Source organism: Rathayibacter sp. AY1G1 (assembly GCF_002932095.1).
Taxonomy (GTDB): Bacteria; Actinomycetota; Actinomycetes; order Actinomycetales; family Microbacteriaceae; genus Rathayibacter.
This window is the reverse complement of the sequence record NZ_PSUZ01000019.1, coordinates 1-56,760: the sequence shown is the minus strand read 5'-3', so window position 1 is coordinate 56,760 and position 56,760 is coordinate 1. Positions and strand designations below refer to the sequence as shown.

Genomic DNA, 56,760 nt, shown 5'->3' with positions numbered 1-56,760 from the left:
AACGCGGCGAAGCCGGCCAGCGCGAGGCCGTAGCCCAGGCCGGCTCCGCGGCCCTGCCCCTGCCCCTCCGGAGTCACGACTGCGCGGCCGCTTCGCGCTCGGCGTTGCGGCGCTTGACGCCCCGGGCGCGGCCGGCGATCGCGGCGCCGCCCCAGACGCTCGCCTCCCGGCCGAGGACGCCGGCGGCGAGGACCGCCGCGAGGACTGCGGGATCGCGGACGTAGTCGAGCGCGAGGGAGCGGTCGATCGGCAGGGCGAGCGGTCCGACGGCGCTCCAGCCGCCGACCAGCGCGGCCGCGGCCGTGAGGAGGGCGACGAGGGAGCCGCCGAGGACGTAGGCCCACCAGCCCGCGCGGTTCACGACCAGCACGATCAGCGCCAGGCCGACCAGGAACGCGGCCACCGGGGCGAGGAAGAGCGCGGTCGGCGCAGCGTCGAGCGCGAGGGCGACCGGGTCGCCGCCGACGCGGTCGACGAGGAGGCGGATCGCCGTCAGGGCGACGAGGTACAGGACGGCGAAGACCGCGGTCGTCAGGAGGGCGAGCGCGAGGCCCGCGAGGCGGTTGCCGGAGCGCCGGACCGGCTCGGGCTCGGCCTCGACCGGCCCGAGGGCGCTGGGGGCGGACGCGGCGGCGGCCGGGGCGGCGGGCTCGACGGTCGGCTGCCGACCCGTCACGGGCTCGGGCCAGACGTACTCCCGGGTCGGCTGGGGTCCGGTTCCGCCGGACGTCTCGGTCGCGGAGGGGATCCGCGTGGTCTCGGCGTCGCTGCTCCAGGTCACCCGGACAGCATAGGCACGCCTTCCGCCGCGCCCGGTGCGCCGCGCGGCTCCCCGTCGACGGGGGACAGCGCCGACCGTCTACTCGAGCGGGTGGAGGAGGCGGTGCAGGAACTGCCGTGTGCGCGGCTCGCGCGGCTCCCGGAGGATCTCCGCAGGGGCGCCCCGCTCGACGACCACGCCGTCGGCCATGAAGACGACCTCCGAGGCCACCTGCCGGGCGAACTCGAGCTCGTGCGTCACGACGAGCATGGTCCAGCCCTCCCCCGCCAGCTCCCGCATCAGCGAGAGCACGTCGCCGACCAGCTCCGGGTCCAGCGCCGAGGTGGGCTCGTCGAAGAGGAGCAGATCGGGCCGCAGCGCGAGCGCCCGGACGATGCCCACGCGCTGCTGCTGACCGCCGGAGAGCTCGAAGGGGTAGGCGCTCCCCCGGCCGCCGAGGCCGACGCGCTCGAGCAGGCGCTCCGCCTCCGGGACCACCTCGGACGCGGGACGGCGCTGCACTCGCAGCGGCCCCTCCGTCACGTTCTGGAGGACGGTCAGGTGCGGGAAGAGGTTGAAGTGCTGGAAGACCATCGCGGAGTGGTCGCGCAGCCCGGTCAGCGCCTTCCGTCCGACGCCGCGGTCGAAGTCGAGGACACTGCCGTCGGCGAGCTCGACCAACCCGCCGTCCGGCACCTCGAGGCTGTTCAGCGAGCGCAGGACGGTGGTCTTGCCCGAGCCGGACGGCCCGATCAGGGCGACGACCTCGCCGCGGTGGACCTCCAGGTCGATGCCGCGCAGCACCTCCACCCCGCCGAACGACTTGCGGAGGCCGCGGGCCGTGAGCACGGGCCGGGCGTCGGTCGGAGTGTCAGCGGGCGACATAGCGGTCCAATCGCTTCTCGAGCAGGCCCTGGCCGCTGGAGAGCACCAGGCAGATGAGCCAGTAGATCAGAGCGGCCTCGAGGTAGAGGAGCATGAACTCGCTCGACGCGGTGGCGATCTTCTGCGCCTGCCGGAAGAGCTCGGTCACCAGGATGAGGGAGGCCAGCGAGGTGTCCTTCACCAGCGAGATGAAGGTGTTCGACAGCGGGGGGACGGAGACGCGCGCGGCCTGCGGGAGGATGATGCGCCGCAGCGAGAGCGAGCGGCTCATGCCGATCGTGTGCGCCGCCTCCCACTGCCCCTTCGGGACGCTGAGGATCGCCGCGCGGATCACCTCCGCCGCGTAGCCGCCCACGTTGAGGGCGAACGCGATGGTGGCGCTGGGCCAGGGGTCGATCTTCAGTCCGAGGCTCGGCAGCCCGTAGAAGATCACGAACAGCTGCACCAGGAGCGGCGTGCCCCGGATGACGGAGATGTAGGCACGCGCGATCCAGGAGAGGATCCGCACCCGGGAGAGCCTCATCAGGGCGACCGCCAGCGCGAGCACGAGCCCAATGGCGAAGCTCGCCAGCGCGAGCGGGATCGTCCCGACGATGCCCCCGGAGAGGATCGGCCAGAACGACCGGAGGACGAGGTCCATTGTGTTCTCCCGCCTTCGCGGGAGGATCCGCGGTCGGCTCGATCGGGTGGTGGCGTCGGGGGCGGATCGTCTCCGCCTCCTGGGGAATGCTGGCACGCTTCGCGCCGGGGCGGGCGCCCTTGCGGGCGGACCCGCTGCCTGAGCCGCTCCGCCGCTCCCCCGCGCCGGAGCCGCTCACGCACGAGACGGCCCCTCCCGGAAGGGGAGGAGCCGCCTCGGGGTGGGGCTACTGGGAGACGTCGGCTCCGAAGTAGCGCTCGGAGATGGAGGCGAGGGTGCCGTCCTCGCGCAGCTCGTCGAGGGCGGAGTCGACGGCCTCGACGAGGTCGTCCGAGCCCTTCGGGAAGGTGAAGGCGCTCTCGGAGGTGTCGTCGGTGGTGACGGCGACCTTGAGGCCCGCGGCCTGGTCGGGGTAGGTCGTGGACCAGTCGAGCCAGGTGAGGCGGTCGTTCACGGTCGCGTCGACGCGGCCCTGCTCGACGAGGGCGATGGCCTGCGCCCAGCCCTCGACGCCCTCGACCTCGGCGCCGTTCTCCTGCGCGACGGTGTACCAGTTGCTCGAGAGCGACTGCGCGGTGGTCTTGCCGGAGAGGCCGGCGAGGTCGGTGATCGAGGTGTCGCTCGAGGGGACGATCACGACGCCGGGGCTGACCGAGTACGGCTCCGAGAAGTCGTACTTCGCCTCGCGCTCGTCGTTGATCGAGACCTGGTTCGCGATCACGTCGAAGCGCGCTCCGTCCAGGCCCGCGAACATCGCGTCCCACTGCGTCTCCTGGAAGTCGGGCTCGACGCCCAGCTTCTCGACCACGGCGGTGATCACGTCGACGTCGTAGCCGGTGAGGGCTCCCGTCCCGCCGTCGGCGTGGAAGGAGAAGGGCGGGTAGGTGCCCTCGGTGCCGATGGTGAGCTTCCCCGAGTCCTCGACCTCGGCCAGAGTCAGGCCGGAGCTGGCGGAGGCGGTGCCCTCGCCGCTCGAGCCGGAGACCACGTCGTCGGTCGAGGCGGGCGCGCAGCCGGCGAGGACCAGGGCGGCGGCGGCGGCGGTCGTGCCGAGCAGGACGCGCAGGGAGGTGCGGGCGGAGAGGGTCACGGTGTTGTCCTTCGGTGCATCACGGAGTCGTGGCGGTCCCGCTGTGCCGGATGCGGCGCGGGGATCGACGAGGGGACGGGTCGTCCCGGGGCGGACCGCTGCTCGGCGGAACCGCCCGGAGTGACGATAACCAGTGGAGGGGGCGGCCCTATTCCCGGATGTCGCCGTGTGACGCCGGGAGTCCGGCCAGGAAGTGCTCGGCACCGGCGACCTCGTCGCTCGTGAGGCCCGTCGCCGACTCCGGACGCACCAGGTGGAAGGGGGTGCTCTGCTCGCGGGCCCAGTCGTACGCGTCCTCGTGAAGGTTGTCGTCGATCCACACCACGGCGCCGATCGCGCCGCGCTCGGCGGCCGCCTCCAGCCACACCGCGACGGGCTGGAGCTTGCCCGTCCGGCCCGGGAACCGCGGGTCGCTCGGGAGGCCGCCGTCGAAGACGATCGCCTCCGTGCCCGCCGGCAGCCCGAGGTCCTGGGCGAGGACCCGCGTCAAGCGCGGCGGCCAGGTCGTGGCCCACACGATCGTGCCGACCGCGGCCAGACGGGCGACGAGCGCCGCCCGCTCCGGCTCGAGCTCCAGGCGGTGCGAGCCCGAGGCGCGATCGCTGCGGACGGAGGGGTTCAGGACGCCGTCGACGTCGAGCAGGATCAGGGCGGCCATGCCTGTCACCGTAGCGGCGGCGGGGCGGATCGCGCGAGGAGCGCTAGCGTGACGGGATGCCTCCGTCCCTCCTGCTGCCGGGAGGCCGCACAGCCGTGCTGGGGCCGGATCCCGTGCGGCCGGAGGCGCTGCTGCTCACGGTCGACGGCGCGGAGCAGTCGCTGATCGATCCGGGCGATCCCCGGGCTCTGCACCTCGAGTACCTCGCGCGCCTCGGCGCGGTGGTCGACGCCGCCGCCCCTCCCGGCGAGCCGCTGCGCGTGCTGCACCTCGGAGCCGGAGCCCTGGCCCTGGCCCGGTACGTCGCCGCGACCCGGCCGGGCTCCGAGCAGCTCGCGGTGGAAAGCGCGGCAGGACTCGTGGAGTTCGTGCTCGAGCACGCGCCGCTCCCCCGCGGCGCGCGCGTCCGACTCCTCACGGCCGACGCCGCAGGGCCCCTGCCGCCCTGGAGCGCCGACCTCGTCGTGCTCGACGTCTACGACGGGGACGAGATCCCGGAGCCGTTCTACCGCGCGTCCGTCCTCGCTCCGCTCGCCGCCCGCGTCGGCGCCGACGGGCTCCTCGCGGTCAACGTCGCCGACGACGCCGACCACCGGAGGCTGGACCGCCTGCGCGGGGTCGTCCGGGAGCTGCTCCCGGTCACCGCAGCGGTCGGATCGACGGCCTTCGTCGAGGGGCGCACCGGCGGGAACGCGATCCTGCTCGCCTCAGGCTCGGCGCTCGCCGACCACGTCGCCGGCCGCCTGCTGCGCGCCGGCCCGCACCCGGTCTCCGCCGCGGCGGATGGCGACGTCGTGGTCGCCGAGGTGGCGGTAGAAGTCGACCCGTGAGTCGAGAGTGACGCCGGTCTCGAGGTACTTGGCGCGGATCCGCTTGATGTAGGTGCGGACGGTGTGCTCGGCGACGCTGAGGTCGACCGCGACGGTGCGGACCGCGGCACCCGCTCCGTAGGCGCGCATCACCCGGCTCTCCTGCGGGCTCAGCACCGGGCGGCGCTCCTCGCGCCCGTGCACGAGCCGGTGGCGGGCGGTGTCCGAGATCCAGGTGCGGCCGGAGGCGACCGAGACGACCGCCGCCGCGAGCTCGCTGGGGTCGTCGCCCTTCCAGACGTACGCCGCCCTCTCCCGTCGCAGCACGGCCCGCACCGGCTCCAGGGAGTCGGAGGAGGAGAGCACGACGAGGCCGACGGTCCAAGCCGCCGCACGCTCGAGGGCGTCGGCCACCTCCTCGCCGGGCACGCCGTCCAGGTCGAGGACCGCGATGCGGTCGACGCCCTCCTCGTCGTGCGAGAACTGCGGCAGCAGCTGCGCGAGCAGCGCCTGCAGCGCGGCACGCTCGATCGCTGGTCCGTCGACGACGGCCAGCGTGAACCGATCGAATCCGGTCACGGGGGTCCCCTAGCAGGGGCAGGTTCGGGTCCGCCCCGGCTGCACCGTAGCGGTCCGCGACGTCGTCGTGCACGTGATGGGACATTCCGTCTCAGTGGGAGGACGCCCCAGAGCACTCCGGATCGGCTCACGGAGCGCGTGGAGGACCACCCGCGGCACCGTCTCCGGCTAGTGTCCCTCTCCATGGACGACAGCGCAGAGGGCTCCCGGCGGGCCCGGAGGATCCCCGCGGAGCAGGTCCGCAGCCGCATGATCGCCACGGCGCGCGACGTCGTCTCGAACCACGGCCTCACGGTGAGCTTCGCGCACCTGCCCATGGAGGAGTACATCCGCCTGGCCGGCGTGCCGCGCAGCTCCGTCTACCGGATCTGGAGCACGCGCGAGGAGTTCGTGGCCGACCTGGTCGGCGAGGTCTTCGTGCGGGACCGGTACGCGGAGGGCGCCGATCCCGAGGCCCAGCAGGAGATGCGCGAAGTCTACGAGCGCTCCACCGATCTGCTCTCCACGGCCGCCGGCCGCCGCCGGGTCGCCTGGGAGACCATCCGCATCGGCGCGCGGGCCAATGCCGAATCGCTCCGCCGCTCCGCCGACTGGTCGTCGTACAACGCGCTGCTCGCCTGCACCTTCTCGATGGAGGAGGGGCCTGCACGCGACGCCGTGCGCGCCACGGCGAAGCGGATCGAGGGCATGCTCACGCGCCGGATGCGCGACTTCTACGAGGAGACGCTGCAGGTCTTCGGCGGGACGATGCGCCCGGGATTCACGACGCTCCAGCTCGCCCACCTCACCGCGATCGTGATCGACGGGCTCGCCCACCGCGGCCGGCTCCTCGACGACGACCTCGACGCTCCGGTGACCGCCCCCGGCCTCGACGGCGAGCCGGTCGAGTGGACCCTGGCGGCCTGGACGATCCGCTCGATCGTCGACGGGATGCTGGAGCCGGTCGCGGAGGACTGAGCGGACCCCGCGACCCGGATCACTCGTCCGGTTCGGTGAACCCGTCGATCAGCAGCAGCACCGACACCACCGCCAGTGACGGTCCGTCGGGATCGGCCGGGTCGAGCGGGCCGGTCACCAGCTCCGGTGCCGCGATCCGCGCGATGCACAGACCCTCGATCAGGGCCGAGACGGCGGAGGCGAGAGCGGCGGCGCCGCGGTCCGGGCGCAGCCGGAGCCCCGCCTCGGCGAGGGTGTGCTCGTAGTACTTCGCCATGTTGTCGATGAAGTGCAGCTGGCGGGACCGCAGAGCGGATCCGATGGCGGTCCGCGCCGGCTCCTCGTGCGAGCCCACCGCGCCGGCGAGAGCGATGAAGTTGCGCCAGTGCTGCGACGAGAAGATGTTGTCGACGTTCGCGTCGACGGCGACCCGGACGGAGGCGATCAGGGCCTCGCGGCGCTGCGCCGGGGTCGGCTCGGGGTCGAGGCTGCGGTGGAGGTGGGAGTTCCCGGCCCGCAGGGACGGCTGGTCGAGGCGGGTGGCGAGGACCCGCTCCGGGATCGCGGCGATCAGCTCGTCGTAGAACGACTGGCGAGTGGGCCAGATCCGGTAGACGGTGCTGCGCGGAACACCCGCCGAGCGGATGACGTCCTCGAGGGGCAGGTGGGCGACTCCGACGCGCAGGCCCTCGGCGCGGACGACCGCGAGAGCGGCGTCCAGCAGGCGGGTGCGGACCTGCTCGCGGGTCAGGCGGGGAGGACGCGCCGGCTCCTCCGCATCGAGGGGGTCGTCGCTCATCAGGCCTCCGGCGCCGGGATGCACGGAGGAGCCTCCGACATCTACTGTCCAGCCGAGCGTACCCGGAGGGAGCGCGGAACGTGAGAGGAGATCGGAGACGGGCGCGGCCCGCGCATGCGGCTCGGGTGCCGCGCGGGCCGCGCTGCCTGTCCCCCAGGCGGCCTCCCCATGGGCCGGTCCGACCGTATGCTTCCCGACAGACGTCCGTCAACTGACGCGACATGGTGTCTCCTCGGCGGTGTCCGCCGACCGGTCACGAGGACCGCCTCCGGGACTCCTCCGCCGCCGGGAGCGCCCTCGCCGCGGTCTGCGCTCGAGAGGCGTGCGGAGCGGACAGCTCGCCCGCGACGACGTCCGACACGACGACGGTGGCGTGCTCGACGAGGTCGACGTTCCGGGTCAGCCGCGCGTGGTGGCACGGGCTCGCGTCGACGTCGACCACGAGCTTCGCGAAGCGCAGAGCATCGCCGAGCCGCGCGAACGGCGAGAGCTCGGCGACGAGGGACGGCACGTCCGCCGCGGCGAGGTAGGTGTAGCGGCAGGTCGAGACCACGTAGTCGTCGACTCCGGCCGTCGCCGATCCGGTCGCGACCATGATGTCGCCGAGGTCGACCGGCGCGGTGGCGAGGCCGAGCGCCACCGCGGCGGTCACCTGGATGTCACCCACCAGCGCCGTCACGTGCACGCCGGCGGGCCAGGGCGGCAGGGAGCCGAGCTCGGTCGATCCCGTCCGCAGGCCCTTGCCCGCCGCCGAGGCGAGGGCGTCGATCATCGGCACTCCCGTGCACTCCCCCGCGTGCTCGGCGTCCTCCGAGACGGCGTCCCCGCAGGAGGCGAGCATCGCCGAGACGCTCAGCCGGCTCTGCGGGTCCAGTCCTGCGATCACCGCGGGGCTGACCTGGCCGGAGTCGTCGACCATTCGTCCGAGGCGCTCCGCGACGTCGGATCCCGTGTTTGGGGTGCCGAAGGTGAGGACGGACGAGACCATCGAGGCGACGGCGGTCCCGTCGACCGAGCCGCTCAGCGCCTGGCGGGCGGCGAGCCCTCCCATCGAGTGCGCGACGACGACGGCGCGGTGCCCGGTCGCGGAGACGAGGCAGGCGATCGAGGAGGCGAGCGCGTCGCTGATCCCCGGGTCGGTGACCCAGCGCGCGGCGAGCCGGCGGTAGTCGAAGGTGTAGACCGCGGCGCCGTCGATCTGCTGCAGCCGGCCGAGGAGGGACGGCTCGGAAGCGTCGAGCGGAGCGGTCGCCGACTCCGACGACACCATGTCGACGAGATGGGAGAAGGCCCCTGTGCGGTCGGCGTCGTGCGTCGCCGTGCCCAGCCAGCCGTGCAGCATCACGATGGGGACCAGCGCGGCGGCGGAGCGCGGCCGGACGTCGTCGCCCGCGAGCACGGGAGCCAGCTCCGCGACGCCGCAGGACGAGGGTGCGACCGCCTCTGCCGCCTCCGCCCGCCCCGCGGGCACCACGACGACGCCGACCACCACGAGCAGTGCGGCCAGCACGACGATCACGAGTCTCATCCGCGCGTTTCCTCACGTGCCGCGACCAGGACGGGGAACGGGTACAGGCTCGACCCGACGAGCACCCATCGAGTCAATCACCCCGCTCCTGCGGGGAAGGCCGCTCGTCGCGAACGGGCGGCCCCCCCGTGCGGGTGACCGCGGGTCGGGGACGACGAAGGCCCCGCCGGTGTCCCGACGGGGCCTTCGATCGTTCAGCTCACCTGGATCAGCTGTAGTTGCCCGGCTCGTAGCCGTCGCTCGAGAACGAGTCGAAGTCGACGAACGAGAGGTCGGCGTCGCTGAACGCGGCGTCGTCGGCGAAGATGCGGTTGGGGTACCGCTCGGCCTTCGCCTCCTCGGTCGCCTCGACCGACACGTTCCGGTACTTGGGCAGACCGGTTCCCGCCGGGATCAGCTTTCCGATGATCACGTTCTCCTTCAGGCCCATCAGCGGGTCGCGCTTGCCCTCCATGGCCGCCTGCGTCAGGACGCGGGTGGTCTCCTGGAAGGACGCGGCCGACAGCCACGACTCGGTCGCGAGCGAGGCCTTGGTGATGCCCATGACCTCCTGGCGGGCGGACGCGGTCCGCTTGCCCTCGGTCAGAGCCGCACGGTTGACCTCGCTGTAGCGCGAGCGGTCGACGAGCTCGCCCGGCAGCAGCTCCGTGTCGCCGTGGTCGACCACGGTGACCTTGCGGAGCATCTGACGCACGATGACCTCGATGTGCTTGTCGTGGATCGGCACACCCTGCGAGCGGTAGACGCCCTGGACGCCGCCCACCAGGTGCTTCTGGACCTCGCGGACGCCCAGCACGCGCAGGACCTCCTTGGGGTCGACCGTTCCGACGTGCAGCTGCTGCCCGAGCTCGACGTGCTGGCCGTCCTCGATGAGGAGCTGCGAGCGCTTGAGCACCGGGTAGATGACCGCCTCGTCGCCGTTGTCCGGCTGGAGGATGACGCGGCGGGCACGGTCGGTGTCCTCGATGGTGATCCGGCCGGCGGCCTCCGCGATCGGCGACGCGCCCTTGGGGGTGCGGGCCTCGAAGAGCTCCTGCACGCGGGGAAGACCCTGCGTGATGTCGTCGGCCGAGGCCGATCCACCGGTGTGGAAGGTGCGCATCGTGAGCTGCGTGCCGGGCTCGCCGATCGACTGGGCCGCGATGATGCCGACGGCCTCTCCGATGTCGACGAGCTTGCCGGTGGCGAGCGAGCGGCCGTAGCAGGCCGCGCAGACGCCGACGGCGGACTCGCAGGTCAGGACGGAGCGCACCTTGATGTGGCGCACGCCCGCTCCGACCAGCTTCTCGATGAGCACGTCGCCCACGTCCTCGCCGGCCTCGGCGACGAGCTCGCCGGCCTCGTTCGACGCCGGGGTGGCGAGCGAACGGGCGTAGACGGAGTTCTCGACGTTGGAGTCCTTGATCCAGGCGCCGGTGGCGTCCTGGAGCATGATCGGCAGGTCGAGGCCCTTCGAGGTGCCGCAGTCCTCCTCGCGGATGATGACGTCCTGCGAGACGTCGACGAGTCGACGCGTCAGGTAGCCCGAGTCCGCGGTGCGGAGCGCGGTGTCGGCCAGGCCCTTGCGGGCACCGTGCGTGGCGATGAAGTACTCGGCGACCGACAGGCCCTCGCGGTACGAGGAGATGATCGGTCGGGCGATGATCTCGCCCTTCGGGTTGTTCACCAGGCCTCGCATGCCGGCGATGTTGCGCACCTGCAGCCAGTTGCCGCGGGCACCGGAGGTGACCATGCGGTTGATGGTGTTGTCCGTCGGGAAGTTCGCGCGCATGGCCTTGGCGACCTCGTCGGTCGCCTCGGTCCAGATCTTCACGAGCTCCTGGCGGCGCTCGGCCTGAGTGGTCAGACCCTTGTCGTACTCGGACTCGACCTTCGCGGCCTTCTTCTCGTAGCCCGCGATGATCTCGGGCTTCGACGGCGGCGTGAGGATGTCGGACAGCGCCACGGTGACACCCGAGCGGGTGGCCCAGTAGAAGCCGGCGTCCTTGATCCGGTCGAGGGAGGCGGCGACCTCCACCTTCGGGTAGCGCTCCGCGAGGTCGTTGACGATCCCGGAGATGGTCGTCTTGTCGGCGACCTGCTCGAAGTAGGGGTAGTCGACCGGCAGCGCCTCGTTGAAGAGGGCGCGGCCGAGCGTGGTCTCGAGGAGGACCGGCGCGGTGACCTTGCCGTTCTCGTCGATCTCGACGCCCTCGGGTGCCTGACCCTGCGCGAAGTACACGTCCGACATGCGGATCCTGACCTTCGAGTTCAGGTGCAGCGAGCCCTGGTCCTTCGCGAGGATCGCCTCCGAGACGGAGGAGAACGCGCGGCCCTCGCCGGCGGCGCCCTCGCGGATCGTCGTCAGGTGGTGGAGGCCGATGATCATGTCCTGCGTGGGCAGGGTGACCGGACGGCCGTCCGAGGGCTTGAGGATGTTGTTCGACGCGAGCATCAGGATGCGCGCCTCGGCCTGGGCCTCGACGGACAGCGGCAGGTGGACGGCCATCTGGTCGCCGTCGAAGTCCGCGTTGAACGCGGCGCAGACGAGCGGGTGCAGCTGGATCGCCTTGCCCTCGACCAGCTGGGGCTCGAAGGCCTGGATGCCGAGACGGTGCAGCGTGGGCGCGCGGTTCAGCAGGACGGGGCGCTCGCGGATGATCTCCTCGAGCACGTCCCACACCTGCGGGCGCGAGCGCTCCACCATGCGCTTGGCGGCCTTGATGTTCTGCGCGTGCGACAGGTCGATCAGGCGCTTGATCACGAACGGCTTGAACAGCTCCAGCGCCATCTGCTTGGGCAGACCGCACTGGTGCAGCTTGAGCTGCGGGCCGACGATGATGACCGAGCGGCCCGAGTAGTCGACGCGCTTGCCCAGCAGGTTCTGGCGGAAGCGACCCTGCTTTCCCTTGAGCATGTCGCTCAGGGACTTCAGGGCGCGGTTGCCGGTTCCGGTGACGGGGCGGCCGCGGCGGCCGTTGTCGAAGAGGGCGTCGACCGCCTCCTGGAGCATGCGCTTCTCGTTGTTCACGATGATCTCGGGGGCACCGAGGTCGAGCAGGCGGCGGAGTCGGTTGTTGCGGTTGATCACGCGACGGTAGAGGTCGTTCAGGTCGCTGGTCGCGAACCGGCCTCCGTCGAGCTGCACCATCGGGCGCAGCTCCGGCGGGATGACCGGGACGACGTCGAGGACCATCGCGGCCGGCGAGTTGCCGGTGGCGAGGAACGAGTTGACGACGCGCAGGCGCTTGATGGCGCGGATCTTCTTCTGACCCTTGCCCTCGGCGATCTGCAGGTGCAGCGTCTCGGCCTCGGCCTGGAGGTCGAACTGCTCGAGGCGCTTCTTGATCGCCTCGGCGCCCATGTAGGCCTCGAAGTAGACGCCGTACCGGTCGACGAGCTCGTTGAAGACCGCGTCCTCGGGCTTGAGGTCGCCGACCTTGAGGGTGCGGAACTGCTCCCACACGCTCTCGAGCCGCGCGATGTCCTCGTCGAAGGACTTGCGGATCTGGCCCATCTCCTTCTCGGCGCCGTCCTTGGTGCGGCGCTTCTGGTCGCTCTTGGCGCCCTCCGCCTCCAGGGCGGCGAGGTCGGTCTCCAGGCGCGCCAGGCGGTCCGCGATGCGGGAGTCGCGCTGGTCCGAGAGGGTCTTGATCTCGAGCCGGAGCTCGTTCTCGAGCCCGGGCATGTCGGCGTGACGGCCGTCGTCGTCCACGTCGATGATCATGTACGCCGCGAAGTAGATGACCTTCTCGAGGTCCTTCGGCGCCATGTCCAGCAGGTATCCGAGGCGCGAGGGGACGCCCTTGAAGTACCAGATGTGGGTGACGGGGGCGGCGAGCTCGATGTGGCCCATCCGCTCGCGGCGGACCGAGGACTTGGTGACCTCGACGCCGCAGCGCTCGCAGACGATGCCCTTGAAGCGGACTCGCTTGTACTTGCCGCAGGAGCACTCCCAGTCGCGAGAGGGTCCGAAGATCTGCTCGCCGAACAGGCCGTCCTTCTCGGGCTTCAGGGTGCGGTAGTTGATGGTCTCGGGCTTCTTCACTTCACCGTGCGACCAGCGACGGATGTCATCGGCCGTTGCGAGGCCGATGCGCAGCTCATCGAAAGTGGTTACGTCGAGCAATGTTTTCTCCTTGTCGGAAAACAGGGTGTCTCGTCAGAGACGGGAGGTCGTCAGATGCTGGCGCGGATCAGATGTCGTCGACGGAGGACGACTCGAACCGGGAGGAGATGTTGATGCCGAGCTCTTCCGCGGCGCGGTAGACCTCGTCATCGGTGTCGCGCAGGCTGACCGCGGTGCCGTCGGCCGAGAGGACCTCGACGTTCAGGCACAGGGACTGCATCTCCTTGATGAGGACCTTGAAGGACTCCGGGATGCCGGGCTCCTGGATGTTCTCGCCCTTGACGATGGCCTCGTACACCTTCACTCGGCCGAGGATGTCGTCCGACTTGATGGTGAGGAGCTCCTGGAGGGCGTAGGCGGCGCCGTAGGCCTCGAGGGCCCACACCTCCATCTCGCCGAAGCGCTGGCCGCCGAACTGCGCCTTACCACCGAGCGGCTGCTGGGTGATCATCGAGTACGGGCCCGTCGAGCGCGCGTGGATCTTGTCGTCGACGAGGTGGTGCAGCTTCAGGATGTACATGTAGCCGACCGAGACCGGGTCCGGGAAGGGCTCCCCGGAGCGGCCGTCGAACAGCTGCGTCTTGCCGGACGAGCCGATCAGGCGCTCTCCGTCGCGCGTCGGGGTGGTGGAGTCGAGGAGCCCTGCGAGCTCCTCCTCCGCCGCGCCGTCGAAGACGGGGGTCGCGACCTTGGTGCCGGGCGCCGCCTCACGGGCGTGCTCGGGCAGGCGCGCGGCCCACTCCGGCTGGCCCTCGACCTTCCAGCCCTGCTTCGCGATCCACCCGAGGTGGATCTCGAGGACCTGGCCGAAGTTCATGCGGCCGGGGACGCCGAGCGGGTTGAGGACGATGTCGACCGGGGTGCCGTCGGCGAGGAACGGCATGTCCTCGACCGGCAGGATCTTCGAGATGACGCCCTTGTTGCCGTGGCGGCCGGCGAGCTTGTCGCCCTCGGTGATCTTGCGCTTCTGGGCGATGTAGACGACGACGCGCTGGTTGACGCCCGAGCCGAGCTCGTCGTCGCCGTCCTGCGCGTCGAACACCTTGACACCGATGATCGTGCCCTGCTCGCCGTGGGGCACCTTCAGCGACGTGTCGCGGACCTCGCGGCTCTTCTCGTTGAAGATCGCGCGGAGCAGGCGCTCCTCGGCCGAGAGCTCGGTCTCGCCCTTGGGCGTGACCTTGCCGACGAGGATGTCGCCGGGGCGGACCTCGGCGCCGATGCGGATGATGCCGCGCTCGTCCAGGTCGGCCAGGAGCTCCGGGCTGACGTTGGGGAGGTCGCGGGTGATCTCCTCCTTGCCGAGCTTGGTGTCGCGGGCGTCGACCTCGTACTCCTCGATGTGGATCGAGGAGAGGACGTCGTCCTTCACCAGGTTCTGGCTGAGGATGATCGCGTCCTCGAAGTTGTGGCCCTCCCACGGCATGAACGCGACGAGCAGGTTCTTGCCCAGCGCGAGCTCGCCGTTCTCGGTGGCGGGGCCGTCGGCGACGACCTCGCCGACCTCGATGCGCTCGCCGGCCGAGACGACCACGCGGTTGTTGTACGAGGTGCCCTGGTTGGAGCGGTCGAACTTGCGGAGGAAGTAGGTCTGCGTGCCGCCCTCGTCCAGCTGGACGGTGACGGAGTCGGCGGAGACCTCCTGGACGACACCGGCCTTGTCGGCGGTGATGACGTCGCCGGCGTCGATGGCCGCGAAGCCCTCCATGCCGGTTCCGACGACGGGCGACTCGCTGCGCAGCAGCGGGACGGCCTGACGCTGCATGTTCGCTCCCATGAGCGCGCGGTTCGCGTCGTCGTGCTCGAGGAACGGGATCAGCGAGGTCGCGACCGAGACCATCTGGCGCGGCGAGACGTCCATGTAGTGGACGCGCTCGGCGTCGACGAGCTCGACCTCTCCGCCCTTGGGACGGACCAGGACCTTGCCCTCCGCGAAGCGGAAGTCCTTCGTGAGGGGGGCGTTCGCCTGGGCGACCAGGTACTCGTCCTCCTCGGACGCGGTGAGGTAGTCGATCTGCGAGGTGACGGTGCCGTCGACGACCTTGCGGTACGGGGTCTCGATGAAGCCGAACGAGTTGATGCGCGCGAAGGACGCGAGCGATCCGATCAGGCCGATGTTCGGGCCTTCCGGGGTCTCGATCGGGCACATGCGGCCGTAGTGCGAGGGGTGGACGTCGCGGACCTCGACGCCGGCGCGCTCACGGGAGAGTCCGCCGGGGCCGAGCGCCGACAGGCGGCGCTTGTGGGTCAGACCCGCGAGCGGGTTGTTCTGGTCCATGAACTGCGACAGCTGGCTGGTCCCGAAGAACTCCTTGATCGCGGCGACGACGGGGCGCACGTTGATCAGGGTCTGCGGGGTGATCGCCTCGATGTCCTGCGTGGTCATGCGCTCGCGGACGACGCGCTCCATGCGGGACAGTCCGGTGCGGACCTGGTTCTGGATCAGCTCGCCGACCGCGCGGATGCGGCGGTTGCCGAAGTGGTCGATGTCGTCGACGTCGAGACGCAGCTCGACCGACTCGCCGTCGCGCACGCCGGGGAGGGCGGTGCGGCCGTCGTGCAGGGCGACCAGGTACTTGATGGTCGCGATGATGTCCTCGACCGTGAGCACCGAGTCGGACAGCGCCTTGTCGATGCCGAGCTTGCGGTTGATCTTGTAGCGGCCGACCTTCGCGAGGTCGTAGCGCTTGGAGTTGAAGTAGAAGTTGTCCAGCAGCGCGCGGGCGGCCTCGGCGGCGACCTGCTCGCCCGGACGGAGCTTGCGGTAGATGTCGCGGAGGGCGTCCTCCTTGGTGAGGATGTTGTCCTTCTCGAGGGTCAGCTCGATCGACTCGTAGCCGGCGAACTGCTCGAGGATCTCCTCGCTCGTGAGGCCGAGGGCCTTGAGGAACACGGTGACCGACTGCTTGCGCTTGCGGTCGATGCGCACGCCGACCTGGTCGCGCTTGTCGATCTCGAACTCGAGCCAGGCGCCGCGGCTCGGGATGACGCGGGCGGAGTAGATGTCCTTGTCGGACGTCTTCTCCTGCTGGCGCTCGAAGTAGACGCCGGGGCTGCGCACGAGCTGGGACACGACGACACGCTCGGTGCCGTTGATGATGAACGTGCCCTTCTCGGTCATCAGCGGGAAGTCGCCCATGAAGACCGTCTGGGTCTTGATCTCACCCGTGAGGTGGTTCATGAACTCGGCCTCGACGTACAGCGGAGCGGCGTAGGTCTTGCCGCGCTCCTTGCACTCCTCGATCGTGTACTTCTCGGGCTCGAGGTACGGGTTCGTGAAGCTCAGCTGCATCGTCTCGCTGAGGTCCTCGATCGGGGAGATCTCCTCGAAGATCTCGTCGAGGCCGGAGTTGGCGGGGAGGTCCTCCCGGCCGGCGGCCTTCGCCTCGGCGACGCGGGTCTTCCACGCCTCCGAGCCGACGAGCCAGTCGAAGCTCTCGGTCTGCAGCGCGAGCAGATCCGGAACGGTCAGGGTGTCGCTGATCTTGGCGAACGAGAGACGCGAAGCTCCGCGTCCGTTCTTGGGTGAGGTGGTGGTCGCGGTGGACGCAGCAGCCAAGGAAGGAACCTCCGTAGACCCTCGCGGGTCTCAATCTGTGGGATGTGTGGAGTGGGCTCCCGCCGGACGGGCCGCCACCCCTGCCCGCACGCCGTGCGGACCGAGGCGACTCGGTCTTGGGGGCGGGGCTAGAGTGTGGCAACGGCATCCACCATCTGATGCCGGGTTCCGGTGACCTGCCGACCGCGATATGAGGGCATGGGTACTCGGGAGCGCAAAGTACGAATATAGCCGCATCGCGCCACGCCGCGCAAGTGCGGATGCTTGCGCCGCCCCGCGGGGTCCGGTATACGAGGCCACGGCCTCCCGGATCGATCCGACCGGGCCGGGCGCGGAGCCCCGCCGTCCCGCCGCCGCGGCAGACTGGTCGGATGCAGGAACGCACCGGCCGCCGACGCGGAGACGACTCCGAACACCCCCGCGCCGTGCTCGCCAGCGGGTACACCGCGCGGATCGAGCCCGACCGCCACTCGCCCGAGGCGGCGACCCTGGTCGTCGACGGCACTCCGCAGTCGCACGTCGACCTCGCGGATCCGACGCACCTCTCGTTCGAGTACGTCCGCCGGATCGGCCACGCGATCGACCTCGTCGCCCCCGAGGGCGAGAGCGTCACGGCGCTCCACCTGGGCGCCGGAGCGCTGACCCTCCCCCGCTACGTCGCCGCGACCCGGCCGGGCTCGCGCCAGCAGGTCGTCGAGATCGAGGGCGCTCTGGTCGAGCTGGTGCGCGAGGCGCTCCCGCTCCCCCGCGGGGCGCAGATCCGCATCCGCCAGGGCGACGCCCGCGAGGTGCTCGGCAAGCTGCCGCCCGGGCTGCGCGGCACGGTCGACGTGGTCGTCGTCGACATCTTCTCGGGCGCGCGCACTCCCGCGCACGTGACCAGCGCCGAGTTCTACGGGGCGATCGCGCCGCTGCTCGCCCCCGGCGGCCTGGTCGCGGTGAACGTGGCCGACGGCGGCGCGCTCGCCTTCGCCCGTGCCCAGGCCGCGACGCTCGCCTCCGTCTTCGCGCACACCGCGATCATGACCGACACCCAGATGCTCAAGGCCAAGCGCTTCGGGAACGTGGTGATGCTCGCCTCGGCCGATCCGCTGCCGCTCGACGGCCTGCCGCGGCGCCTCGCCTCCGACCCCGCGCCCTCCAAGCTGGTGCAGGGGCGGGAGCTCGAGAACTTCATCGCCGGCGCCCTCGTCGTCACGGACGAGACCGCCACCCCGTCGCCGCTGCCGGCGCGGAGCGTCTTCCAGGTGCGACGGGGCTGACCCGGGCCGCGCGTCGGGGCGCCGTCCGGGGACCCGCCGGTACACTCGACGCCGGGGTCAGCGACCCCGACCGTCCTCTCGTCCGCCGCGCGCGACGATCCGGATCCGCACTCCACGAGGAAGCATCGCCCTGAGCATCATCATCCGCCACGACCCCGCGACCCTCCACGAGGAGATCGACGTCGACGCCGCCCAGGAGCGCCTGGAGGAGATCGGCGCGCTGCGCAGCCTCGCCGCGCTCACCGAGAAGGCGGAGCTGCTGCGCCTGCTCGGGCGCGTCGACGAGGCGTGGGACCTCGCGAACGAGGCCGTCCGCCGCACCCGCTTCTCCGGCGACCGCGCCGAGCTGCTCACCGCCCGCGTCCGCCGCGCCCGCCTCATGCAGCTGCGGGGCCGCACCGACGAGGCCCTCTCGGAGCTCGCGCTCTGCGTCGAGGAGGCCCGCACGCACGAGTGGCACCTCGAGCACTCCTTCGCGCTCAAGCACCGCGGCCTCACCTTCTTCGAGCTGGGCGAGTACGGCCGGGCGATGCGCGACTTCGACGCCGCGACCGCCCTCGGCGAGCGCGTCGGGGTCCCCGAGGAGGAGCTCGAGGTCGCGCGCCTGGGCTACGCCGCCGCCTCCGAGTTCCAGGACGGGACCGACCGCGAGGCCCGCACCGACGGCACCGCCCGCGGCCGCCGCCGCGCCGACGGCGACGAGTCCTAGGCAGCGCCACCTGTGGCCGACCTCGAGGACGTGGCCCGCTGGGCCGACGCGCTGATCGAGGAGCACCTCGACCCCTCCTGGTCCTTCGCGCTCGACCACGCGCGCACCCGCGGCGGCGCCTGCCACTGGACGCGCCGCCGGATCACGGTCTCGCGCCACCTCGCAGCCCGCTGGAGCGACGAGGAGGTCCGGCAGACACTCCTGCACGAGGTCGCTCACGCGCTCGCGGGGCCCGACGCCGGGCACGGACCGCAGTGGCGGCGGATCGCGGCGCGGCTCGGGTACACGGGATCGCGCACCCACAGCAACCCGACCGCGGACGAGCTCGCGCCGTGGGTCGGCACCTGCCCGGGCGGACACCTCTTCTACCGCCATCGCCGGCCCACCCGGCCCCTGGCCTGCGGCCGCTGCGCGCGCCGGTTCGAGGCCGCGAACGCGATCCAGTGGCGGCGCCGACCGGTCCCGGCGCCGTGACCCCGGACGAGGCCCCGCACGGCGGGCGCACGCCGGTCACCGGGCAGTGGCTCCCCGAGGCCGACGGCCGGCGCTGGTGGTTCGACTCCGGAAGCCTCGCACTCGACTTCGCCACGACCGGAGCACTGCCTCCGGGAGCGGCCGAGCACCTCGACTCCGACGCCGCCCTGGCCGCCTGGCTCGCCGAGCGCTTCGAGGCGGTCGGCCCCGAGAGCCGGGACGCGCGCCTCGACGACGCGCTGATGCTCCGGGGCGCGATCGCCCGGCTGGCCGTCGCGGCCGAGGCCGGCACCGCGCCCGACCCGCGCGACGTCGACGTGGTCAACCTGGTCGCGGCGATGCCCGATATCCCGCCGGTGCTGAGCGGCGGATCGCGGCAGGCAGGACGGCTCCACGCGGCGGGCAGGCAGGCGCTCGCGTCCATCGCCCGGGAGGCCGTGGGGCTGCTGGGTCCGGCCGCGACCGGACGGCTGCGGCGCTGCGCGGATCCGGAGTGCCGGATGCTCTACCTCGACACGTCCCGAGCCGGGTCGCGCCGCTGGTGCTCGATGCAGCGCTGCGGGAACCGGTCGAAGGTCCGGGCCTACCGCGCGCGCGCCGCCGCCCCGCGCGGCTGACGCACCGCCGCGGCACCGGGAGCGGCGCCGCGGCGGGACGGGTCAGTCGGAGACGCGGACCGAGCGGTCGAAGGCGACGTAGCCCGAGAAGTCCTTGCCGACGCGGTCGAACGCCGTCGGGTAGGGGTGCGGGTACGACCAGGCCTTGTCCTTCTGCAGGCCGTCGCCGGTCTGCACCGAGAAGTACTGGCACTCGCCCTTCCACGGGCAGGTGTAGGGCGTGGGGCTCTCGACGAGCACGCCCTCGGCGATGCTCGACGGCGGGAAGTACCAGTTGCCCTCGATCGAGATCAGGTCGGAGTCGGGGGCGTCGGCGAGGACGACGTCGTTGAGGACGGCTTTCATGCGGGCCAGCTTTCGGTCGGGGCGGGGGGCGGAGGGACCGCCTCCGCCGAACGCTACGCCGGGGGCGGGCGAGTGGTCGAGGCGGCGGCTCGGATCCGCAGGGGCTTGTGCGCTCCGCGGACGCCCTGCACCGCTCGGAGGCCGCGCCCGCCGGAGCGGCGGGTCAGCGGAGGACCGACACCTCGTCGACGGTGTCGACCCGGGCGGCGGCGCGGACCTCGTCCGCCCGCCCCTCGGCGGCGAGCAGGCGGCCGGACTCGGACGCGGTGAGCAGATGCGCGCACGCCCGGCGCAGGCCCTCGTAGGACGCGCAGGCCACCGCGGCCTCGGGCGAGACGTGGTCGATGCCCAGCCCGATGAGCGCGTCGACGACGGCGCCGGCCGCCAGCTGGTCCTCCATCGCGAACCGCGCCGCTCCGCTGTCGTCGACGTCGCCGAGTGCGATCACGTTGACGCTGGTGCGCCCGCCGTTCTCGTGCTGGCGCTCCAGGATCCAGCGGGCGACGGCCGAGCGGTCGGTCAGGCCCGCGCGGACGACGCGGCCCTCCACTCCCCCGAGGTCGGGGCTCTCGCCTCCGGGCAGAGCGTCGACGAGCACCGTGACGTGGGCGGGGGCGAGCACGCGGAGGGCGCGGGCCCCCCACTCGAAGCGGATCTGGTAGGTCGACTGGTCGACGGAGGCGGCGGGAGCGGTCACCCTGACACGGTAGCGAGCCCCGGAGGCGCATACACGTCCGGGGCTCCGCGCGCACCCGGTTCCCGCGCAGGGGCGGGCGGAGGAGGATGTCCCTCGTGAAGGTGATGCTCAAGCACGTGCTCGACACCGACGCCGACTCCGCCTGGCGCGCCCTGCAGAGTCCGGCCGTGTTCCGGGAGGTGATGTCCCCGCTCCTGACCGCCGCGTCGCTGGACGAGGGCGGCTTCCGCCCGACCTGGGGGCTCGGCTCCCACGAGGTCGCGATGGATGCCCTCGGGATCGTGCCGATGGGCGCGCAGGAGATCGACCTCTCCTACCGCCGCGTCCCCTCGATGCCCGACGTGCGGATCCTGCGCGACAGCGGCGGGCCCCTCACCGGCTCCCTCCGCCTCATCACCGCGTGGGACCACCGCATGGCCGTGGCCCCGCTCCCTGACGGGCGCACGCTCTTCCGCGACCGCCTCGAGTTCTCGGCGGGCCTCGCCTCGGCCGCGCTCTGGCCGTCGATGTGGGCGTTCTGGCAGTGGCGCGGCATCCGCATCCGCTCCCTCGCCCCGTCCTGGCGCCACGATCTCGGTGCCGACACCCGCCCGCGCGGGGAGTCCGCCGCATGAGCCCCGACGGCGTCGCCGAGGAGGAGACCGAGCTGTCGCGCTCGGAGCTCCTGCGCCTCCAGTGGCCCTCCGCCGACGAGGAGGAGCAGGACGACGACGGCGTCTCGCCCCGCCGCCGCCTCACGACCGCGGTCGAGGTGTCGGACTGGCGCCGCCACGTCCAGGCCCTCTACGCGGAGGTGCGCCGGCTCTCGAACGTGGACCTGCTCGCCGCGCACGCGTCCTGGATCCGCGGGCGCAACGCGCTCTTCGCGCAGCACCCCTCCACCCCCCTCCTCCCGGCCGACCGCGCGCACTTCCGCTCGCTGCCGATCGCGCCCTACGACGCGGCCTGGCGCTTCGAGCTCGAGGTGGCTCCGGCCGAGGAGGCGCGGCGGATGGACGTGGAGACCGGCACCGACGGCACCGTCCCCTTCGAGCTGATCGGCACGGTCGAGGTGCCGGACGCCGGCAGCCTCGACGTCTGGCGCCTCGCGTCCTACGGAGGAGGACTGTTCCTGCCGGTCAAGGACGCCCTCGCGGGGACACCCGGCGGCACCTACGGCGGCGGCCGCTACCTCCTGGACACCGTGAAGGGCGCCGACCTCGGCCCGGGCTCCGCCCCGGGGACGCTGGTCCTCGACTTCAACTTCGCCTACAACCCCTCCTGCGCCTACGACCCGGCCTGGGCCTGCCCGCTCGCCCAGGCGGGCAACCGGCTGCCGGTCGAGGTGCCGGTCGGCGAGCGCTACCGGGGCTGACACCGACCCTGGACGTTCTCGGAGGGGCGGCCGATAGCCTCCGGGCGGCGCCGTCGTGCGCCGGAAAGCAGGAAAGCCGCATGCCCCGTCCCGTCCTCCTCGTCACCGGAACCTCCACCGGCATCGGCCGCGCCACCGCGATCGAGGCCGCGCGCGCGGGCTGGCGGGTGGTCGCCACCGTGCGGGATCCGGAGCGGGCGGAGGGCCTGCGCGCCGCCGCCGCCGAGGCACGCGTCGAGCTCGACCTGCGAGCGCTCGACGTGACCGACGCGGACTCCGTCGCCGGCTGCCTCCGCGCCGTGGAGGAGGAGCTCGGCGGTCTCGACGCCCTCGTGAACAACGCCGGAGCCGGCCACCTCGGCACCCTCGAGCTGGAGGATCCGGAGGAGCTGCGCCGCGTGATGGAGGTCAACTTCTTCGGCACCGTCGCGGTCACCCGCGCCGCGATGCCGATGCTGCGCTCGTCCCGCGGTCGCATCGTCACCGTCTCGAGCGTCGGCGGCGCGATCGGGCAGCCGTTCAACGAGGACTACTGCGCGGCGAAGTTCGCGGTCGAGGGGTTCTTCGAGGCGCTCGCCCCGGTCGCCGCCTCCGTCGGCGTCCACGTGTCGCTGATCGAGCCGGGAGCGGTCCGCAGCAGCTTCGTCGAGAACGTCGGCATCGACGCGGCGGCGATGCTCGCGCAGGCCGGCCCCTACTCGCCGGCGCTCGGCGCCTACCTCGACCGCGCCGCGTCGTCCTTCTCCTCGACCCACGCGCAGGACCCGTCCGACGTCGCCGCTGTCATCCTGAAGACCCTGCGCGACCCGGAGCCGGCCTTCCGCGTGCAGACCTCGGACTGGGCGGGCGACTTCGTCGGGACCAAGCTGAGCGACCGCGACGGCTCCCGCGTGCAGGCCGCGATGCGCCGATGGATCGGCATCCACTAGAGTGGGATGGTGCGAGCGCAGCGACTGCGCTCCCCCGCGTCGTAGAACGCCCCTTGTCCCCTAGGACTCTGACCGTCGAGGATCCGTCCCGACCATCTGGCGCACGTGCATGAGGCCCCCGGCCGCGCGCACCGAATCGTACGGCGAACGGATGTGACCACCGTCACCTTCGCCCGAACGCCGATCACCCGCGCCCCGGCCACCGCCCGCGCGTCCTCGATCGGCATGATGCCCCCGAAAGGCACCACTTCATGTCGAACACCCCCCTCTCCTTCAGCGCCCTCGGCGTGCCGGCCCCCCTCGTGGCCGCGCTCACCGCGAGCGGCATCACCGAGCCCTTCCCGATCCAGGTCGACACGCTGCCCGACACCCTCGGCGGACGCGACGTCCTCGGCCGCGGCAAGACCGGCTCCGGCAAGACCCTCGCCTTCTCCATCCCGATGATCGCCCGACTCGGCGGCTCGCTCGCCGGCGGACGCCGCCGCCCCGGCCGCCCGCTCGGACTCGTCCTCGCGCCGACCCGCGAGCTCGCCACGCAGATCACCGCCGCGATGCAGCCCCTCGCCGACGCGTACGGCATCGTCACCACCACGATCTTCGGAGGCGTCTCGCAGCAGCGCCAGGTCGCCGCGCTCAAGCAGGGCGTCGACATCGTCGTGGCCTGCCCGGGCCGCCTCGAGGACCTGATGAAGCAGGGCTTCGTGAACCTCGACGCCGTCGAGATCACCGTCCTCGACGAGGCCGACCACATGGCCGACCTCGGCTTCCTGCCGGTCGTCACGCGCATCCTCGACAAGACCCCCCGCGGCGGCCAGCGCCTGCTGTTCTCCGCGACGCTCGACAACGGCGTGGACAAGCTGGTCAAGAAGTACCTCCAGAACGAGGTGCTCCACTCGGTCGACGAGGCCAACTCCCCCGTCGCGCTGATGACCCACCACGTGTTCGAGGTCGACGGCCTCGACGCCAAGAACGCGCTCGTGAAGACCCTCGCGTCCGGCACCGGCCGCCGCATCCTCTTCATGCGCACCAAGCACCACGCGAAGAAGCTCGCCAAGCAGCTCACCGGCCAGGGCATCCCCGCGGTCGACCTGCACGGCAACCTCTCGCAGGTCGCCCGCGACCGGAACCTCGCCGCGTTCGGCGCCGGCACCGTCAAGGTCCTCGTCGCCACCGACGTCGCAGCCCGCGGCGTGCACGTCGACGACGTCGAGCTCGTCATCCACGTCGACCCGCCGATGGAGCACAAGGCGTACCTGCACCGCTCGGGCCGCACCGCCCGCGCCGGCAGCGAGGGAGACGTCGTCACCGTCGTCCTGCCCACGCAGCGCAGCGACGTGAAGACCCTCCTCCGCAAGGCCGCGATCCAGGTCGCGCCCCAGCAGGTGACGGCCGACTCGGCCGCCGTCGCGAAGCTCGTCGGCGACGTCGCTCCGTACGTCACCCCCAGCGCCGCCGTCGAGCCCGTCCGCGGCCAGTCGCAGGGCGGACGCTCGCAGGGCGCCAACGCGCAGCGCAAGCGCGCGGCCCGCACCGAGGGCACCGCCGCACCCCGCGGCGGACGCTCGACGGGTGCCGCGACCGGCGGAGGCGACCGCCCCCGCCGCGACCGCACCGCCGCCGAGGGACCCGCCCGCGGCGGCGCCCGCGGAGGCCGCAGCCGCTCGGCCGCCGGCGCCCCCTCGACCTCGGGCGGATCGCGCTCGTTCTACAGCACCGCGACCGGCGGAGCGGCCTCGGCCGCTCCCGCCCGCGAGTCCGCCGGCGGCGGCGCCCGCCGCGGCGGCCGCCGCGCGCAGGGCTGAGTCCGATTGTGCGCCGCGGAGCGGCGCACCGCAGTCGGCTTCAAGCACGGTTGCGATACGCAGAGCATGTCGCGACCGGGGGCTGAGCGTTCGGTGATCGCACGTCAACGCTCGTCCTGATCAGGACGCCGACATCACGAAGGGCCGGGGCCCGCGACTACTGGTCGCGGGCCCCGGCCCTTCGTCGTTCCCGCTTCACCTCTTCGAGCGGAGTCCCGCGCAGGGAGCTCCGGAAGTCCTCGCCGCGTCCTGATCAGGCGATTGCCTGCTGCGCCGTCATCGGGCAGGGGCGCCGCCTCGCCTCGCCCGGTCACGAAGGTCCCGTGGCGCGAGCCGGTCGGCCGAGCCGCATGCCGGCGAATCCAGGCGTACGCCCGACGCTCCAGCCGGCCCGCCATGCTTGCGAGCCGACCGCGGCGCGCCGCTATCGGCGCGCAGAAGGGAGCGCCGCGGCCGATCCGCGCCGCTAGGACAGGCGGCCGACGGAAGCGAGCGCGGCGCGGATCAGCGCGCCCCGCCCGCCCTCCATCTCGGCGGAGATCGCGTCGGAGCAGGCCTCGTCGGGGGTCATCCAGGTGAGCTCGAGGGCGTCCTGGCGGGGGTCGCAGGTGCCGGTGACGGGAACGACGTAGGCGAGGGAGACCGCGTGCTGGCGGTCGTCGGTGAACGGTCCCATGCCGGGCATCGGGAAGTACTCGGCGACGTGGAAGGGGAGCGGGCTCGCGGGGAGGAGGGGGAAGGCCATGGGGCCGAGATCCTTCTCGAGGTGGCGGAACAGCGCGTCGCGCAGCGTCTCGCCGTACATCACGCGGCCCGAGACGATCGTGCGGGTGATCTGGCCGGAGGGGGTCGCGCGCAGGAGCACACCGACCTCGGTGACCTGCCCGAGCCCGTCGACCCGGACGGGCACGGCCTCCACGTACAGCAGCGGGAGCCGCCGGCGGATCTCGGCGAGTTCGTCGTCGGACAGCCACCCGGAGTTCGGGTCAGGGGTGCGCACGCTCATGCAGCCATTCTCACCCTTCGCGGCTGGTGTTCCGACCGGCGGCGGCGATCCCGCACTCAGGGGGATGATGGTGCGATGGGAATCGACGCGAACGCGGTGCTGTGGTCCTCCTCCGAGCGCGACCGCGTCGGCAGGCCCCTCCTGGTGCTGCTGCACGGCTACGGCTCGCACGAGGGGGACCTGTTCTCGCTCGGCGCCTACCTGCCGCTGGAGCCGGTCCTCGCGTCCCTCCGGGCGCCTCTCGCCCTGGGCGGCGGGGCGAACGCGTGGTGGCCCCTCCGGGTGCCGCTGGTGCCTGACGAGCCGCGGGCCGATCCCGAGGCCGTCGAGGCGGCGGCGGCGGGCGTGATCGAGTGGCTCGACGCTTTGGAGCACCCGGGTCCGGTGGGGCTGCTGGGCTTCTCCCAGGGCGCCGCGCTGGCGGTGCAGCTGCTGCGGCGCGCGCCTGGCCGCTTCGCCTTCGCGGTCGCCCTGTCCGGGTTCGTGGTCCCGCTCGCCGAGGGCGACGACGCGGACGAGCGGCTCGCCCGCGAGCGTCCGCCGGTGTTCTGGGGCCGCGGGACGCTCGACACGGTGATCCCGGAGGAGCTCGTGCGGGACGCGGCGGCCTGGTTCCCGGAGCACACGGCGCTCGACGCCCGGGTCTACGAGGGCGTCGCCCATGGAGTCGGGCAGGACGAGCTCGCCGACATCAGCACGTTCGTGCGTCTCGGCTTCGCCTGACGGGCGGACTCCCCCGCGTCAAGGGCTCGCCCCCGGGCCGCGGCCCCGGCAATGTCGGAGGTGGCAGGGAGGATGGGTGCATGCCGGACGTCCTCGAGCGCTTCTCCCCCGCCACGCGCGCGTGGTTCGAGGGCGCGTTCCCGGCGCCGACCGCCGCCCAGGAGGGCGCCTGGTCGGCCATCTCGAGCGGAGCGCACGCCCTCGTGGTCGCTCCCACCGGCTCCGGCAAGACGCTCTCGGCCTTCCTCTGGGCGATCGACCGGCTCGTGCAGGGCCCGCCGCCGGAGGATCCGCAGCACCGCACGCGCGTGCTCTACGTCTCGCCGCTGAAGGCTCTCGGCGTCGACGTCGAGCGCAACCTCCGCTCGCCGCTCGTCGGCGTCACCCAGACGGCGCTGCGGCTGAGCGCCGAGGGCATCGGCAGCGCGCCGGCCACGGTCACCGTCGGGGTGCGGTCGGGAGACACGCCCGCCGCCGAGCGGCGCGTGCTGCAGAAGACGCCGCCGGACATCCTGATCACGACCCCCGAGTCGCTCTACCTCATGCTCACCTCGGCGGCGCGCGAGTCGCTCCGCGGCGTCGAGACGGTCATCGTCGACGAGGTCCACGCGGTCGCGTCGACCAAGCGCGGGGCGCACCTCGCCGTCTCCCTCGAGCGGCTCGACGCCCTGCTCCCGAAGCCGGTGCAGCGCATCGGCCTCTCGGCGACGGTGCGCCCGCGCGAGGAGGTGGCCCGGTTCCTCGCCGGCCGCTCCCCGGTCGCGATCGTGGCTCCGGCGTCCGAGAAGCAGTGGGACCTCAGCGTCGTCGTCCCGGTCGAGGACATGTCCGAGCTGGGGACGGCGGCTCCGCAGGACGGATCGACGATGGGGGCCACCGGTCCGCAGAGCGGGTCGATCTGGCCGCACGTCGAGGAGTCGATCGTCGACCGGGTCCTCGCGCACACCTCCTCCATCGTCTTCGCGAACTCCCGCCGTCTCGCCGAGCGGCTGACCGCCCGGCTCAACGAGATCTACGCCGAGCGCCGCGAGCTCGCCGCGGAGCGGGCGCGCGAGGCGGGCGAGCCCGTCGCCGTCGGGGCCCTGCTCGCCGAGGCGGCCTCCTCCTCCGTCCGCCGCTCCCCGGCCGAGGCGATGGGAGCGGCCGGGGGCACGAGCGGCAGCGGGCAGTCCGCGCCCGACGAGGAGCCGCTGCTCGCCCGCGCCCACCACGGCTCGGTGAGCAAGGAGCAGCGCGCGATCATCGAGGACGACCTGAAGTCCGGCCGCCTGCGCTGCGTGGTCGCGACCTCGAGCCTCGAGCTGGGGATCGACATGGGCGCCGTCGACCTCGTCGTCCAGGTCGAGACGCCGCCCTCGGTCGCGAGCGCCCTGCAGCGCGTGGGTCGAGCCGGCCACCAGGTCGGCGAGGTCTCGCGCGGGTCCTTCTACCCCAAGCACCGGGCCGACCTTCTCCACTCCGCCGTGACGACGGAGCGGATGCGCTCGGGCCTGATCGAGGCGATCGCCGTCCCCGCGAACCCGCTCGACATCCTCGCGCAGCAGACCGTCGCCGCGACCGCCCTCGAGAGCCTCGACGTGGACGACTGGTTCGACACCGTCCGCCGCAGCGCCCCCTTCGTGTCCCTGCCCCGCTCCGCCTACGAGGCGACCCTCGACCTCCTCTCGGGCCGCTACCCCTCCGACCAGTTCGCGGAGCTGCGGCCGCGCCTCGTCTGGGACCGCGACGCGAACACGCTCACCGGCCGGCCCGGCGCCCAGCGCCTCGCCGTCACCAGCGGCGGCACCATCCCCGACCGCGGGCTCTTCGGCGTATTCATGGTCGGCGAGCCGGGCTCGACCGGCAACCGCGTCGGAGAGCTTGACGAGGAGATGGTCTACGAGTCCCGCGTCGGCGACGTCTTCGCGCTCGGAGCCACCAGCTGGCGCATCCAGGAGATCACCTACGACCGCGTGATCGTGACGCCGGCGTTCGGCGAGCCCGGGCGCCTCCCGTTCTGGAAGGGCGACTCGCAGGGGCGCCCCGCCGAGCTCGGCGAGGCGATCGGGGCGTTCACCCGCGAGGTGGGCGCCGCCGCCCCCGAGACGGCGCGCGAGCGCTGCACGGCGGCCGGGCTCGACGAGTACGCGACCAACAACCTCCTCTCCTTCCTCGACGAGCAGCGCCTGGCCACCGGGCAGATCCCGGACGACCGCACCCTCGTGCTCGAGCGCTTCCGCGACGAGCTGGGCGACTGGCGGCTGGTGCTGCACTCCCCGTACGGGATGCAGGTGCACTCGCCGTGGGCGCTCGCCATCGGCGCCCGCGTCCGCGAGCGGCACGGCGTCGACGGAGCGGCGATGGCCGGGGACGACGGCATCGTCGTGCGGATCCCCGACACCGAGTCGGAGCCGCCGGGCTCCGAGCTGTTCCTGTTCGAGCGCGAGGAGCTGGAGCAGCTGGTCACGAGCGAGGTCGGCGGCTCCGCCCTCTTCGCCGCCCGGTTCCGCGAGTGCGCGGCGCGGGCGCTCCTGCTCCCGAGGTACAACCCGGGCAAGCGCTCCCCGCTCTGGCAGCAGCGGCAGCGGGCGGCGCAGCTCCTCGACGTCGCCCGCACCTACCCGACCTTCCCGATCATCCTCGAGACCGTCCGCGAGTGCCTCCAGGACGTCTACGACCTGCCCGCCCTGCTCCGGCTCGCCGCACGGCTGGACGGGCGCGAGCTGCGGATCCTCGAGGTCGAGACGCCGACCGCCAGTCCGTTCGCGCGGTCCATGCTCTTCGGCTACGTCGCTGCCTTCATGTACGAGGGCGACAGCCCGCTCGCCGAGCGCCGCGCGGCGGCGCTCTCGGTCGACGCGACGCTCCTCGGCGAGCTGCTCGGCCGGGCGGAGCTGCGCGAGCTGCTCGACCCGGCCGTCCTCGCGCAGATCGAGCGCGAGCTGCAGCGCGTCGAGCCCGAGCGCCGCCTCCGCGGGCTCGAGGGCGCCGCCGACCTGCTCCGGCTGCTCGGCCCGCTGACGCTCGACGAGCTCGGGGAGCGCCTGGTCGACGAGTCGGTCGCCTCGGCGGACGTCGCGAAGGCGCCCGCGATCGAGCGCGCGGTGCTCGAGGCCGACGTGGCCGCGCTCGTGAAGGCCAAGCGCGTCCTGCCCGTGGGCCTCGGCGGTGAGCAGCGGTACGCCGCGATGGAGGACGCCTCCCGGCTCCGCGACGCTCTCGGCGTGCCCCTGCCGATCGGCGTCCCCGTCGCCTTCATCGACCCGGTCCGCGATCCGCTCGGCGACCTCGTCGCCCGCTACGCGCGCACCCACGGCCCCTTCACCGCCGCCGCCGTCGCCACCCGCCTGGGCCTCGGAGTCGCGGTCGTCACCGACACCCTGCGCCGCCTCGCGGGCGAGCGCCGCGTCTCGGAGGGCGAGTTCCGCCCCACCGGCACCGGGACCGAGTGGTGCGATGCCGAGGTGCTGCGCCGCCTGCGCAGCCGCTCTCTCGCCGCGCTCCGCAAGGAGGTGGAGCCGGTGGACGCGGCCGCGTACGCCCGCTTCCTCCCCGCCTGGCAGCACGTCGGCGGCTCGCTCCGCGGTATCGACGGCGTGGCCTCCGTGATCGACCAGCTGGCCGGCGCGCCCATCCCCGCGTCCGCCTGGGAGTCGCTGATCCTGCCCGCCCGGGTGCGCGACTACTCCCCCGCGATGCTCGACGAGCTCACCGCGACCGGCGAGGTCCTCTGGGCCGGCGCGGGCACCCTGCCCGGCAACGACGGCTGGGTGAGCCTCCATCTCGCCGACACGGCAGGGCTGACCCTCCCCGTCCCCGCCGCCGAGTCCGTGACCCTGACCGAGCTCCAGCAGGAGATCGTCGGCGTGCTCGGCTCGGGCGGCGGCTACTTCTTCCGCCAGCTCTCCGACGCGGTCGGCTCCACCGACGACGCGGGCCTCGTCGAGGCCCTGTGGGAGCTGGTCTGGGCCGGGCTCGTCACGAACGACACCCTGGCGCCGCTGCGCACCCTCGTCGGCTCGACCGGCGGCGCCCACCGCCAGCCGCGCGCCCCCGCCCGCGCCCGCGCGCCCCGGGGCCGGATGACCGCCCGCCCCACGATGGCCACCCGCGTGGGGCCGCCGACCGCCGGCGGCCGCTGGTCGATCGTGCCGCTCGCGGAGTCGGACGCGACGATCCGCGGGCACGCGCTCGGCGAGACGCTGCTCGAGCGGTACGGGATCGTCACCCGCGGCTCCGTGCAGGCCGAGGGCGTCCTGGGCGGCTTCGCCCTCGCCTACAAGGTGCTGAGCGGCTTCGAGCAGCAGGGCCGCGCCCGGAGGGGCTACTTCATCGAGAAGCTGGGAGCAGCGCAGTTCGGCACAGCCGGCAGCGTCGACCGGCTCCGCACGTTCGCCCCGCAGGACGAGGCGCAGGAGCGCTCACGCCCGGTGCTCGCGCTGGCGGCGACCGACCCCGCCAATCCGTTCGGCGCCGCTCTGCCGTGGCCGCAGGGCGAGGGGCACCGCCCCGGTCGGAAGGCCGGCGCGCTGGTCGCCGTCGTCGACGGAGCGCTCGCGGTCTACCTCGAGCGCGGCGGCAAGACCGCCCTCACCTTCACCGCCGACGAGGCGGCCCTCGCCGACGCGGCCGCCTCCCTCTCGCAGCTGGTCCGCTCCCGCGGGGTCGAGAAGCTGACCGTCGAGAAGATCGACGGCGTCTTCGCGCTCGGCACGCCCTTCGGCGACGCCCTCGTCGCCGCCGGCTTCGTCGCGAATCCGCGCGGCCTGAGGATGCGCTCGTGAGCGCCGGAGGGAGCCCGCGTGCCCGAGGGTGACACCGTCTACCGATCCGCCCACAACCTCGCCGAGGCGCTGGACGGCGAGGTCCTCACCCGATGCGACGTCCGCGTGCCGAAGTACGCGACGGTCGACCTCACCGGCGAGACGATCGACGAGGTCGTCCCCCGCGGCAAGCACCTGCTGATGCGGGTCGGCGACGCGCTGATCCACTCCCACCTCAAGATGGAGGGGAGCTGGCACCTCTACGCCCGCGGCGAGGGCGAGCGGCCGAAGTGGCACCGGCCGGCGTTCCAGGCCCGGATCGTCCTCGAGACCGAGGACTGGCAGGCGGTCGGCTTCGAGCTCGGGCTCCTCGAGATCGTCCCGCGCTCGGCCGAGGAGGACGTGGTCGGCTATCTCGGCCCCGATCTGCTCGGCGCCGACTGGGACGCGCACGAGGCGCTGCGACGCCTGTCCGCCGATCCGGAGCGGCCGATCGGGCTCGCGCTGCTCGACCAGCGGATCATGGCCGGACTCGGCAACGTCTACCGCGCCGAGCTGTGCTTCCTGCGCGGCGTGCTGCCCACGCGCCCGGTCGGCGGGAGCGGCGACCTCGTGCGCACCATCGCGCTCGCGAAGCGGCTCATCACCGTGAACCGCGAGCGGATCGAGCGCACGACGACCGGCAACCTGCGCCCGGGCCAGCAGCTCTGGGTCTACGGCCGCGACCGCAAGCCGTGTCGGCGCTGCGGCACTCCGATCGAGCGCGGTGAGCTCGGCGACGACGAGCTGCAGCTGCGGGTCACCTACTGGTGCCCGCACTGCCAGAGCTGAGGGGCTACTCCTCGACCGCGGAGCGGCGCCCGGGGACGTGCTTCTCGTGGACGCCGACGTCCGTCAGGCGCTCGATGCGGTCGACGTGGCGGCCGGGCTCGCCGCCGTCCGCGACGATCCAGCTGCCGACGAGGAGGAACCCGTCGCGGCCGCCGGCCGTCAGCGGGCCCGTGATCGTGAACGACCCGAGCGCCGGAGTCGAGAACGCCACGCGCACCGTATCCCCGTGCTCGAGTCCCTCGGCCGAGCGCTCCCCGCCGACCTCGTCAGCGTCCGGAGCCAGGGCGATGCTCTGGATCTCGGTCCCCGTGCCGAGGAAGACGTCCGCGACGACGAGCTCGCCGCCGACGGCCTGCCGGACGACCCCCTCGATCCCGTAGAGGCCGTAGCGCGGGGAGCGGACGAGGACGCGCACCGAGTCGCCGATCGCGACCTCGGCGAGAGCACCCCGGATCGAGGCGACGTCCCTCCGCGCGGGAGGAGCGGACAGGGCGTCGAGGATCGGGCTGGGCATCCGATCAGGGTAGCCGCTCCGGGAGCGCACCCGCCCGGCGGATCGGCGGCGGATCCCGGGCGGCCGGGGCGCCAGGTCGCATCGGCCGCCGTCGCCGCGCGCGACCGGCGGAGCGCCGGCCGGAAGGCTCCGGCACCGCGGGACCCCGGCACTGCGGAGACACCGGCACCGCCGGGAGACGCCGGTACTGCGGCAGGCACAGGCACCGCCGGGAACGACGAAGGCCCCGCCTGAGCGGGGCCTTCGGACGATGCGGAGTCGGTGGGATTTGAACCCACGGAACCCAATAGAGGGTTCTCCACCTTAGCAGGGTGGTGCACTCGACCGGACTATGCGACGACTCCTGAGCGCCCGCTGGCGGACGCACGACGACCATCATAACCGCACGCGCGAGGGCCTCGCGACACGGGCGCCCGCCCCTCCGCGGGAAGGCGGGAAGCCGCCTACTGGTCCGACAGGGGCCGGCCGATCGTGCAGGTCTCCTGCTGCGCCGTCTGCCCGGAGACGTCGCTCGGGAGGGTGACCGGCCCGTCGGGTGCGCTCGTCGCGGGGGCGTCGGTCGCGGGGGCGTCGGTGGCCGGCGACTCCGTGGCCGCCGGAGCATTGGTCGCCCCGGGCTCCTCCCCCGTCGACTGCGAGCCGCCGCCGGTGGTGCCGCTCAGCGCGATCGGCTGGTCGGCGAGGAGCGCCGCGTTCAGCGCCGCCGCCGCGTCCTCGCTGGGGTACACGCCGTTGCCGTCGATGAAGGTCGGGTACTGCACGAAGACCACGTTCGCGAGGTCGACGTCCTTCACCGCGAGGCCGATCGACACGAGGGTGTTCACGTTCTCGAGCGAGGTGGAGAGCTGCATGTTCGAGACGGCCGCCTTCGCGAGGCCGTAGAGGTTCACCGGGTTCGAGAGCGTCGACGCGCTCTTCACCTTGCGCACCAGCGATGAGAGGTACACCTGCTGGCTCGAGATGCGGGTGAGGTCGCTGCCGTCGCCGACGCCGTGCCGGGTGCGGAGGAACGCCAGCGCCTCGGCGCCGACGAGCGTGTGCGTGCCCGCGTCGAGGTTCAGCCCCGTGTACTCGTCCTGGATCGGGGTGGCGACGCAGACGTCCACTCCGCCGACCGCGTTCGACATCTCGATGACGCCCTCGAACTGGATGAGCGCCGCGTAGGGGATCTCGAGCCCGGTCAGCTGCTCGACCGTCTGCACGGTGCACGCCAGCCCGCCGGCCTCGAGCGAGGTGTTGATCTTCGCCGAGTCCACCGCGTCCGAGACGGCGCCGGTGGCCGGGTCGGTGCAGGAGGGGATCGGGACGTAGAGGTCGCGGGGGAAGCTGACGACCTCCACGGTCGAGTGGTCGGCCGAGATGTGCATGAGCATCGTGACGTCGTTGAGGTTCTCGGCACGCTCGCCGTAGGCCCCGGCGGCCGATCCGTCGGCGCTGTCGCTGCCGGCGAGCAGGATGTTGACGCCGCCCTCGATCGCCCCGATCTCGGGCACGTCGCCTCCGCCCGAGTCGATCCCTAGGTCGACGGACGGACGCGCGCTCCCGGCGATCAGCGAGGCGGCGATCGCCACGATGCAGACCGCGCTGAGCACGCCGACGCCCACGCAGGCTGCGAGGATCCGCGCGGCGAAGCGCACGCCGCTCGGGCGGCGCAGGCGGCCGTGCCGTGCTGCTGTGGTCCGGGTGGACGCGCGTTCGCTCATCGGGTCGTACTCTCTCTCGGCTGCGGGACGCGTGTCGTCCCGGAGTCAGCGCGCGAGGTGGAGAGCACCCGTGGTGCCGCCCGCCCTCGGCTCAGCCGAAGAAGCCGACCGAGCAGGTCTGCTGGTCGGCGCTCTGGCCGGTGACCGATTCTGGCAGGGCAACCTTGGATCCGTCCTCGGGAGTCGCTGCAGGAGTGCCGGGTGCCGCCTCGGCCGTCGCCAGCGGATCCGCGGTCGCCGGGCCCGACGGAGCGGCGGTGTCGGCCGGGGCCGCCGCCTCGCCCTCCACGGTCGCGCCGGCGCCCGTGCCGCCGGTGATGGCGATCGGCTGATCGGTCTGCAGGGCGCTCGCCAGGACGTCGCCCGCGGCGCGGTCCGGCTCCACTCCGCTCGGAGTCGCCCCGGTCGGGTACTGCGCGAAGACGACGTCCGCGAGGTCGACGTCCTTCAGCGCGAGTCCCATCTGGACCATCGTGTTCACGTTGTCGAGACCGGTCGAGAGCGTCATGTTGCCGAGCGCCGCCTTCGCGAGACCGTAGAGCGCGACCGGGTTGAGGAGGGTGTCCGCGCTCTTGATCCGGCGCACGAGCGCCGAGAGGAAGACCTGCTGGTTGCTGATGCGGGTCAGGTCGCTGCCGTCGCCGATGCCGTGGCGGCTGCGGAGGAACTGCAGCGCCGCCATGCCCTCGAGCGAGTGCACGCCCGGCTCGAGGTAGGTGTTCGTGTAGGGGTCCGCGATCTCGGTCGCGACGCAGACGTCGACTCCGCCGACCGCGTTCGACATCTCGATCACGCCGTTGAACTGCACGACCGCGCCGTAGTCGACCCGGACGCCCATGAGGTCCTCGACGACCCCCGCCACGCAGCCGAGGCTGACGTCGCTGCCCATCGCCTCGTTGATCTTGGTGTCGTACCGGGCGGGGATCGTCTCACCCGTGGCGGCGTTCACGCACTCCGGGATGTCGACGTACATGTCGCGGGGGAAGCTCACGACCGTCGCGTTGCTGTGGTCGGCCGAGACGTGCATCAGCATGTTGACGTCGTTGAGGACGCTCGTCTCCTCGTCGGGGTCGCCGTAGGCGTCGCCCTGGCCCTTCCGCGAGTCGCTGCCGACGACGAGGACGTTGAAGCCGCCCTCCAGTGCGCCGATCTCCGGGGCGCCTCCGGCCTCGACGCTGGAGCCGGCCGCGCCCGGGTGCAGGTCGACCGAGGGCTGCACGGACTGGACGATCAGCGTCGCCGCGATCGCGACCACCGACACCGAGGCGACCACGCCGACACCGCCCACGAGGGCGGCTCCCTTCACCAGGGTCCGCGCGAGGGTGTGCCGCTTCTGGCGGCCGTGCCGCACGAAGGGGCGCGGCGTGCGCGGAGTGTCGCGAGTCTGTGTCGAAGGGCCCGTGCGGCGCATCCGTCTCCCGGTGTCGAGGCGTCAGTGGTGCGGAGGTGAGGGCCGGGCGTCGATCCCGGGCGTCGCGCAATCCTATACAGAGGGGTGGCGCGTTCCGAAGGAGAGCGGGCGGCCCTCCGTCGTCGCGCGCCAGGACGGGCGTCGGAAGGCGCCGGCGGGAAGCGACGCGAAGAACGGGACTCCGCGGCGGACGGCGTGGCGGAGGGCGTGGGATTCGAACCCACGAGACGTTTCCGCCCACCAGTTTTCAAGACTGGCTCCATCGGCCGCTCGGACAGCCCTCCCGGCCGCTCCCGCAGGAGCGACACCCGATAGTAACCGCCGAGCGCGCGGGACCGTGGTCAGCGCAGCGCCGAGAGCGCGACCGCCACGCCGTCCTGGTGGACCGAGGGGATCACGGCGGAAGCCACGGCCCGCACCTCGTCGGGCGCCTGCCCCATCGCGAGCCCTGCGCCCTCGGCGGCGGCCCAGGTGAGCATCTCGATGTCGTTGCGGCCGTCGCCCAGCGCGACCACGTCGCTCCGCTCGATGCCCAGCTCCTCGCGGACGACCTCGAGCGCGGTGGACTTGTTGACGCCGTGCGGGGCGATGTCGAGCCAGGCGGTCCAGCCGATCGCGTAGCTGACCTGGTGCAGGCCCATCTCCTCGACCAGGGAAGTGAACTCCTCGATCCCGGTCTCGGGCGAGATCACGACGACGCGGGTGCACAGCCGACCGAGCAGCTCCTCGAAGGGGACGTGGGTCGTCTCGGCACCCATCACGGCACCACCCGGGAACGCCTCGGTGTAGAAGAAGGCGCCGTCCGCGTCCTCGACGGCGTAATGCGCGTCGGGGAGGGAGCGGCGGATGGTCTCCAGGACCTCCGTCGGGTCGAAGGTCTCGACCGTCTCGGGGACGTAGGCACCGGACTCGTCCCGGCGGAGCGTGACCGCTCCGTTGCAGCAGATCACGTACTCGGGCGAGATCCCGAGGCGCTCGACGACCGGCAGGGTGGAGGAGGGCGAGCGCCCGGTGGCGAGCATCACCTCGTCGCCCTGGGCGGCCACGCGGGTGATCGCGTCCGTCACTGCGCGGGTGATGGTGCCGTCCTCGTGCATGACGGTGCCGTCGATGTCGAGGGCGACGAGGCGGCGGCCGGAGGCGTGGGCCGCGCTCATGCGACGGGCTCGAGCACCTCGAGGCCGCCGAGGTGGGGCCGCAGCGCCTCGGGGACGAGCACCGAGCCGTCCGCCCGCTGGTGGGTCTCGAGGAGGGCGACGATCCAGCGGGTGGTCGCGAGCGTGCCGTTGAGGGTGGCGACCGGAGCCGTCTTCCCCGACTCGGTGCGGTAGCGGGTGTCGAGGCGGCGGGCCTGGAACGTGGTGCAGTTCGAGGTCGAGGTCAGCTCGCGGTAGGTCTCCTGCGTGGGGACCCACGCCTCCACGTCGAACTTGCGCGCCGCGCTCTGGCCGAGGTCGCCGGCCGCCGTGTCGATGACGCGGTAGTGCAGGCCGAGGCTCTGCAGGACGTCCTCCTGGTACGAGAGGAGGCGCGCGTGCTCCGCCTCGGCGTCCTCGGGGAGGGTGTAGACGAACATCTCGAGCTTGCTGAACTGGTGCACGCGGATGATGCCGCGGGTGTCCCGTCCGCCCGAGCCCGCCTCGCGGCGGTAGCAGGTGCTCCAGCCCGCGTAGCGCTTCGCGCCGCCGGAGAGGTCGAGGATCTCGTCGGCGTGGTAGCCGGCGAGGGCGACCTCGCTGGTGCCGGTGAGGTAGAGGTCGTCGTCGCGGAGGCGGTACACCTCGTCGTCGTGCTCGCCGAGGAAGCCGGTGCCGTCCATGATCTCGGGGCGCACGAGGGTCGGCGTGATCAGCGGGGTGAAGCCGGCGGCGAGCGCCTTCTCGAGGCCCAGGTTCATCAGCGCGATCTCGAGGCGGGCGACCAGGCCCTTGAGGAAGTAGAAGCGCGCGCCGCTGACCTTCGCGCCGCGCTGCATGTCGATGCCGTCCAGCAGCTCGCCGAGCTCGAGGTGGTCGCGCGGGGCGAAGTCGAAGACGGGGCGCTCGCCGACCGTCCTGACGAGCTCGAACGACTCCTCGCCGCCCGCGGGGACGCCCTCGATGATCGGGTTGGCGATGCGCTTCACCAGCACGGTGAAGGCGTCGTCGGCCTCGGACGCCTCCTGCTGGGCCTGCTTGGCGGCGGCGGCGAGGCGCTGGGCCTCGGCGACGAGGGCCGCCTTCTCGTCCTTCGGAGCCTTGGCGACGGTCTTGCCGAAGGCGTTCTGCTCGGCCCGGAGCCGCTCCGCCTCGGTGATCGCCGCACGGCGCACGCGGTCGGCCTCGAGCGCCTCGTCGACCAGCTCGACGGAGTCGCCGCGCGCCTGCTGCGAGCGCTTCAGGACGTCCGGGTTCTCGCGCAGAAGTACGGGATCAATCACCCCAGCAGTGTAGAGGAGGGCAGGGACGGGCCGCCGCCCGCGCGTACCCCCGGGGCCGGCTGAGCATCGGCCGCGAGGAGGCATCCGATCGCGCGGACGGCTGCGAATCTGAGTCATCCCCCGAGAACGTCCCCCCGCGTTCGACACCCCTGCTCCCCTGAAGGCTCTTCCATGCACGCCACCCCCCTCATCGACGCGACCCCCGGCGTCGTCCTCGAGCGCGACGGCTCCGGCGCCCGGATCACCCTCAACCGCCCCGACGCCCTCAACGCGATCGATCTCGGCACCGCGCGACTGCTGCTGAGCACCGTCGCCGACCTCGACGCCGACGCCGGCTGCTCCGTCATCGTGATCGCCGCGGCCGGCCGCGCGTTCTGCACGGGCGGCGACATCTCGGCGATCATGGGGTCCGAGAACCCGGACCACTACCTGCGCGACGTCGCGACCACGACCGCCCAGGTGATCCGCCTGCTCGAGGACAGCCGCGCCGTCGTCGTCTGCGCGATCGACGGCATGGTCGCCGGCGCCGGCATCGCCTTCGCTCTGGCCGCCGACATCGTGATAGCGACTCCCGCCGCCCTCTTCCTCAGCGCGTACGGCGACGTCGGGCTCGTCCCGGACGTCGGAGTCACCGCCGCGCTCCCCCGCGTCGTCGGCCGCCGCCGCGCCCTGGACTTCGTGCTGTCGGGCCGCCCGGTCCGCGCGGCCGAGGCGCTGGAGTGGCAGCTCGTGACCGAGGTCGTGCCGCGCGCCGACCTCGCCGGCCGCGTCGACGAGCGCGTGCGCGCCCTGGCGGCGAAGCCGGCGCACGTCGCGTCCGCCGCCCGCCGCCTCCTGCGCACCGACCCGCTCGACCGCGCCGAGCGCATCGTCGAGGAGACGGACACCCTGGTCGAGTTCCTGGCGGTCCCCGCCACGCGCACGCTCCTGGACGCCGAGCACGAGCGCCAGGCCCGCCGCGCCGCCCGGGCGACCGCCTCGCTCTGACCCGGGGCGAGCGTCCGCGACGACGCTCCGGCCCGGGCCGGGCGGACGTCCGCCCGACGGCCCACGGATCGGCCGGGCGTTCTCCTCCGATCTCGGCTACGGTGGTCCCCGCGAAGGGGAGTAGTTCCCACCGTCCGCCGAGCGGACGACGAGGCGCGTCGACATGCTGGTCCGGGACGATCCGGGCCCGGCGCTCCACCCCGGCTCCGGCCGGGGCGAACGAGACCTTCGGTCAGTCGACGCACGTCCTGACCGGTCCTCTCGCGCGGGTCGGCGGACCTGAGCCAGGAGATCGCATGGCGACCACCGCCCCCACCCCCAGTCCCGCCCAGGTGCGCCGCTGGCGCCGCTACCTCGCCGACGAGCTCGCCGAGGCCTCCGTGTACCGCGACCTGGCCGGCCGCCGCTCCGGCGAGGAGCGGGAGATCCTGCTCGCGCTCGCCGTGGCCGAGGGCCGCCACGAGGAGCACTGGCGGGAGCTGCTCGGCTCCGCGGCGGAGCCCGCGCCCCGCCCGGACCTCCGCACGCGCTTCCTCGGCTTCCTCACCCGCCGCTTCGGCTCCGTGTTCGTCCTCGCCCTGATCCAGCGCGCCGAGGCCCGCTCCCCCTACGCCGACGACGACGACGCCACCGAGGCGATGGCCGCCGACGAGCGGATCCACGGCGAGGTCGTCCGCGGGCTCGCCGAGCGCGGTCGCAACCGCCTCTCCGGGACGTTCCGCGCGGCGGTCTTCGGAGCGAACGACGGCCTGGTCTCGAACCTCGCCCTCGTGCTCGGAGTGGGGGCGAGCGGAGTCGGGACGGGCGTCGTCCTGTTCACGGGCATCGCGGGCCTGCTCGCCGGCGCCCTCTCGATGGGCGCGGGCGAGTTCGTCTCGGTGCGCTCGCAGCGCGAGCTGCTCTCGGCCTCCAGCCCGGACCTCGACGCGAACCGCATCGTCCCCGATCTGGACGTCGACGCGAACGAGCTCGCCCTGGTCTACCGCGCTCGCGGGATGACCCAGGAGCAGGCCGACGCGCGTGCCGCCTCCGTCTTCACGGGCCTGCGCGGCGGCGCCGTCACCTCCCCCATCACGCTGGGCGGTCCCGCAGGAGACCCCGACGTCGACGAGCACGAGTCGATCGGCACGGGCATGGGCGCGGCGCTGTCGAGCTTCTGCTTCTTCGCCTCGGGCGCGATCATCCCGGTGCTGCCCTACCTGCTCGGCCTGACGGGGCTCGCCGCGGTGGTCGTCGCCTGCGTGCTCGTGGGCATCGCCCTGCTCGCCACCGGCGCGGTCGTCGGGCTGCTCTCAGGCGCCCCGCCGCTGGCCCGGGCGCTGCGCCAGCTCGGGATCGGCTACGGCGCGGCCCTGGTGACCTACCTCCTCGGCCTGCTCTTCGGCGCGTCCGGAGTCTGAGCCTCGGCCTCGAGGAGCTGCGCGGACTCGCGCGGCTCCTCGGCGCGGGGCCGCACGACGACGCCGCGCCACCGCAGCGCGGCCACTCCGACCGCCAGCAGCAGCGACGCCGGCAGGCAGCCCAGCAGGGGGATGCAGGAGTAGTAGAGGAGCTGCCGCTGGATCCACGCGGGCGAGGGCACGTCGGAGTCGCCGTAGTAGGGCGGAGGCGGCGAGGAGTAGCCGGTGTAGAGGAGCGCGAGGCCGATCAGGGTCCCCGCGAGGCCGGCGAGCAGGAGCACGAGGAGCCACGGGTTCCGCAGCAGGGGCGCCTCGCGCACGGGCTCGGCGGGAGCAGCGGGAGCGGGGTCGGCGGCCGGCTCCGGCAGGGGTGCGGGCGCGGTCTCGGCGCCGAGGCGGTGCGACCGCCGGCCCTCGGCGGCTCCGGCGATGTCGGGCAGTGCCATGATGCGGCGCGGTCCGGGCACGGACGAGGAGCCGGGGCGGACCACGCGCGACTCCGGGAGCGCGGGACGAGCGGCGGCTCCGGACGTGGCGGCGGGAGCGCCGGGGGCGGCACCCGAGCCGGGCCTCGCGAACGCCCGCTCGTCGCCTCTCAGACGCTCCACCGGTCCCGAGAACCCGCGCTGGAAGGCCGGGTCGTAGCGCGGGTCGACCCGTTCGTCGTCGTCAGTCATCGTCGCGACCCGTCATCGTCTTCCCCGGTCATCGTCGACCTCCGGCTCGTGGGAGAGGATCCCGCGCAGCCAGTCGCGGGCCTCGAGGAACACCTCGTCGTCGTAGCGTCGCACGGAGGTGACCGGGCGGCGGTCAGCGCGCGGATACGAGCCGAGGAAGATCACCTTCGGGCTGAAGCGCCGCAGCCCCATCAGCGCGTCGGCGACCCGCTCGTCCTGGACGTGCCCGTCGAGGTCGATGACGAACCGGTACCGGCCGAGGGCATCGCCGATCGGCCGCGACTGGATCATGCTCAGGTTCACCCCGCGGGTCGCGAACTGCTCGAGCATGTCGAGCAGGGCGCCCGGCTGGTCGGCCGGGAGCTCGGCGATCACGCTGGTCTTGTCGGCGCCGGTCGGCTCGGGCAGCGCGTGCGAGCGCGAGACGTGCACGAAGCGCGTGACGGCGTTCGGGTTGTCGCCGATCCGCTCCGCCAGCACCGCGACGTCGTGGTGGGCGACGATCCCGGGAGGGGCGATGGCCGCGTCCGCGGGAGATCCGCCCAGCAGGTCGACGGTGGCCTGGACGTTGCTGGAGGCCGGCAGGTGCTCGTGGCTGGGGATCTCGCGGTCGAGCCACACCCGGCACTGTCCGTAGGCCACGGGGTGCGCGGCGACGGTGCGCACCTCCTCGAGGCTCGTCCCCGGGCGGCCGACCAGGATGAACGACACCGGCACCAGGTACTCGCCGACGATGCGCAGCCCCGGGATCCGCGCCAGCGCGTCCTGCGCGGCCGTCACTCCGCCCTCGACCGAGTTCTCGATCGCGATCACCGCGCCGTCGCTGCGTCCGGTGACCAGATCGCTGAGCGCCTCCCCCACGTTCGCGACGCTGCGCCACAGCTGTCCGCGCGCCTCCGGGACCTGCGCGAGGGCCGCCTCCGTGAACGTGCCGCTGGGCCCGAGATAGCTGTAGGCACGGGTTTCGGGGGCGCTGTCGGGCATGGCGCAAGCCTAGCCAGCCGCGGTACCCCTGGAGGGGGCCGGACTGCCACTATGGACCGCATGACCGATCGCGCAGGGAAGCCGGCACAGGCCTCCGATCTCATCGACGTCGAGGCCCTCGTGAGGGCGTACTACGAGAAGAAGCCGGACGTCTCCGACCCGGCTCAGAAGGTGGTGTTCGGCACCTCGGGCCACCGCGGATCCTCGTTCGACACGGCCTTCAACGAGGACCACATCGCCGCCGTCACCCAGGCGATCGTCGAGTACCGGACCGAGCAGGGCATCACCGGCCCGCTGTTCATCGGCGCCGACACGCACGGGCTCTCCCGCCCGGCCCTCACCACCGCCCTCGAGGTCCTGGTGGGCAACCAGGTCCGCGTGCTCGTGGACGAGTTCGACGACTTCGTGCCGACGCCGGCGCTCAGCCACGCGATCCTCCGCTACAACAACGACCCCTCGCACACCGACCGGGCCGACGGCATCGTGGTGACCCCCTCGCACAACCCGCCCCGCGACGGCGGCTTCAAGTACAACCCGCCGCACGGCGGCCCCGCCGACTCCGACGCGACGACCTGGATCGCCGACCGGGCCAACGAGCTCATCGCCGACGGCAACCGCGGCGTGACCTCGGCCGAGCCCTCCGCGGTCGAGACCTACGACTACCGCACGCACTACGTCGCGGACCTGGCGAACATCATCGACCTCGACGCGATCCGGAAGGCCGGCGTGCGGATCGGGGCCGACCCCCTCGGCGGCGCCTCCGTGCACTACTGGCAGCTGATCGCCGAGATGCACGGCCTCGACCTGACCGTGGTGAACGGGGAGGTCGACCCGGCCTGGGGCTTCATGACCCTCGACTGGGACGGCAAGATCCGGATGGACCCGTCCTCCCCCAGCGCGATGGCCTCGGTGGTCGCGCGCGCCGGCGACTTCGACATCCTCACCGGCAACGACGCCGACGCGGACCGGCACGGCATCGTCACCCCCGACGGCGGGCTGATGAACCCCAACCACTACCTGGCCGTCGCGATCGACTACCTCTACCGCCACCGCACCGGCTGGCGCGAGGACGCGGCGATCGGCAAGACGCTGGTCTCCTCCTCGATCATCGACCGGGTCGCGGAGTCGCTGGGCCGGCGCCTCTGGGAGGTCCCGGTGGGCTTCAAGTGGTTCGTCCCCGGGCTGGTCGACGGCTCGGTCGGCTTCGGCGGCGAGGAGTCCGCGGGCGCCTCGTTCCTCCGCTTCGACGGCACCGTCTGGACCACCGACAAGGACGGCATCCTCCTCGCGCTGCTCGCCTCCGAGATCGTGGCGGTCACCGGGAAGAGCCCGTCGGCGCTCTACCGTGAGCTGACCGAGCGCTTCGGCGACCCGGTCTACGAGCGCGTGGACGCGGTGGCGACGAAGGCGCAGAAGGCGGCCCTCGGCAAGCTGGACGGCGACGCGATCGCGGCGACGACCCTCGCCGGGTCCGAGATCACCGCGAAGCTCTCGAAGGCGCCCGGCAACGGCGCGGCCGTCGGAGGCGTCAAGGTCGTCACCGAGGACGCCTGGTTCGCCGCGCGCCCCTCCGGCACCGAGGACGTCTACAAGATCTACGCCGAGAGCTTCCGCGGCCTCGACCACCTGCACGAGGTCCAGGCCGAGGCGCGCACGATCGTGGACGCGGCGCTGAACTCCTAGGCGCTGCGCTCAGTCGCCCGAGAAGGCTCGTTCCCGCCCAGGAGAACGAGCCTTCTCGGGCGACTCAGCGGCGGTGAGGAAAGGGCCGGCTACCAGCGCGGGTGGACGGTGGGGCGGAAGTGGGTGTCGTAGAGGGCGTTCACGGCCTCCATGAAGGCGGGGCCGAGGGGCGCGGCGGAGGCGGCGGCCGCGTTGGCGCGGGCCTGCTCGGGCGAGCGGGCGCCGGGGATCACCGAGGTGACGCCCTCCTGCTGGATGATCCAGGCGAGCGCGGCCGCCGCGGGGGCGAGGCCGTGGTCGTCGGCGAGGCGGGAGAACTCCTGCGCGGCCTCCACGCCGGTCGCGAAGTCGACGCCCGAGAAGGTCTCGCCGACGTCGAAGGCGGAGCCGTCGCGGTTGTAGCTGCGGTGGTCCTCCGGCGCGAACACGGTCTCGGTCGTGTAGCGGCCGCTGAGCAGGCCCGAGGCGAGCGGGACGCGCGCGAGGATGCCGACGCCGGCCTCGCGGGCGGCGGGCAGCACCTCGTCGAGCGGCTTGAGGCGGAACGCGTTCAGGATGATCTGGACGCTCGCGACGTTCGGGCGGGCGATCGCGGTCAGCGCCTCCTCCGTGCGCTCGACCGAGACGCCGTAGGCGGCGATCGCGCCCTCGGCGACGAGGGTGTCGAGGGCGTCGTAGACGGCGTCGTCGGAGTAGACGGAGGTGGGCGGGCAGTGCAGCTGCACCAGATCGAGAGTGTCGACGCCGAGGTTGGCGCGCGAGCGGTCGGTCCAGGCGCGGAAGTTGTCGAGCACGTAGTTGGCGGGGATCTGCTCCGCGCGACGGCCCATCTTGGTGGCGACGAAGACCTGCGCGTCGGGGTGCGCCGCGCGGTAGGCGCCGATCGTCCGCTCGCTGCGGCCGTCGCCGTAGACGTCGGCGGTGTCGAAGAGGGTCACCCCCGACTCCACTGCGGCGTCGAGCACGGCGAGGGCGTCGGTCTCGGCGACGTCCCCCCAGTCGGCACCGAGCTGCCAGGTTCCGAGGCCGACGACGGAGACGGGGGCGCCGGTGCGTCCGAGGATTCGAGTTTCCATGCCTCCACCGTAGGTGCGGCCGAGCCCGCGGCGGACCCCCTTGCGCGTGCTCTAACGTCGAGGGCATGCCCCTCCTCGTGCTCGGAAGCGCCAACCTCGACCACGTCCACCGGGTCGCCCGCATCCCCGCCCCCGGAGAGACGGTGCTCGCCCTCGACGCGAGCACCTTCCCGGGCGGCAAGGGCCTCAACCAGGCCGTCGCGGCCGCACGGACCGAGCTCGGCACCGTCTTCGTCACGAGCCTCGGACGCGACTCGGCGGGAGACCGGCTCGCCGCGGTCCTCGGCGAGGAGCCGCTGGAGCTGCGTGCCCGCCGCGGCGACGTCCGCACCGGCACCGCGCAGATCACCGTGGACGAGCGCGGGGAGAACGCGATCGTCGTCGACTCCGGAGCGAACGCCGCCCTGGTCGGATTGACCGGAGAGGAGTCGGCCCTGGTGGCGGCGGCCGACGCCCTGCTCCTCCAGCTCGAGATCCCGACAGCGACGGTGACGGAGGCGGCCCGCGCCGCGCGCGCCGGCGGCACGGTGTCGATCCTGAACGCCGCCCCGATCGGCCCGCTGCCGGAGGAGCTCCTCGCGGTGCTCGACGTGCTGATCGTCAACGAGCACGAGGCCCGCGAGCTCGCCGCCGATCGCGGCGTCATCGCCGCCGACGACGACGCGCTCGCCGCTGCCCTCACCGCGCTGGTGCCGCTCGTGCTGGTCACCCTCGGCTCCGACGGCGTCGTCGTGGCGGTCCGCGACCGCGAGCCGGTGCGCACCCCGGCCTTCCGGGTGGAGGCCGTGGACACCACCGGCGCCGGCGACACCTTCTGCGGCGCCTTCTCGGCCCGGCTCGCCGCCACGGGAGCACGGCTCGACGATTCAGAGCAGCTGGTCGCCCTCACCCGCTGGGCGAGCGCGGCCGCGGCGATCTCGGTCACCCGCGCCGGAGCGGCGGTGTCCGCGCCGACGGCGGCCGAGACGGACGCGTTCCTCGCCGAGCGCGCCTGAGGGGGAAGCTCCTCGGGGAGGCGCGCCTGAGCGGGAAGCTCCTCAGGGGGAGACGGCGCGGACACCGACCTCAGGCGGCCCGCAGCACCGTCGCTCCGGTCGGCACGGTGCACTCCGGAGAAGCACGAGAGCGCTCGGCCCAGCTCCGCTCCTCGCGGCGAGGCGTCGCGGCCTGCGGACAGCCGCGCCCGCTCCCCGATCCGGCTAGTCGATCGCGGCGACCCGGACGGTCACCCGCGGCCGCAGCTCCGGATGCACCCGGACGCACCACTCGCGCACCGCGGCTCCGATCGCGCGCGCCACGTCCGGCGCGGACGCCTCCGCGGTCACGCAGAGGTCGACGGCCACGGACACCTCGTCCCCCGCGACGCGGACCAGAACCGGATCGGCGAACGTGCCGCCGCTCGCGGTGCCCAGCGGCTCGACCACGATCCCGGTCGCGCTCAGCGCCGTCGCCGCGTGCGCGAGCACGTCGCGCACCTCGGGCCTGGCCGGCATCAGGGTCGCGACACCGTCCAGGGCGCGCAGCTCCGCAGCGAGCGCGGACACCGGATCGACCGGGGCCGCCGCCTCGAGGCCGCTCACGACTCCTCCGTCCCGGGGACGTAGACGTCCTCCACGCGGACGTCGATCCTCGACACCCGCAGCTCGGTCTGGGTCAGCAGCCGCGAGTGCACGCGCTCGCGCACCTGCTGGGCCGCCTCGGCGATCGGCACCCCCCAGAAGACCGAGATCGTCAGCTCCACCACGACCTCCGCGCCCGGCTCGGCGATGTCGCCGACCAGGCGGCAGCGGCCGACCAGCACGCCGGCGACGCTGTCGCCCGCCTCGCGCACGAGTCCGCGGACCGCTCCCTCGGTGATCGTGAGCGCCACGTCGGGCTGGACGCTCGCCAGTGGGATGTCGCGTCCGGCCCGCGACTCGCGGCGCACCTGGGTGAGGATCGAGCCGAACCAGCTCTCCTCCGGCGCGGGCAGGCGTGCGGCGTCGTCGTCGATGAGCGCGCCGGAGAGGGCGCGCACGCGCTCGAGGGCGCGCAGAGTGCGCCGGTGCTCCGGCGACTCCTCGATGGCGGGATCGTACGGAGTGCGCCCGCGGTCGAGGTAGTCGCTCAGCTCGTCGATGCCGATGCCGTCGCCCTCCTGCTCCGTCGCGTCCGCCTCCTGCTCGAGCGCGGGCGGCAGCACGACGTCGTGCTCCCCCGCGCGCTCCGGCCCGTCGCCGGGACCCTGGTCCGCGTTCATCGCGTCTGCTCCCTCATCGCCAGTCCTCCATCGCCACGACCAGCGACTCGCGCGCGCGGGCGAGCTTGCCCCGCACGGCGGTCACCGTGAGACCGAGGTGATCGGCGATCTCGTTGTACGACTCCCCGCCGACCTCTCGCAGCACCCAGCACTGACGCTGCGACTCCGGCAGCTCAGACAGGGCGTGCGCGAGAGCCCGCATGGCGTCGCTCTGCTCGGCGGCCTCGAACGGGCCGGGCTCTCGGGCCGGGGGATGCTCCACGGCGTCGACGTCGTCGGTCGGGCGGCGCTGGCGCAGCAGGTCGACGCTGGAGCGGCTGACGATCCGCATCATCCAGCTGCGCACGCTCGCCGGCTCCTTGAGCTGCGGGAGCTGCGCCCAGACCGTGATCAGCGCGTTCTGCACGGCGTCGGAGGCGTCGGCCTGCGAGCCGGTGAGGCGCCAGGCGTAGGCGCGGAGGATCGACTGGTGCCGCTTGACGAGCACCTCGAAGGCGCGCACGTCGCCCTCGGCGGAGCGCTCGGCGAGCAGCGCGTCGCTCGCCGCTTCCAGTCCGGGCACGGCGCCTCCTCCCTCTCCGCTCACGCGGCCTCGGGCCGCCTCTCAGGTGACGCTCAGGAAAAAGTCCGCCGAGCACCGTGACGAACGCCGTCCGGGCTCCGTCTCACTCATGAAAGCACAGCCCGACCGGATTCCCGCCGGGCCTTCGACCCCGGTCTGCTCAGCAACGGCAGCCGATGAGACGTCCAGGAGACCTCATGAGCGACACCACGCGCACCCCCTCCACCACCCGCGTCGACAAGACCTCCGTCGACACGGTCACGAGCCTCGGCGGCTCGCGGACCTCCGGCACCGCCCAGGGCACCACGGTCATCGACGACAGCGTCGTGGCCAAGGTCGCCGGCATCGCGGCCCGCCAGGTGCCCGGCGTCTTCGCCCTCGGCAACAACGCCGCCCGTGCCTTCGGCGCGATCCGCCAGGCCGTCGGCGGTGCCGACCACGCCCAGGGCGTGAGCGTCGAGGTCGGCGAGACCCAGGTCGCGGCCGACGTGACCATCGTCGTCGAGTACCCCGTGCCGATGCAGAAGGTCGCCGACTCCGTCCGCGCCGCCGTCTCCGAGGCCATCACCGAGCTGGTCGGCATGGCCGTCTCCGAGATCAACGTCGCCGTCGTCGACGTGCACATCCCCGGCGACGACAAGGACGACGAGGCCACCGAGAGCCGCGTCCGATGAGCGACTTCCAGCGCCCCGCGCCCACCGCCCCCGGCGGCCGCAGCACCGTCCTCGGTGTCGTGGTCGGCGCGATCCTCGCCTTCGCGGCCCTGATGTTCGGCTTCTGGGGCTTCGTCCTCACCGCCCTCTTCATGGCCCTCGGCGTCGTGATCGCCCGCATCGCCGACGGCACCCTCGACGTGCGCAGCCTCGTGGACGTGTTCCGCGGCCGCACCACCTCCCGCTAGGAGCCCACTGTGACCGCTCTCGACACGCGTCCCGCATCGCCGGTGGCGGGCACCGTCACCATCACCGTCCGCTCCATCGAGCGCGCCGCCGTGGCGATCGTCCACGAGGAGTTGGGCGTGGAGGTCTCCGCGATCCGCGTCCGCCTCTCCGACGACAGGGGCGGTCTCGCCCTCGCGGTGACCGCGCCGGTCGTCGTCGAGCCGGGCACCGCCCCGGCCGGCGGCTCCCTGCTCGAGCGCCTGCACGGCGACCGCACCCGCATCGCCTCCCGCATGGAGGCGCTGACCGGGCGCACCGTCAGCCGGATCGACATCCGGGTCACGGGCACCCGCACCCGAAGCACGAGGAGAGTCGCATGAGCCCCGCACCGTCGGCGCCCGACACCCGCTACAGCCGCTACCTCCGTCGCGAGACCCACAAGTCCCGCTCCGCCGCGCAGATCGTCGTCCTGGTGCTCATCGCCCTGGTCGCGGCCTACGTCGGCACGGAGGCGGTGCTCGCGATCCTCGGCGCCGCGCCCCTGCTCGCCGCACCGTCCGCCCTGCTGGACGCGATCGTCGGAGTCGCGTCGCTGGCGAACCCCGCCCTCATCGGCGTGGCCGTCGGCGCGGGCGTCCTCGCTCTGGTCCTTCTGGTGCTCGCACTGGCGCCCGGGGCCCGGGCCCGCCACACCGTGGACGACGACCGCCTCGCCGTGGTCGTGGACGACGGCGTGATCGCCTCCTCCCTGGCCCGCGCAGCCCGCACGGCCGCCCACTCCCGCCGCGAGGACACCCGCGCCTCGCTCGGCCGGCGCACCGCACTGGTCGAGGTGACCCCCGCCTCCGGCATCGCGGTCGACCGCGACGCCGTGCAGAGCGCCGTCGACGAGGAGCTCGCCCGCATCGGCGCGAAGCCCGCCCCGCGCTCCACCGTCCGCGTCTCGACCTCCGGGAGGATCTGATGACCGCGAGCAACCGCTTCGTCAACCGGCTCGTCCTGCTCGTCGTGGGCCTCGTGCTCGCGCTGGTCAGCGCCGGAGCCGTCCTGATCGCCGTCTCGCAGCCGGTCCGCGACTCCGTCCTCTCCTTCGCCGACGGCGAGGGCGCGGCCCTGGTGTCGCGCCTCTCCCCCGAGGAGGGCACCGCCTGGAGTGATGCCGCCGTCCTGTGGCCGCTCTACGCCGTCGTCGGGATCTGCCTCCTCGGCATCGTCCTCGCGCTGGTGATGGCCTTCGCCCACGGTCACGGCCGCACCGGCACCGTCCTCCGCGACGAGGCCGAGGGCGCGCCCGCCGGAGGGATCGAGATCGCGACCGGCTTCGCGGAGGACGTCCTCGAGACGGCCCTCGCGGGCCGGACCGAGCTCCTCGACGTCACGGTCGCGGCCTACCGCCACGGCTCCGAGACGGCGCTGAAGGTGCGCGTCCTCCCCCGCGGCGGCGTCTCGCCCCGCACCGTGGTCGACGCCGTGCACCAGGAGGTCGACGCGCTCGACGCCCTGCTCGGCGCCCGCCTGCCGGTCCTGCTCGAGGTCGCCTCGAGCGCCCGGGCCGGCTTCTCCAAGGAGGACCGGGTCGCCTGACCCCGGTCCCGCAGCTTCCCCGGCACCCGCCGGCGGATGGTCACACCGAACAGAAGGAGCCCCTCATGGGTGCAGACGACAAGATCCGCAACGCAGCCGAGAACCTGGTCGGCAAGGCCAAGGAGGCCGTCGGCAAGCTGACGGACAACGAGCGCCTCGAGGCCGAGGGCCAGGCCGACCAGACCAAGGCCCACACCAAGAAGGTCGGCGAGGACGTCAAGGACGTCTTCAAGAAGTGATCTGACCGGAACCTCGACGGGGCCGTCACCGCATCAGCGGTGGCGGCCCCGTCGTCGTGCGTGGAGCGGGTGCGTCGAGCGTCAGACGCCCCAGAACATGATCCGGCCGGCGGAGGCCGCGTCGATGCTCTGGTCGTGGTTGTCGGCGGTGTGCGAGGAGTAGAGGATCCCGTCGCCGTCGACGCTGGTCACGACGCCCGTGTGGTCCCAGTCGCCCGAGCCGTCCCAGTCGAACTGGACGATGTCGCCCGGCTTCACCCGGCTCCGCTCGGAGTCGGGGATCGCGGTCGCGCGCTCGGAGTGCGCGGCGAGGTAGGCGTTGAACGCGGTCGACGACGCCCAGGCGGAGCTGTACCCGCCGGAGGAGGAGTAGCTCCATTCGCCGTCCATCTCCCAGCCGCGGGCGATCAGCGACTGCGAGGTGAAATTGACGCAGTCGTTGCCCGAGATCACGCCGTACTGGGCCGAGTTGTAGTCGTTCCAGTAGGTGGAGAGGTAGTCGAGCTGCGAGGCCAGGCGGCTCGCGTCCAGCGCGGCCTGGGCCTTCGCGGCCTCGATCGCCGGGTCGGGCGTGTAGGCGAAGGTGATCGCCGAGGCGACGACCTTCGTGCTGGCGAGCACGCCGGTCGCGGCGAAGCTGGGAGTGGCGGCCGCGGTCGGGGCGGCGAGGTCGGTCGAGGCCTCGGCCGTCGTGCCCTCCGCGGCGCCCGACGTGTCGACGGCCGGCTGCACCGCGTCGGCCGGGGTCCCGTCGACGGTGACCGCCGCGGCGGAGTCGGTGACCGCGTCGAACGTGATGGCCTGACCGTCGGCGTCGAAGAAGGCGACCGGGACCTCGCCCGCTGCCTCTCCGTCGGCCGGAGGGGCGGTGACCGTGATCTGGTCGGGGTTGTCGACCGCGACGCTGCCCTCGGCCTCGCCGAAGCGCACGGTGGCGACCGAGTCCAGGTTCGATCCCTCGAGCGTCACGCTCGTGCCGCCGGCGACGGTGCCGGAGGTGGTGGAGACGGAGCTGAGGACGACCCGGGCGGAGGCGGTGGTCGCGGGGAGCACGGCGACGCTGGTCGAGGTCGGAGCAGCGGAGGGCGTCGCGGTGGCCGACTCGGCCGAGGAGCCGGTGCCGACGGTGAGGCTCAGGCTCGACGCGACGGCCACGACGACGAGCCCGCCGGAGACGGCGAGCGCCAGCGTGCGCGGGGACGGGCGGAAGAAGGATGCCCCGCGGCGGGCGGGCGCGGTGCGGAGCCGGTGCCCCTCCGCTTCGCGGCGGTCGCGGCGGGACGAGAACGATCCCTCCGGGGCGGGGTGCACCGGGGCGGGAGCCGAGGGCTGCGCGGGAGCGGCGGCGGGTGCGGCGGGCCGGATGCGGCCCTCGCGCTCGCGGGCCTCGCGGCGGGTCAGCGGAGCGCCGGGGGTCGGCGCGGGGGTCGCGGGGTGGTCGGCGGGCAGGGTGGAGCGGGTGGAGCGAGGGGGCACAGAGAGGTCTCACGGGTCGGCGGCTCGGCGGGGGACCGGGCTCGGGAGCAGGGGAAGCGGCTATGTCACCAGGCGGGGGTGGGAGATCCGTCAGACGGGCCTCCGAAAGCGCTCCGAATAACAGTACGGTAACGAGCGGCGCGTGTCACGCCCGATCGTGTCCGTCTGTGATCGCTAGACCGCCTAGGAAGTGGTCCCCGGTGCGTAATCGGGCGCATCCGGAAGGCCGAAGGCGCGCTCGAGCGTCTCGATGCCGGAGTCGTGCAGGTACCCGGAGAGCTGGGTCCCGACGTACCGCAGGTGGTACGGCTCCGACTCGTACCCCGTGATCGGAGTGGCGTCGGGCTTGTAGCGCACGAGGAAGCCGAAGCGATGGGCGTTGGCGCCGACCCACTGCCCCTCCGGAGTGTCGCCCCAGCAGATCTCGAGCGCGCACGCGCCCGACGCTCCCACCACGTCGACCGCCCAGCCGGTCTGGTGCTCGCTGTGCCCCGGGCGCGCACTCGTCGCATCCGCTCCCGCCTGCCCGCGCGAGGACACCCAGCCCGCGTAGACGCTGACCTGGGTGTCGTAGGAGCGGTAGGCGCTCTGCACCGCCAGCGAGAGGCCGGCCTCGGAGCGGGCGGCGGCGAAGAGCGGGACGAGGGCGTCCGCGGTCGCCTGGCGCATCGGCTGCCGGTTGACGTAGGGCACGTCGGGGAAGGTCAGGTCGGCGGGGACGTAGTCGACCGGCGCGAGCGTCCGCAGCTTGTTGACGACGACCCAGGTGCTCGCCGGGTCGTCGACGGACTGCGCGGTGAGGTCGATCCCGGAGGCGGTGGGAGTGGGTGTGGGAGTCGGAGTGGCGGTCGGCACCGCCGTGGGCGTCGAGGTGGCCGCGGAGGGCGACGGAGCGGGCGGCGCCGTCGAGGGGGTCGGCGAGGGCGCCGGCGCTCCGTTCCCGATGGCGGCTCCGACCCCCAGCGCGGTCAGGCCCGCCGCGGCGGCCACACCCCCGATGACCAGGGCTCGGCGGCGGACGGGGCGCCCATCGGTCGGCTCGTTCTCGTTCGACGTCATCCTCCGAGCCTAGACAGACCCGTTCCTGCGCATCTGCTGAAGCACCGGCGATCGGTTCTGTCCACCCGTGCCCCTCCACGCGGGTCGCGCATATCCTCTAAGGATTCACATAAGCAGACCCCCTAGCTTGAGTGACAGCCACGACTCCGCGTGCGACCGCCCCCTCGGCTGCACGGCCCCCCACGGAGCCGTCGATGGAAGGACCCCATGCTCCGACCCCTCACCGCACCCTCCGTCCCTCTCGCCGCCCTCGCTCGGACGCTCGAGATCGGCGACGAGGGCGGCCTGACGGCCGAGATCAGCGGAGTGACGCTGATCGCCTCCGACGTCGAGCCCGGCGACCTCTTCGTCGCCCTGCCCGGGGTCAACCGCCACGGGGCCGAGTTCGTCGAGCAGGCCGTGGCCCGCGGCGCCTCCGCCGTGCTGACCGACACCGCGGGCGCCGACGCCGCGCGCGCGACCGGTCTGCCCGTCCTCGTGGTCGACGACCCCCGCTCCCGCCTGGGCGCCGTCGCCGCCGCCGTCTACGGGACGGCCGAGCGCTCCCCCGTGCTGCTCGGCGTGACCGGCACCAACGGCAAGACGTCGACCGTCCACATGCTCGAGGGGATCCTCCGCCAGCTCGGCGTCGTGCCCGGCCTCAGCTCGACCGCGGAGCGCCACATCGGCGACACCTCGGTGACCAGCGGCCTGACCACCCCGGAGGCGACGGAGCTGCACGCGCTCGTCGCCCGCATGGAGGAGGAGGGCGTCGGCGCGGCCGCGATCGAGGTCAGCGCCCAGGCGCTCACCCGCCACCGCGTCGACGGCGTGGTCTTCGACGTCGCCGGCTTCACGAACCTCAGCCACGACCACCTCGACGACTACGGCGACATGGACACCTACTTCGACGAGAAGGCCCAGCTGTTCCAGCCCGATCGCGCGCGCCGGGCCGTCGTCTCGCTCGACTCCCCCGCGGGCGCGCGCCTCGTCGAGGTCGCCGGCGTGCCGGTCACCACGATCACCTCCCTCCCGGGCGTCGACGCCGACTGGACCGTGACGGTGCTCGAGCAGGAGTTCGGCCGCACCCGCTTCCGGATCGGCAACCGCGAGGGCCGTGCCATCACGACCTCCGTCCCGATCATCGGCACCCACATGGCCGCCAACGCCGGGCTGGCGATCGTGATGCTGATCGAGTCCGGTCGGCCGATCGGCGAGATCCGCGCCGCGCTGCACCGCGACGGCGGAGTGGACGCCTCCCTCCCCGGCCGCACCGAGCGCGTCTCGGGCGAGCGCGGCCCCACGGTGTACGTCGACTTCGGCCACAGTGCCGACGCCTTCGCCCGCACCTTGGAGGCCGTCCGCGAGGTCACTCCCGGCCGCGTGGTCATGGTGTTCGGCGCCGACGGCGACCGGGACGCGCTCAAGCGCCCGGCGATGGCCGAAGCCGCCGTCCTGGGCAGCGACGTGCTGGTCGTCACCGACCACCACCCGCGCTTCGAGGACCCGGCCTCGATCCGGCGCACCCTCGTCGAGGCCGCCCGCGCCGCCCGTCCGGACGCCGAGATCCACGAGGTCGACGACCCCAAGCGCGCCATCCGCGTCGCCGTGTCCCTGGCGCACGAGGGCGACGCCATCCTCTGGGCCGGTCCTGGGCACCAGAACTACCGCGACATCCTCGGCGTGCGCACGCCGTACTCGGCCCGAGCCGAGGCCCGCGCAGCGCTCCGTGAGGCCGGCTGGGCGGACGAGGCGGTCCCCGCTCCGGCCTGATGCACGGCCCCGGCACGGCGGCCCTGAGATCCCGTTCAGGCTCGCCGGACGCTCTGTCGCGCTCTCCGCACGCGGTGTAACTTTGCGCAGCACGCAACGTTTGCGGCGGATCGCCGTGCCTGGACGCGTCCGCCAGACAAGGGGACCACCGTGGCCGACTCCGCCTCCGCTCCATCCGCTCCGACCTCGACGCCGTCCGGCGCCGTGATGTCGCACCGGCAGATCCTGTTCGTCATCTTCGGGCTGATGGCGGGGATGTTCCTCTCCTCGCTCGACCAGACCATCGTCGGCACCTCGATGCGCACCATCGCGGACGACCTCGACGGCCTCTCGCAGCAGGCGTGGGTGACCACCGCCTACCTGATCGTCTCGACGATCGCGACGCCGATCTACGGCAAGCTCTCCGACATCTTCGGACGCCGCCCGCTCTACCTGATCGCGATCGTGCTGTTCCTGATCGGCTCGACGCTCGCCGGCTTCTCGACCTCGATGCTCGGCCTCGCGGGCTTCCGCGCCGTGCAGGGCCTCGGCGCCGGCGGACTCATGTCGCTCGCGCTCACGGTGATGGGCGACATCCTGCCCCCGCGCGAGCGCGCCAAGTACCAGGGCTACTTCCTGGCCGTCTTCGGGATCTCCAGCGTCGTCGGACCGCTCATCGGCGGCCTGCTCGCCGGCACCCCCGAGATCCTCTTCATCACCGGCTGGCGCTGGGTCTTCCTGATCAACCTCCCGATCGGCGCCGTCGCGCTCTTCATCGTCGTGCGGTTCCTCCACCTGCCCAAGCCCGCCGGCAAGCGCTCGGTGCGGATCGACTGGTGGGGCGCCTCCCTCGTCGTCATCGCCGCGGGACCGCTGCTGCTGATCGCCGAGCAGGGCCGCGAGTGGGGCTGGGGCTCGCCGATCGCGTGGGTCTGCTACATCGTCGGCGCGCTGGGCGTCATCGGCTTCATCGCAGCCGAGCGGATGATGGGCGACGACGCGCTCATCCCCCTCAAGCTCTTCCGCTCGCCGACCTTCTCGATGGCGACCGTGCTGGGCGTCCTCGTCGGCTTCGGCATGTTCGGCGGCATGATGGCGATCCCGCTGTACCTGCAGCTGGTGAACGGCGCCACGCCGACCGAGTCCGGCTTCCTGATGCTGCCGATGATCCTCGGCCTGATGATCGCCTCGATCGTCTCGGGTCAGATCATCTCGCGCACGGGCCGCTACCGCGCCTTCCCGATCGTCGGCACGTTCCTGATGTCGGCCGCGTTCTTCTACTTCACCTTCGTGACGATCGACAAGCCGGTGATCTTCATGATGGGCGGGATGCTGATGCTGGGCCTCGGGCTCGGGCAGATGATGCAGACCCTCACCCTGGCCTCGCAGAACTCGGTCGACGTGGCGAACATGGGAGTCGCGACCAGCGCCTCCACGTTCTTCCGCCAGATCGGCGGCACCCTGGGCACCGCCGTGATCTTCTCGGTGCTGTTCAGCCGGATCCCCGACACCATCGCCGCGGCCTTCAAGAACCCGGCGCTCGCGGCGGATCTGCAGCGGGCCGTCACCGATCCGGCCGTCGCCGCGGACCCGGCCAACGCCGGGATTTTGAAGCTGCTGCAGTCGCAGGACACCGCCGCGATCGGCTCCGCGCTCGACGGGGACACGTCGTTCCTGAACACCGCGGACCGCGCCCTGTCGGCCCCGTTCCTGACCGGGTTCAACGACGCGACCGTGACCGTGTTCCAGGTCGCGCTGGGCGTGGTCCTGCTGGCCTTCGTCCTCTCGTGGTTCCTCAAGACCCCGCCGCTGCGAGCGAAGTCGGCCATGCAGGAGGCGCACGACCTCGCGGCCGAGGACAGCGCGGAGGAGCTGCGCCGCACGGACCCGCAGCTGGCCGCGCGCGCCGGGGCCGACCTGGCCGCGGGCAGCATCGAGCCGGACGTCCGGACGGACTCGATCCGCACCGCTCCTCCCCGCGACGGGCACGGCGCCCACCGGGCCTGATCGGGAAGCGCCGGCCGACCGCGTCCTGCGCCCCGCTGCTCTCCTCCGAGGCGCCGCCTCCGCCGTCCGGACACCGCCCTCACCGCGGTGTCCGGCCGGGGAGGCGGCGCCTCGCGGTCGTCCGGGGTGCGGTGTCCCGCGTTCCGGGGCGAGAGAGCGCTCCACCGGGGCTCTAGGATGGTCGGACCGCTGCCGAAGGAGTCCGCAATGAGCGCCGCCCCCACCCCCTCCCCCGCGACCTCGGGGGTGTCGCCCTTCGCGACCGCTCCGGGGACGCGGGAGAAGG

At 73.0% G+C, this 56,760-nt stretch carries 51 protein-coding genes and 2 tRNA genes (1 of these 53 only partly in view); 24 read left to right on the top strand and 29 right to left on the bottom strand.

Annotated elements, in window-relative coordinates:
- From C5C36_RS11740 to C5C36_RS11710, 7 genes are all read right to left on the bottom strand, one after another.
- Positions 1-77, bottom strand: partial view of a DUF6121 family protein gene (locus tag C5C36_RS11740; RefSeq protein ID WP_104247596.1) — the 5' end (the start) only. The gene continues 433 nt to the left of window position 1, outside the view; the window shows 77 of its 510 coding nt (coding positions 1-77); its start codon is at positions 75-77; the stop codon falls past the left edge of the window.
- Entirely contained in the window at positions 74-781 is a 708-nt protein-coding gene (locus C5C36_RS11735; protein WP_104309791.1) for a hypothetical protein, read from the bottom strand. The genes C5C36_RS11740 and C5C36_RS11735 overlap by 4 nt, the downstream gene beginning before the upstream one ends.
- A 78-nt stretch (positions 782-859) precedes the next feature.
- Positions 860-1,645: an amino acid ABC transporter ATP-binding protein gene (locus C5C36_RS11730; protein ID WP_104260911.1), complete on the bottom strand. Its 786-nt coding sequence runs from the start codon at positions 1,643-1,645 to the stop codon at positions 860-862.
- The gene (locus C5C36_RS11725; RefSeq protein WP_104224574.1) at positions 1,632-2,285 is read right to left on the bottom strand and encodes an amino acid ABC transporter permease; all 654 of its coding nucleotides are present in this window, start codon (positions 2,283-2,285) and stop codon (positions 1,632-1,634) included. Before C5C36_RS11725 ends, C5C36_RS11730 begins: the two co-directional genes overlap by 14 nt.
- A gap of 226 nt (positions 2,286-2,511) precedes the next feature.
- Entirely contained in the window at positions 2,512-3,375 is an 864-nt protein-coding gene (locus tag C5C36_RS11720; RefSeq protein ID WP_374954348.1) for an amino acid ABC transporter substrate-binding protein, read from the bottom strand.
- 148 nt (positions 3,376-3,523) lie between these two features.
- Positions 3,524-4,033 (bottom strand): HAD domain-containing protein, encoded by a 510-nt coding sequence (locus tag C5C36_RS11715; RefSeq protein ID WP_104247593.1) that lies wholly within the window; start codon positions 4,031-4,033, stop codon positions 3,524-3,526.
- A 707-nt stretch (positions 4,034-4,740) separates the two neighbouring features.
- A complete protein-coding gene (locus C5C36_RS11710) occupies positions 4,741-5,421 on the bottom strand; it encodes a LuxR C-terminal-related transcriptional regulator (protein WP_104247592.1) in 681 nt (226 codons plus the stop codon).
- 183 nt (positions 5,422-5,604) lie between these two features.
- On the opposite strand from C5C36_RS11710, the gene C5C36_RS11705 reads away from it, so the two are divergent.
- Positions 5,605-6,378, top strand: a complete 774-nt coding sequence (locus tag C5C36_RS11705) for a hypothetical protein (protein ID WP_146076607.1) — start codon at positions 5,605-5,607, stop codon at positions 6,376-6,378.
- Positions 6,379-6,397: 19 nt separating this feature from the next.
- Here the strand turns inward: C5C36_RS11705 and C5C36_RS11700 are convergent, their stop codons facing one another.
- From C5C36_RS11700 to rpoB, 4 genes are all read right to left on the bottom strand, one after another.
- Positions 6,398-7,156, bottom strand: coding sequence for a TetR/AcrR family transcriptional regulator (locus tag C5C36_RS11700; protein ID WP_104247591.1), 759 nt, complete (start codon positions 7,154-7,156; stop codon positions 6,398-6,400).
- A 253-nt stretch (positions 7,157-7,409) separates the two neighbouring features.
- A complete protein-coding gene (locus tag C5C36_RS11695; protein WP_104260910.1) occupies positions 7,410-8,684 on the bottom strand; it encodes a triacylglycerol lipase in 1,275 nt (424 codons plus the stop codon).
- Between the two features lie 208 nt (positions 8,685-8,892).
- Positions 8,893-12,792 (bottom strand): DNA-directed RNA polymerase subunit beta', encoded by a 3,900-nt coding sequence (locus C5C36_RS11690; RefSeq protein ID WP_104224580.1) that lies wholly within the window; start codon positions 12,790-12,792, stop codon positions 8,893-8,895.
- Between the two features lie 67 nt (positions 12,793-12,859).
- Positions 12,860-16,351: a DNA-directed RNA polymerase subunit beta gene (rpoB, locus tag C5C36_RS11685; RefSeq protein ID WP_104260909.1), complete on the bottom strand. Its 3,492-nt coding sequence runs from the start codon at positions 16,349-16,351 to the stop codon at positions 12,860-12,862.
- A 371-nt stretch (positions 16,352-16,722) separates the two neighbouring features.
- Between rpoB and C5C36_RS11680 the strand changes: the two genes are divergently transcribed.
- From C5C36_RS11680 to C5C36_RS11665, 4 genes are all read left to right on the top strand, one after another.
- Entirely contained in the window at positions 16,723-17,613 is an 891-nt protein-coding gene (locus tag C5C36_RS11680) for a spermidine synthase (protein ID WP_104238078.1), read from the top strand.
- A 379-nt stretch (positions 17,614-17,992) separates the two neighbouring features.
- Positions 17,993-18,322, top strand: a complete 330-nt coding sequence (locus C5C36_RS17645; protein WP_181027192.1) for a hypothetical protein — start codon at positions 17,993-17,995, stop codon at positions 18,320-18,322.
- A gap of 12 nt (positions 18,323-18,334) precedes the next feature.
- On the top strand, positions 18,335-18,796 hold the full coding sequence (locus tag C5C36_RS11670; RefSeq protein WP_104263210.1) for a SprT-like domain-containing protein: 462 nt from the start codon (positions 18,335-18,337) through the stop codon (positions 18,794-18,796).
- Positions 18,766-19,413: a CGNR zinc finger domain-containing protein gene (locus C5C36_RS11665; RefSeq protein WP_258069059.1), complete on the top strand. Its 648-nt coding sequence runs from the start codon at positions 18,766-18,768 to the stop codon at positions 19,411-19,413. The genes C5C36_RS11670 and C5C36_RS11665 overlap by 31 nt, the downstream gene beginning before the upstream one ends.
- 42 nt (positions 19,414-19,455) lie before the next feature.
- Here C5C36_RS11665 and C5C36_RS11660 read toward each other — a convergent pair whose 3' ends face one another.
- Complete coding sequence (locus C5C36_RS11660; RefSeq protein WP_104224584.1) at positions 19,456-19,758, bottom strand: DUF427 domain-containing protein; 303 nt, start codon at positions 19,756-19,758, stop codon at positions 19,456-19,458.
- Between the two features lie 163 nt (positions 19,759-19,921).
- Complete coding sequence (locus C5C36_RS11655; protein WP_104263211.1) at positions 19,922-20,455, bottom strand: 2-phosphosulfolactate phosphatase; 534 nt, start codon at positions 20,453-20,455, stop codon at positions 19,922-19,924.
- Positions 20,456-20,541: 86 nt separating this feature from the next.
- On the opposite strand from C5C36_RS11655, the gene C5C36_RS11650 reads away from it, so the two are divergent.
- The 4 genes from C5C36_RS11650 to C5C36_RS11635 all read left to right on the top strand — a co-directional run bounded on the left by C5C36_RS11650 (position 20,542) and on the right by C5C36_RS11635 (position 24,540).
- Positions 20,542-21,069 (top strand): hypothetical protein, encoded by a 528-nt coding sequence (locus C5C36_RS11650; protein ID WP_244248113.1) that lies wholly within the window; start codon positions 20,542-20,544, stop codon positions 21,067-21,069.
- Complete coding sequence (locus C5C36_RS11645) at positions 21,066-21,809, top strand: DUF1684 domain-containing protein (protein ID WP_104260906.1); 744 nt, start codon at positions 21,066-21,068, stop codon at positions 21,807-21,809. Before C5C36_RS11650 ends, C5C36_RS11645 begins: the two co-directional genes overlap by 4 nt.
- 80 nt (positions 21,810-21,889) lie before the next feature.
- Entirely contained in the window at positions 21,890-22,738 is an 849-nt protein-coding gene (locus tag C5C36_RS11640; protein WP_104309790.1) for an SDR family oxidoreductase, read from the top strand.
- Between the two features lie 251 nt (positions 22,739-22,989).
- The gene (locus tag C5C36_RS11635; protein WP_104309789.1) at positions 22,990-24,540 is read left to right on the top strand and encodes a DEAD/DEAH box helicase; all 1,551 of its coding nucleotides are present in this window, start codon (positions 22,990-22,992) and stop codon (positions 24,538-24,540) included.
- Positions 24,541-25,006: 466 nt separating this feature from the next.
- Here the strand turns inward: C5C36_RS11635 and C5C36_RS11630 are convergent, their stop codons facing one another.
- Positions 25,007-25,546, bottom strand: a complete 540-nt coding sequence (locus C5C36_RS11630; RefSeq protein ID WP_104225113.1) for an NUDIX hydrolase family protein — start codon at positions 25,544-25,546, stop codon at positions 25,007-25,009.
- Between the two features lie 75 nt (positions 25,547-25,621).
- On the opposite strand from C5C36_RS11630, the gene C5C36_RS11625 reads away from it, so the two are divergent.
- From C5C36_RS11625 to C5C36_RS11615, 3 genes are all read left to right on the top strand, one after another.
- Entirely contained in the window at positions 25,622-26,269 is a 648-nt protein-coding gene (locus C5C36_RS11625) for an alpha/beta hydrolase (RefSeq protein WP_104263213.1), read from the top strand.
- A gap of 80 nt (positions 26,270-26,349) precedes the next feature.
- Entirely contained in the window at positions 26,350-31,032 is a 4,683-nt protein-coding gene (locus tag C5C36_RS11620; RefSeq protein WP_104263214.1) for an ATP-dependent helicase, read from the top strand.
- A gap of 18 nt (positions 31,033-31,050) precedes the next feature.
- The gene (locus tag C5C36_RS11615) at positions 31,051-31,842 is read left to right on the top strand and encodes a DNA-formamidopyrimidine glycosylase family protein (RefSeq protein WP_104247584.1); all 792 of its coding nucleotides are present in this window, start codon (positions 31,051-31,053) and stop codon (positions 31,840-31,842) included.
- 4 nt (positions 31,843-31,846) lie between these two features.
- Here C5C36_RS11615 and C5C36_RS11610 read toward each other — a convergent pair whose 3' ends face one another.
- The 7 genes from C5C36_RS11610 to serS all read right to left on the bottom strand — a co-directional run bounded on the left by C5C36_RS11610 (position 31,847) and on the right by serS (position 37,889).
- Positions 31,847-32,356 carry a hypothetical protein gene (locus C5C36_RS11610; RefSeq protein ID WP_104226774.1) on the bottom strand — a complete coding sequence of 170 codons (510 nt, stop codon included), beginning with the start codon at positions 32,354-32,356 and terminating at the stop codon, positions 31,847-31,849.
- Positions 32,357-32,609: 253 nt separating this feature from the next.
- Positions 32,610-32,700 (bottom strand) — tRNA-Ser (locus tag C5C36_RS11605).
- 99 nt (positions 32,701-32,799) lie between these two features.
- A complete protein-coding gene (locus C5C36_RS11600; RefSeq protein ID WP_104226775.1) occupies positions 32,800-34,059 on the bottom strand; it encodes an LCP family protein in 1,260 nt (419 codons plus the stop codon).
- A 91-nt stretch (positions 34,060-34,150) separates the two neighbouring features.
- The gene (locus C5C36_RS11595; RefSeq protein WP_258063535.1) at positions 34,151-35,410 is read right to left on the bottom strand and encodes an LCP family protein; all 1,260 of its coding nucleotides are present in this window, start codon (positions 35,408-35,410) and stop codon (positions 34,151-34,153) included.
- A 256-nt stretch (positions 35,411-35,666) separates the two neighbouring features.
- A tRNA-Ser gene (locus tag C5C36_RS11590) sits at positions 35,667-35,754 on the bottom strand.
- 57 nt (positions 35,755-35,811) lie between these two features.
- Complete coding sequence (locus C5C36_RS11585; RefSeq protein ID WP_104309788.1) at positions 35,812-36,627, bottom strand: HAD family hydrolase; 816 nt, start codon at positions 36,625-36,627, stop codon at positions 35,812-35,814.
- Positions 36,624-37,889, bottom strand: a complete 1,266-nt coding sequence (gene serS / locus C5C36_RS11580) for a serine--tRNA ligase (RefSeq protein WP_104309787.1) — start codon at positions 37,887-37,889, stop codon at positions 36,624-36,626. The genes C5C36_RS11585 and serS overlap by 4 nt, the downstream gene beginning before the upstream one ends.
- A 171-nt stretch (positions 37,890-38,060) precedes the next feature.
- On the opposite strand from serS, the gene C5C36_RS11575 reads away from it, so the two are divergent.
- Complete coding sequence (locus C5C36_RS11575; protein WP_104247581.1) at positions 38,061-38,876, top strand: enoyl-CoA hydratase/isomerase family protein; 816 nt, start codon at positions 38,061-38,063, stop codon at positions 38,874-38,876.
- A 296-nt stretch (positions 38,877-39,172) separates the two neighbouring features.
- Entirely contained in the window at positions 39,173-40,276 is a 1,104-nt protein-coding gene (locus tag C5C36_RS11570) for a VIT1/CCC1 family protein (protein ID WP_104224963.1), read from the top strand.
- Here the strand turns inward: C5C36_RS11570 and C5C36_RS11565 are convergent.
- Entirely contained in the window at positions 40,237-40,953 is a 717-nt protein-coding gene (locus C5C36_RS11565; protein ID WP_104224962.1) for a hypothetical protein, read from the bottom strand. The genes C5C36_RS11570 and C5C36_RS11565 overlap by 40 nt on opposite strands.
- Positions 40,954-40,965: 12 nt before the next feature.
- Complete coding sequence (pheA, locus tag C5C36_RS11560) at positions 40,966-41,937, bottom strand: prephenate dehydratase (RefSeq protein WP_104247578.1); 972 nt, start codon at positions 41,935-41,937, stop codon at positions 40,966-40,968.
- Between the two features lie 60 nt (positions 41,938-41,997).
- Here pheA and pgm point away from each other — a divergent pair, with 60 nt between their 5' ends.
- Positions 41,998-43,620: a phosphoglucomutase (alpha-D-glucose-1,6-bisphosphate-dependent) gene (gene pgm, locus C5C36_RS11555; RefSeq protein ID WP_104309793.1), complete on the top strand. Its 1,623-nt coding sequence runs from the start codon at positions 41,998-42,000 to the stop codon at positions 43,618-43,620.
- Positions 43,621-43,709: 89 nt separating this feature from the next.
- Here pgm and C5C36_RS11550 read toward each other — a convergent pair whose 3' ends face one another.
- The gene (locus C5C36_RS11550) at positions 43,710-44,696 is read right to left on the bottom strand and encodes an aldo/keto reductase (protein WP_104226781.1); all 987 of its coding nucleotides are present in this window, start codon (positions 44,694-44,696) and stop codon (positions 43,710-43,712) included.
- Between the two features lie 65 nt (positions 44,697-44,761).
- Between C5C36_RS11550 and C5C36_RS11545 the strand changes: the two genes are divergently transcribed.
- Positions 44,762-45,691, top strand: coding sequence for a ribokinase (locus tag C5C36_RS11545; protein ID WP_104309786.1), 930 nt, complete (start codon positions 44,762-44,764; stop codon positions 45,689-45,691).
- Positions 45,692-45,895: 204 nt separating this feature from the next.
- Here the strand turns inward: C5C36_RS11545 and C5C36_RS11540 are convergent, their stop codons facing one another.
- The 3 genes from C5C36_RS11540 to C5C36_RS11530 are packed head-to-tail and all read right to left on the bottom strand — an operon-like array spanning position 45,896 to position 47,497.
- Positions 45,896-46,276: a hypothetical protein gene (locus tag C5C36_RS11540; protein ID WP_104224958.1), complete on the bottom strand. Its 381-nt coding sequence runs from the start codon at positions 46,274-46,276 to the stop codon at positions 45,896-45,898.
- Complete coding sequence (locus C5C36_RS11535) at positions 46,273-46,935, bottom strand: Asp23/Gls24 family envelope stress response protein (protein WP_104233947.1); 663 nt, start codon at positions 46,933-46,935, stop codon at positions 46,273-46,275. Before C5C36_RS11535 ends, C5C36_RS11540 begins: the two co-directional genes overlap by 4 nt.
- A gap of 13 nt (positions 46,936-46,948) precedes the next feature.
- The gene (locus C5C36_RS11530) at positions 46,949-47,497 is read right to left on the bottom strand and encodes an RNA polymerase sigma factor (protein WP_104224956.1); all 549 of its coding nucleotides are present in this window, start codon (positions 47,495-47,497) and stop codon (positions 46,949-46,951) included.
- A 197-nt stretch (positions 47,498-47,694) separates the two neighbouring features.
- Here C5C36_RS11530 and C5C36_RS11525 point away from each other — a divergent pair, with 197 nt between their 5' ends.
- The 6 genes from C5C36_RS11525 (at position 47,695) to C5C36_RS11500 (ending at position 50,201) form a co-directional block, all read left to right on the top strand.
- Complete coding sequence (locus C5C36_RS11525; protein WP_104226785.1) at positions 47,695-48,171, top strand: Asp23/Gls24 family envelope stress response protein; 477 nt, start codon at positions 47,695-47,697, stop codon at positions 48,169-48,171.
- Positions 48,168-48,398: a DUF2273 domain-containing protein gene (locus tag C5C36_RS11520; RefSeq protein ID WP_104224954.1), complete on the top strand. Its 231-nt coding sequence runs from the start codon at positions 48,168-48,170 to the stop codon at positions 48,396-48,398. The genes C5C36_RS11525 and C5C36_RS11520 overlap by 4 nt, the downstream gene beginning before the upstream one ends.
- Positions 48,399-48,407: 9 nt before the next feature.
- Positions 48,408-48,758 carry a hypothetical protein gene (locus C5C36_RS11515; protein WP_104224953.1) on the top strand — a complete coding sequence of 117 codons (351 nt, stop codon included), beginning with the start codon at positions 48,408-48,410 and terminating at the stop codon, positions 48,756-48,758.
- A complete protein-coding gene (locus C5C36_RS11510) occupies positions 48,755-49,342 on the top strand; it encodes a DUF6286 domain-containing protein (RefSeq protein WP_104309785.1) in 588 nt (195 codons plus the stop codon). Before C5C36_RS11515 ends, C5C36_RS11510 begins: the two co-directional genes overlap by 4 nt.
- Positions 49,342-49,962, top strand: a complete 621-nt coding sequence (locus C5C36_RS11505) for a hypothetical protein (RefSeq protein WP_104309784.1) — start codon at positions 49,342-49,344, stop codon at positions 49,960-49,962. Before C5C36_RS11510 ends, C5C36_RS11505 begins: the two co-directional genes overlap by 1 nt.
- A gap of 65 nt (positions 49,963-50,027) precedes the next feature.
- The gene (locus tag C5C36_RS11500) at positions 50,028-50,201 is read left to right on the top strand and encodes a CsbD family protein (protein ID WP_104226788.1); all 174 of its coding nucleotides are present in this window, start codon (positions 50,028-50,030) and stop codon (positions 50,199-50,201) included.
- An 81-nt stretch (positions 50,202-50,282) separates the two neighbouring features.
- Here the strand turns inward: C5C36_RS11500 and C5C36_RS11495 are convergent, their stop codons facing one another.
- Both C5C36_RS11495 and C5C36_RS11490 read right to left on the bottom strand, forming a co-directional pair.
- Positions 50,283-51,677 (bottom strand): amidase domain-containing protein, encoded by a 1,395-nt coding sequence (locus C5C36_RS11495; RefSeq protein ID WP_104309783.1) that lies wholly within the window; start codon positions 51,675-51,677, stop codon positions 50,283-50,285.
- Between the two features lie 183 nt (positions 51,678-51,860).
- Positions 51,861-52,736, bottom strand: coding sequence for a D-alanyl-D-alanine carboxypeptidase family protein (locus C5C36_RS11490; RefSeq protein WP_104309782.1), 876 nt, complete (start codon positions 52,734-52,736; stop codon positions 51,861-51,863).
- A 207-nt stretch (positions 52,737-52,943) separates the two neighbouring features.
- Between C5C36_RS11490 and C5C36_RS11485 the strand changes: the two genes are divergently transcribed.
- Complete coding sequence (locus C5C36_RS11485) at positions 52,944-54,488, top strand: Mur ligase family protein (protein WP_104309781.1); 1,545 nt, start codon at positions 52,944-52,946, stop codon at positions 54,486-54,488.
- Between the two features lie 207 nt (positions 54,489-54,695).
- A complete protein-coding gene (locus tag C5C36_RS11480) occupies positions 54,696-56,474 on the top strand; it encodes an MDR family MFS transporter (protein ID WP_104246965.1) in 1,779 nt (592 codons plus the stop codon).
- The last annotated feature ends 286 nt before the right edge of the window (positions 56,475-56,760 follow it).

Coding starts and splice junctions, on each gene's coding strand:
- C5C36_RS11730 (WP_104260911.1), bottom strand. CDS start 1,645: ATGTCGCCCGCTGACACTCCGACCGACGCCCGGCCCGTGCTCACGGCC.
- C5C36_RS11725 (WP_104224574.1), bottom strand. CDS start 2,285: ATGGACCTCGTCCTCCGGTCGTTCTGGCCGATCCTCTCCGGGGGCATC.
- C5C36_RS11715 (WP_104247593.1), bottom strand. CDS start 4,033: ATGGCCGCCCTGATCCTGCTCGACGTCGACGGCGTCCTGAACCCCTCC.
- C5C36_RS11705 (WP_146076607.1), top strand. CDS start 5,605: ATGGACGACAGCGCAGAGGGCTCCCGGCGGGCCCGGAGGATCCCCGCG.
- C5C36_RS11700 (WP_104247591.1), bottom strand. CDS start 7,156: ATGAGCGACGACCCCCTCGATGCGGAGGAGCCGGCGCGTCCTCCCCGC.
- C5C36_RS11695 (WP_104260910.1), bottom strand. CDS start 8,684: ATGAGACTCGTGATCGTCGTGCTGGCCGCACTGCTCGTGGTGGTCGGC.
- C5C36_RS11680 (WP_104238078.1), top strand. CDS start 16,723: ATGCAGGAACGCACCGGCCGCCGACGCGGAGACGACTCCGAACACCCC.
- C5C36_RS17645 (WP_181027192.1), top strand. CDS start 17,993: ATGCAGCTGCGGGGCCGCACCGACGAGGCCCTCTCGGAGCTCGCGCTC.
- C5C36_RS11660 (WP_104224584.1), bottom strand. CDS start 19,758: ATGAAAGCCGTCCTCAACGACGTCGTCCTCGCCGACGCCCCCGACTCC.
- C5C36_RS11650 (WP_244248113.1), top strand. CDS start 20,542: ATGTCCCTCGTGAAGGTGATGCTCAAGCACGTGCTCGACACCGACGCC.
- C5C36_RS11645 (WP_104260906.1), top strand. CDS start 21,066: ATGAGCCCCGACGGCGTCGCCGAGGAGGAGACCGAGCTGTCGCGCTCG.
- C5C36_RS11640 (WP_104309790.1), top strand. CDS start 21,890: ATGCCCCGTCCCGTCCTCCTCGTCACCGGAACCTCCACCGGCATCGGC.
- C5C36_RS11635 (WP_104309789.1), top strand. CDS start 22,990: ATGTCGAACACCCCCCTCTCCTTCAGCGCCCTCGGCGTGCCGGCCCCC.
- C5C36_RS11630 (WP_104225113.1), bottom strand. CDS start 25,546: ATGAGCGTGCGCACCCCTGACCCGAACTCCGGGTGGCTGTCCGACGAC.
- C5C36_RS11625 (WP_104263213.1), top strand. CDS start 25,622: ATGGGAATCGACGCGAACGCGGTGCTGTGGTCCTCCTCCGAGCGCGAC.
- C5C36_RS11620 (WP_104263214.1), top strand. CDS start 26,350: ATGCCGGACGTCCTCGAGCGCTTCTCCCCCGCCACGCGCGCGTGGTTC.
- C5C36_RS11610 (WP_104226774.1), bottom strand. CDS start 32,356: ATGCCCAGCCCGATCCTCGACGCCCTGTCCGCTCCTCCCGCGCGGAGG.
- C5C36_RS11600 (WP_104226775.1), bottom strand. CDS start 34,059: ATGAGCGAACGCGCGTCCACCCGGACCACAGCAGCACGGCACGGCCGC.
- C5C36_RS11585 (WP_104309788.1), bottom strand. CDS start 36,627: ATGAGCGCGGCCCACGCCTCCGGCCGCCGCCTCGTCGCCCTCGACATC.
- C5C36_RS11575 (WP_104247581.1), top strand. CDS start 38,061: ATGCACGCCACCCCCCTCATCGACGCGACCCCCGGCGTCGTCCTCGAG.
- C5C36_RS11570 (WP_104224963.1), top strand. CDS start 39,173: ATGGCGACCACCGCCCCCACCCCCAGTCCCGCCCAGGTGCGCCGCTGG.
- C5C36_RS11565 (WP_104224962.1), bottom strand. CDS start 40,953: ATGACTGACGACGACGAACGGGTCGACCCGCGCTACGACCCGGCCTTC.
- pheA (WP_104247578.1), bottom strand. CDS start 41,937: ATGCCCGACAGCGCCCCCGAAACCCGTGCCTACAGCTATCTCGGGCCC.
- pgm (WP_104309793.1), top strand. CDS start 41,998: ATGACCGATCGCGCAGGGAAGCCGGCACAGGCCTCCGATCTCATCGAC.
- C5C36_RS11550 (WP_104226781.1), bottom strand. CDS start 44,696: ATGGAAACTCGAATCCTCGGACGCACCGGCGCCCCCGTCTCCGTCGTC.
- C5C36_RS11545 (WP_104309786.1), top strand. CDS start 44,762: ATGCCCCTCCTCGTGCTCGGAAGCGCCAACCTCGACCACGTCCACCGG.
- C5C36_RS11535 (WP_104233947.1), bottom strand. CDS start 46,935: ATGAACGCGGACCAGGGTCCCGGCGACGGGCCGGAGCGCGCGGGGGAG.
- C5C36_RS11525 (WP_104226785.1), top strand. CDS start 47,695: ATGAGCGACACCACGCGCACCCCCTCCACCACCCGCGTCGACAAGACC.
- C5C36_RS11520 (WP_104224954.1), top strand. CDS start 48,168: ATGAGCGACTTCCAGCGCCCCGCGCCCACCGCCCCCGGCGGCCGCAGC.
- C5C36_RS11510 (WP_104309785.1), top strand. CDS start 48,755: ATGAGCCCCGCACCGTCGGCGCCCGACACCCGCTACAGCCGCTACCTC.
- C5C36_RS11505 (WP_104309784.1), top strand. CDS start 49,342: ATGACCGCGAGCAACCGCTTCGTCAACCGGCTCGTCCTGCTCGTCGTG.
- C5C36_RS11500 (WP_104226788.1), top strand. CDS start 50,028: ATGGGTGCAGACGACAAGATCCGCAACGCAGCCGAGAACCTGGTCGGC.
- C5C36_RS11490 (WP_104309782.1), bottom strand. CDS start 52,736: ATGACGTCGAACGAGAACGAGCCGACCGATGGGCGCCCCGTCCGCCGC.
- C5C36_RS11485 (WP_104309781.1), top strand. CDS start 52,944: ATGCTCCGACCCCTCACCGCACCCTCCGTCCCTCTCGCCGCCCTCGCT.
- C5C36_RS11480 (WP_104246965.1), top strand. CDS start 54,696: ATGTCGCACCGGCAGATCCTGTTCGTCATCTTCGGGCTGATGGCGGGG.